The sequence below is a fragment of the Roseivivax halotolerans genome (assembly GCF_900115815.1).
Taxonomy (GTDB): domain Bacteria; phylum Pseudomonadota; class Alphaproteobacteria; order Rhodobacterales; family Rhodobacteraceae; genus Roseivivax; species Roseivivax halotolerans.
In genome coordinates, this window is sequence record NZ_FOXV01000003.1 from 223,484 (window position 1) to 278,430 (window position 54,947).

A 54,947-nucleotide genomic window follows, 5' to 3' on the forward strand; every position below is an offset into this window, starting at 1 on the left:
GGCCCGCCTGCCTGCGTCTCGGGGCTGACATGCAGGATAACGGTACCGAAGGCGGTACCCGACATCCGCGCATCGGAGACGCGTATCATGTCGCGCACGCCCTCCTTCACGAGCTTGGCAGGGATCGGCATGTTTCCGACCTCGGCCATGCCCGGATAGCCCTTGGGTCCGCAGCCCTTGAGGACCAGGATCGTCTCGGGCGTGACCGGAAGATCGTCCCTGTCGATATTGGCTTTCAGCTCCTCGATATTCTCGAAGACATAGGCCTCGCCCTCGTGCTCCAGGAGATGGTCCGACGCGGCGGAGGGTTTCACGATGGCCCCGTCCGGCGCGAGATTGCCGCGCAGGACACGCAAGCCGGCGGCGGGCTTCACCGGCGCATCGAAGGCGTGGATCACATCGCGGTCATGGCATTCCGCGCCGTCCGCATAGACCGAGATATCGCCGCCGAGGACGGTTTTCGCCGGTGCGAGAAGCCCCTGTCCTGCGAGTTCCGACAGGATCACCGGCATCCCGCCCGCGTAGCAGAAATCCTCCATCAGGTACGTGCCTGACGGCATGCAATTGGCGAGCAGCGGCACATCGGTGCCGTCTTCGAAGTCCTTCAGTGTCAGGTCGACACCGACCCGGCCCGCGATGGCGAGAAGATGCACGACCGCGTTCGTCGACCCGCCGACCGCCGCGTTGGCGCGGATCGCATTCAGGAACGCCTCCTTGGTCAGGATGTCCGAGGGTTTGAGATCCTCGTCCACCATCTCGACGATGCGCTTGCCGGTCAGATGCGCCAGCGCCTTGCGACGGGCATCGACCGCTGGCAGCGCGGCGTTGGTGGGAAGGCAAAGGCCCATCGCCTCGCAGAGCGAGGCCATCGTCGAGGCCGTGCCCATCGTCATGCAGACGCCGACCGAGCGCGACATGCCCGACTCGGCGGCCATGAAATCCTGCAAGGTCATCTCGCCCGCGCGCACCGCTTCGGAGAATTTCCACACATCGGTGCCGGAGCCGACTTCGCGGCCCTTCCACTTGCCGTTCAGCATCGGGCCCGAGGAGACGACGATGGAGGGCAGATCGACCGAGGCCGCGCCCATGATCTGACCCGGCGTGGTCTTGTCGCAGCCACCCAAAAGCACGACCCCGTCGATCCCGTAGGCCCGGATCGATTCCTCCACATCCATCGACAGAAGGTTGCGGAACAGCATCGCGGTCGGCTTCATCTGCGTCTCGCCGAGGCTCATCACGGGGAACTCGACGGGGAAGCCGCCCGCCTCCCAGACACCGCGTTTGACCGCCTCGGCAAGATCGCGCAGGCCGGCGTTGCAGGGCGTCAGCTCCGACCATGTGTTGCAGATGCCGATGACGGGGCGGCCATCGAAGGCGTGATCGGGAAAGCCCTGGTTCTTCATCCAGGAGCGGTGAATGAACCCGTCCTTGTCGAGCTTGCCGTACCAGGCGGCGGAGCGTCGTGTCTTTGTCATCATGTCGTTCCTTCAGGCCGCTTTCGGCATCCGCGCGAAGGCCGGCAGCATGTCGCCATGCGCGGTCAGAAGATCGCTCACGAGCGCCCGGATCTGGCGCAGATCGAGCTCGGCCGCCGTGTGCGGATCCATCATCGCGGCGTGGTAGATGTGTTCGACGTTCTCGTCGCTCAGCGCGCGGACCACAAGCTCCTGCACGTTGATCTGGCTCCGCATTACCGCGACGAGCTGCGGCGGGATATCGTCGACCACCGTGGGCTGCACGCCGTTCGCGTCGACCATGCAGGGCACCTCGACCGCCGCGCCCATCGGCAATTGCGGCGCCTGACCCCGGTTGGGCAGGTTGCCATAGATCGGGAACGGCGCATCGGTCACGACCGCGTTGATGATCTCGGCAGCGAACTCGTGGCTCTTCTCGAAGCTGATTTCGCCCGCGTCTCGGTAAGAGGCGGCCTGCGCGGACCAATCGGCCATCTGCTCCACGCAGCGCTTGGGGTATTCGTCGAGCGGGATCTGAAATGTCTCGATCAGATCCTCCCGGCCGGACTTGATGAACCACGGCACGTATTCGGCCAGATGCTCGGAGCTTTCGGTGCAGAAATAGCCCAGGTGCTCCATCACCTCGTAGCGCACCTTGTTCTGGCAGCGCGGCATCAGAAGCGGCGGCTTCGGAAGCCGGCCCGCGCGGTAGCCCTCGCCAAGGCGCGGATAGAGACTTTCGCCCCCGTGGGTGAGCTCGAGGAAGAATGCGACGTGATTCACGCCCGCGACACGGTAGCGGATCTCGTCTTTCGGCAGATCGAGGTCATGGGCCAGCTCTTCGACCGTGTTCTGCACGGAGTGACACAATCCCACCTGCTTGAGGTTCGGAAATCGTTCGGCCAGCGCCCAGGTGTTGATCGCCATCGGGTTCACGTATTGCAAAAGCAGCGCACCCGGACACAGCTCGGCCATGTCGGCGGCCACCGCCCAGAGATGCGGCACCGTGCGAAGGCCCCGCATGATCCCGCCAACGCCGAGGGTGTCGGCGATGGTCTGGCGCAGCCCGTAGCGCTTGGGGATGTCGAAATCGATGACGGTCGAGGGCTCGTAACCGCCGATCTGGAAGGCGGTGACGACGAAATCCGCGCCATCGAGCGCTTGGCGGCGGTCGAGCGTCGTCTCCACATGTGCCCTCCGGCCCGATGCGGCGATGAGCTTTCTCGCAACGAGCGCCGATTCCTCGAGACGGTGCGCGTCGATATCCATCAGTGCGAAGGTCACCCCTTCGAGCGCGGGGAAATGCAGGCAATCCCCGATGATGTTCTTCATGAAGATGGTCGAACCGGCGCCGATAAAGGCAATGCGCGTCATGGGTAGTCCTTATTTCACGGCTCCGAGCGTCAGCCCGGCGATGAAGTGGCGCTGCATGAGGAAGAACATCGCCACAGGCGGCAGTGCCGCGACGATGCTGCCCGCGCTCATCAGGTGGTAGGCGGCGCGATATTGCGCGTTGAACGAGGTGATGCCGGCGGTGACGGGCTGGCTTTCCGCGCCTTGCGTCAGGACCACCGCCCAGAAGTAGTCGTTCCAGATGAAGGTGAAGACGAGCACCGACAGCGCCGCGATGGCAGGCTTCATCAGGGGCAGGACGATGAACCAGAAGATCCGCCATTCGGCGACGCCCTCGACCCGCGCGGCCTCGATCAACTCGAAGGGCAACGCGCGGATGAAGTTCCGCATGAACAGCGTGCAGAACCCCGTCTGGAAGGCGATGTGAAAGAGAACGAGCCCCGTCTTGGTGTTGTAGAGGCCAAGATCCAGCGTCAGGTCACGGACCGGCACCATCAGGATCTGGAACGGCACGAAGTTGCCAGCGACGAACATGAAAAAGATCCAGAGATTGCCGCGGAACTTGTAGACGCCAAGGGCAAAGCCCGTCATCGCCGAGAGCGCCACCGCCCCGATCACCGTGGGCACGGTGATGAGGACCGAATTCATCAGGTAGCGCGGCATATCGCTCTCGAAGAAGACCTTGCCGTAATTGGCGAAGCCTTCGAACTCCGCGGGCCAGCCCCAGTAATTGCCGCTGGTGAAATCGGTGTCCGGTTTGATCGAGAAGATCGCGACCGCGATCAGCGGCGCAAGCCACAGAAGAAGCGCCACCGGAATGAGCGACTGGTAGGTGATCTGCGTGGCGCGCGGCTGGGTTTCGATGGGTCTTGGAAACATCGCTCAGTGCCCCCGTTCCTGCCGCCACATCGACCACAGGAAGTAGGCGATGAAGACCAGCATGATGAGGAACAGAACGACCGCGATCGCCGCGCCGTAGCCCATGCGGAAGCCGTATTCGGAAAGCGCCTTCTCGAACATGTAGAAGGACAGAACGCGGGTGGAGCCGAAGGGGCCGCCATTGGTCATGATCGAGATGAGATCGAAGGAACGCAACGCGCCGATGATCGTGACCACAAAGGCGATGAAGGTCGCGGGGCGCAGCTGCGGCAGGATCACGTGCCAGAGCATCCGCAAGCCCTTGGCCCCGTCGAGACGCGCGGCCTCGATCTGTTCGGGGTCCACGGCGTTGAGACCGGTGAGATAGAGGATCATGCAATAGGCGATCTGCGGCCAGAGGCCCGCGATGATGACGCCATAGGTGGCGAGCGTCGGATCACCGAGCACGTTGATCGGCGAGATACCGATGCCTTCGAGAAGCGTGTTCAGAAGCCCGAAGGTCGGATCGTAGAACCAGGTGAAGACGAGGCCCACGACCACCTGGGAGATCACGAAGGGAAAGAAGAAGAGCGATTTGTAGATGCGGATACCCGCGACCGTCTGGTTGAGAAAGAGCGCGATGAACAGCCCGCCCGGAATTGCCAGAAGGTAGAGGACCAGCCATTTGAGGTTGTTCCAGAGCGAGACCTCGAAAGCGCGGTCGGTCGAAAGCTCCTGGTAATTGGCAAGGCCGACGAATTCCGGCTCGCCCAGACCGTCCCAGCGGAAGAAACTGATCTGGAAGCTCTGCAGGATCGGCAGGATCACGTAGGCGATGAAGAAGATCGCGCCGGGCAGAAGGAACAGAAGCGGCGCGAGCGTCATCCGGTTGCGCCGGATCCAGCCCGGCCCGCCCTCGTCGGCATGCGTGTCTGGCAGCGTTGCGGTGGTCATCCGCCTCTCCTCACGGGGGGTCAGCCTTTGGGCGGGGCGCGCGGGTAACCCGCGCACCCCCGAAGGATCAGTAGATCCGCTGGCGCGCCTGCTCGAGGCGGCCGAGGATATCCTCGAGGTTGTCCGGGAACACCATGAATTCCTGGAACCCCTCCATCGCGACCGAGGCCATCTCGGCCGGTGCGTCACGGTCGAAGAACTGCGCGATGCCGCCCGGCGCGTTCGAGGACAGCATCTCGAACCCCTGGTTCAGCATCTCGTCATCGTCGACCGAGCTTTGCGAATTGACCGGAAGCTGACCCAGCCCGTCGCCCGAGTTGATCTGCGTCTGGTTCTCGGCGGACACGACGAAGCGCAGGAATTCGCGCGCCGCTTCCTTGTTCTCGGCCCCGGACGGGATGTGGAACGTGTCGGTCGGCGCGTCTTCGGCCAGCTCCACGTCCGGGTTGATCGCAGGGAACTGGTAGAAGTCGAGCTGGTCGTCCGAAAGGCCCGCCTCGCGCATCGGCGCGACAGCGAAGTTGCCCATGAGGTAGGCTGCGGCCTCGCCGTTCACCATGAAGGGCAGCGCCTCTTGCCAGCTGTAGGATTGGTGGTTGTCGATGAACGCGCCCATGTCGATCAGTTCGCGCCAGTTGGCAAAGGTCTGGCGCACGCGCTCGTCGGTCCATTCCACCTCACCTTGCGTGAGCTGCATATGGAAGTCGTAACCATTGGTCCGCATGTTCAGATAGTCGAACCAGCCGGCAGCGGTCCAAAGGAACTTGGTTCCGACGGTAAAGCACTTCACGCCTGAATCGAGCATCGTCTGGCAGTTCGACTTGAAGGTTTCCCAGTCCTGCGGCTCTTCGAGGCCGAGCTCTTCGTAGATGTCCTCGCGGTAGTAGACGCCCCACTGATAGTAGGTGTAGGGCACGCCCCATTGCTTGCCGTCCAAGGTCAGCGCGCCCTTCGTGGAGGCGAGATTGTCGGCGATCTCGGGCTCGGCCCAAAGATCGGAGACGTCCTCGAACAGCCCCGCATCGACATAGGGCGCCATGCGGTTCGCAGCGTACCAGTTGGCGACATCCGGCGGGTTCGCGGTCAGGAAGTTGCGAATCTGGGTCTTGTAGGCTTCGCGGTCGATGATCGTGAGTTCGATCTCGAGATCGGGATGCATCTCACCGAACCGCGCCGCCATGTCCTCCATCACGGCGCGCGGAGCGGGGTTCGACATATCCGAGAAAATGGTGAGCGTGCCCGACAGCTCGCTGTCCTGGGCATGGACCGCGCCTGCGGCCAGCGACAGCGCGGCCGCCGCGGTGAGTGTCGTCCTGAGCATGAAGTCCTCCCTTGAGCTTCAGGGACTAGGTTCCATTATTTGAAACTTTAGTCCAACTATTGAAACTATGCGCGAAGCCTCGTAAGAATGTCAACACGTCCCGCGACGGGACGCCGGGGAGGAGGCCCTGCAAGATGAACGACATGGGCACGCGCAGCGGCGATGGCACTGTGGGAAAGGCGCTCGACGTGCTGGACCAGGTCGCGGGACATGGTCGCCCGATGCGGTTCGCCGAAGTGCTTGCGGCATCGCCCCTGCCCAAGGCCACGCTCTACCGTCTGCTGCAAACGCTTGTGAACCAGGGCATGCTGCGTCTCGACGCCGAGACCGGCGCCTATTCGCCGGGGCTGAGGCTCGTGCGGCTGGCGCACATGGCCTGGGCCCGGTCCTCGCTCGCACCCATCGCGCGGCCCTTTCTCGACGAGCTCTCCAAGGATGTCTGCGAGACGATCCACCTCGCGCAGCTCGACCGGGGTCAGGTGCTCTATGTGGACAAGCGCAATGCGCGCCAGCCGATCGAGATGTTCTCGGGCGCGGGCAAGGTCGGGCCGGGATATTGCACCGGCGTCGGCAAGGCGATGCTGGCCCATCTGCCCGATGACGAGCGCGCGGCCGCCCTGCCCCTCCAGGCCTTCCACGCCCATACGGGCCACACGATCACCAGCGCCGAGGCGCTCGAGGCCGAGCTCGCGGAAATTCGCGCCGCCGGTATCGCCTTCGACCGCGAAGAGCACGAGCCCGGCATCATCTGCATCGCCGCCCCGATCCTGTCGCCCGGCGGCCGTGTCATGGGCGCGCTTTCGATCACCACCTCCACCGACCGGCGCAGCCTAGAGGATCTGGCGACGCTGAAACCCCGCATGATCGCGACCGCCGCGCGAATCGCCGAGGCCGCCTCGGCCTGGCAATTCCCCGACCGGACCGAGACCTGACAGGAAAGGAGACCGCCATGAGCGGCGTCACGCTTGAAAAGGCCGTCAAGAAATACGGCGAAGTGCAGGTCATTCACGGGCTGGACCTCGAGATCGCGGAGGGCGAGTTCTGCGTCTTCGTCGGCCCCTCGGGCTGCGGCAAGTCCACGCTGTTGCGGATGATCGCCGGGCTTGAGGAGACGAGCGGCGGCAAGATCCATATCGGCGCGCGGGACGTGACCCGCGTCGATCCCTCGGACCGGGGTGTCGCGATGGTGTTCCAGACCTACGCGCTCTATCCGCACATGACCGTCGAGGAAAACATGGGCTTCGGGCTGCGGATGACCGGCCATCCCAAGGCCGAGATCCGTGAAAAAGTGAGCGAGGCCGCGCGTATCCTCAAGCTCGAGGATTACCTCAAGCGTAAGCCAAAGGCGCTTTCGGGCGGGCAGCGCCAGCGCGTCGCCATCGGCCGCGCCATCGTGCGCGGGCCCGAGGTATTCCTTTTCGACGAGCCGCTCTCCAACCTCGATGCGGAGCTGCGCGTCGACATGCGGGTGGAGATCGCGCGCCTGCACAAGGAGATCGGCGCGACGATGATCTATGTCACGCACGACCAGGTCGAGGCGATGACGCTCGCCGACAAGATCGTGGTGCTGCGCGCAGGGCATATCGAGCAGGTCGGCAGCCCGATGCATCTTTACAACGACCCCGACAACCGCTTCGTCGCGGGGTTCATCGGCTCGCCCTCGATGAACTTTCTCGAAGGCACCGTGAGCGGCGGAAAGGTTCATTGCCCGCTCTTGGGCGAGACGGCGATAGACGCCCATGTCGCCCTGCCCTCCGAAGGCTCCCGCGTGCTGGTGGGGCTTCGTCCGCAAGTTCTGTCGGTGGAGGAAGGACCCTCGCCTCTCAAGCTCGATATCCGAGAGCGCTTGGGCGGGGTCGCCTATGACTACCTCGTCGACGGCAAGGACGCCCGGATCGTGGTGGAGACCCGCGCGGACGAAGAAATCCCGGAAGGCACCGAGGTGCGGCTGGTCTTCGATCCAGCCGACGCGATGTTCTTCGATGGCGAAACCGAGGCGCGGCTGCGCTAGCGGGCGAGCCCCTCGAACCAGTCGAGCGCCATCGGCGCCCAGCCCGGCGGAATGCCGTGCCCTCCATCGTAGAGCGCGAAGTCGAGCCGTCCGGCTTCGCAGGCCGTCCAGCTTTTGCGCCAATAGGTCTCGTCGGCCGAGAAATCGTTCGCCTGCAGACGGCAGCCATTGGTCTCGCGCCAGATCCGCATCGCGTCCCAGACATCGCCCTGCACGACCGCGCCATCGGCCTGTGGGCTGTCGCCCCTGAGAAGCCGCCCTTCGAGCGGCACTGTCCCATCGCGCCAGCCATGCGTGTGGAGGAGCGCCACCGGCCCTGCGCATTCCGCCGGGTGCGGCCGCCAAAAACTGCCCGCGACGGGCGCATAGGCCATGAACGCCCCTGGCGTGGCGCAGGCAAGATACGAGACCATCGAGCCGCCGATGGAAAAGCCCGCCAGCAGCATCGCATCCGCGTCGAGGTCGAACCGCGCCGCCGCGTCGTCCCGCACCTCGGCGAGGAAGGCCACCTCGTCGCGGGGACCGGGCCGTTCGGGCTGGAAACCCCAGGTGCGCCCGTTCCGCCCCTCTCGCGGCACACCGTCGGGTGCGATCACCGCGTAGCCCCGCGAGGTCGCCTCCTCGATGATGCCGCGCATGGTCAGCGTGCCTTCGCCGCTCGATCCCCAGCCATGCAGGAAGACGAGCGCAGGCGCGCCGACGGCATCTTCGGGAAGTTCGATGTGATAGGTGCCGCCCTCGGTCTCGCACGGCCCCTCCGCGGTGCCGCAAGCGGCATGGAGGCTTGCGGGAAGCAGGCAGATGGCGAGGATCGCGAAAGAGCGCAGCATGACGAGTCCCCGATCAGGTCCAGCAGCCGAAACATTCCGGCTGCTGGAGAAGGTAGAGCGGCGCCTTTACTCGGACAGCGGCGCAGCGGAGGAGAATTGCGGGATCGTGTTGCCCGACGCGCCATCGGGCTCGATGCCCGGCCAGTTGCCCTCGGCCAGATCGATGTTTCCGGGAATGTCCTCCTCCCAGAAGCTCACCACGTTCTCGGTTATGTTGAGGTAAAGCTCGCCGTCCACGATCCGCCATAGATACGGATTTCCCGGCACCTTACCGCCCTTCGCAACGCCGTAGGCACAATGCCCGTCGTATTGCGGCAAGAAGGCTTCGGGGTCAGCAAGGAACCTCTCGCGATTCTCCTCTGACGAGAAGGCGAAGGTCGCTCCGTTATGCTCGGCCGTGAGGCTCGCGCGTCCGGGAACCGGGTCGGGCTGCGCCTCGCCCACAGCGCTCTGCGGCAGGTCGAAATAGGCCACGACGTCGTAACCGGAGACGGCAAAGCCGGTTTCGTCGACATATTGCTCACCGGCGAACGCGGTCGCTGGCAGGAGGGCCGCAAAGGCCAAGGCTAAGGATGTCATGCGCATCAAATCATCTTTCCTGTTGGGTCGATGATCCGATGGTGCACCCGAAGCTGCCCCTGCGTCAGCCCGCCTCCGCGCTTCGTGAGGATACGTGCGCGGCGCCGGGCGATTGTTACAGGAAAGGGCCTTTTTTACTCGGCGGCGATCAATACGGGCTCTTCTTCGGCGAGCGCAGATTTCAGACGGGCGCGCTCCGCACGGGCACGGGTCTGCACGCGCGGCTCGCGGAGCGAGAGCGGCGTCTCAAGTCGCAGCGCCGCAACGCCAAGCTCGTCGACCTTGAGCGAGGACGCCCAGGACAGAACCGGCGCGAGAGCGAGGCTGGTCGCCACCGGGAGAAGCCAGAGCGACAAAAGCCCCGCGGCCATCCCGTAGACCATGCCCGCACCGAGCACTGTCTCTAGCCAGTGGAAGCGCAGCACCGTCGACCAGTCGTAATGCGTTGTGCCGCGCGATTGCGGAGTCCAGGCGTTCGGTTTGCCCAGAAGCGCGCGCATGACGGCTTGCGTCTGCTGCACCATGAGGATCGGCGCATAGAGGATCGCGAGCCCGATTTCGACGGCGGTCGTCGCCACGAAACGTCCGGTGCCGCCATAGAGCTTCACCACGCCCCGCGAGGCTGCCAGAAGTCCGGCGGCGACGATCTTAGGCAGAAGCAGCATCGTGTAGATGAAGACAAGGAACCACACACCGTCGATCTGGCTGACCTGCGGCCAGACGGGGTGGAAGGGGTTCGAGGGCGAGAAGTAGCTCACCGGATCCTTCGTCAGCGGCAGAAACGCCGACCAGACGACGAGAAGCACGAACCAAGCGGGCGAAAGAAGATAGGCGAACGCCCCCTGCAAGAGATGAAAGCGCGAGATCGGGTGGAAACCGCGCGCACCCAGGATACGCAGATGCTGCAGGTTGCCCTGGCACCAGCGCCGGTCCCGGATGACGTAATCGATGAGAGAAGATGGCGTCTCCTCGAACGAGCCGCCCAGCCGCGGCAGGAAGCGGACGGCCCAGCCCGCGCGGCGCAACATCCCGGCTTCGACGAAATCGTGGCTCAGGATGAGCTGATCCTGACCGCCTCGCCCTTTCAGATGCGGAAGCTGCGCGCTGTCTGCGAAGGCACGGGTGCGGATGATGGCATTGTGCCCCCAGTAATTGCCTTCGCTCTGCGACCAGAGGGCAAGTCCTTCGGCCAGAAGCCAACCATAGACCGAGGTTGCGAATTGCTGCATCCGGCCGAAAAGCGTTTCGGCGGAGATAAGGACCGGGAAAGATTGAATGAGGCCGGCGCTTGGATCGCGCGACAAGGCGTCCGAAAGCTGACGGATGCCCGCACCCGTCATCAGGCTGTCCGCGTCAAGGACGATCATCGCATCCCAAGCGGCTCCGTATTCGGTGATCCACCCGTTGATATTGCCGACCTTCTTGTCGGTGTTGACTTCGCGCCGGCGGTAGAAGACGGGAATCTCACGGCCGATTTCGGCGCGCAGGTGACGGATGGCGCGCGCCTCGTCCTCGGCGATCTGAGGATCCTGCGTGTCCGAAAGAATGAAGAAGGCGTAATCGTCGGACCGGCGCCCTTGCTCGAGTTCCCGCCGCATGGCCGCGACGTTGCCCATCACGTCGGAGGGATTCTCGTTATAGACGGGGACCAGAAGCGCGATCCGCTGAGCCGCACCGCGTGCCCGCCGCTCGGCCCGCTTGCCGAGGATGAGCCGCAGGACAGCGAGCAGAACCGCCGACACCGACAGCGACACCCATACGAAGGTGAGACCGATCAGGAGGGTGACAAGCCCTTCCTGGAACGTGAACCCGGTCAGACCGAACCAGTTCACGATCCCGACGACCAGAGACAGCGTGATCAGGAGCGCCGGACCGAACGCCCCGACACGCCAAGCGATATCGCGCATCGTCCAGCGTCCGGGATGACGCTCCGGCGTCGGGCACGTCCCGAAGCTCTGCTTTCGCATCGCCAAAGGCGTGCGCGGAGGCATCATTGACGCGTAGTCGCTGTTCATTCCGTCCATCGGTAGAGCCAGACCTCAGAGAGGGGAGCATTGGGAGTTCTGAGCTGCGCACGCATCTCGCTCACCTCCGCATCACCCGGTTGAAACTTGAAACCAAGCCTCAAACCGCCTGTCTCGGGGTTTCGTTCCACGATCGGGGCGACGATCTCCCCCTGGGAGGCCCTGACCAGCGGAATAATGCTGTCCGGGTCGGTAAGTGCCCCATTTTCAGGCGCAAAATCGATGGTGAAGCGCAAACCGCCGCCACGATCGTCACCCGCCCGCGTGTTCAGAACGCGCAGACCCTTGCCGTATTCGGCCCGCGAACTCCACGTCATGTTGTAGGAAAAAGCGCGCGACTGGCCGGACTCGAGCGGGGTGCGTGGTCGCCAATAGGCGACGATATTGTCATAGATTTCGTCATCGGTCGGGATCTCGACAAGCGTCACCTCGCCCACGCCCCACCCCTCGCCGGGTTTGATCCAAAGCGAAGGGCGACGGTGATAGAGCGCCTGAAGATCCGCGAAATCCTCGAAGTTCCGGGCCCGCTGCATGAGGCCGAAACCGCGCGGGTTCTCGTCCTGGAAACCGCTGACCTGAAGCGTTCTGGGGTTCGCGAGCGGCCGCCAGATCGTCTCGCCGCCGCCACTCAACATCAAGAGCCCGTCGGAATCGTGGACCGCGGAGCGGAAATCCGAAAAGCGGTGCCGGTTCGTCTCGTCGAACTGGAACATGCTGGTGAGCGCGCCGATGCCGAAATGCGTCAGGCGATCGCGGGCGAAGATTTCGGCCTCGACCCGCATCTCGAGCGCATCTCCGGGCTGGATGGTGAACTTGTAGGCGCCGGTCGCCGACGGGCTGTCGAGCAGCGCATGGATGATGATCTCGTCCGATCCGGCCGCGGGGCGTTCGAGCCAGAAGCGCCGGAACTCGGGGAATTCCTCTCCCGACGACTCTGCGGTGTCGATGGCAAGGCCACGCGCGGATATCCCGTAGATCTGCCCCGCGCCGATGCCGCGGAAATAGCTCGCGCCCTGGAAGACCGCGAATTCGGTGAAGATGCCTTGCTGTTCGAGCTCGGCGCGCAGGCGAAAGCCCGAATAGCCGAGCGTCTCGTCGACCGGCAGGTCGGGGAATTGATCGGTCTTGTCGAAGACATCGAGCGAGAACAGAACCGGGCGCGCTTCCTGGCCCTCGATCACGTCGATGCGGATCGGTGTCGGGAAATAGAGGCCGGGCGCGAAGACATCCACGCGGACCGGCGTATCCTCGACATTTTCCCAGAGCGCGTTGCGAGGATCGAACCAGATCGACCGGTATTGATCGTAGCTGAGGTCGGTCCAGGCATCGGGGATGCGCTGCGGCTCGGAATAGGGCTGCGCGGCAAGATCGGCGGCCAAAGTGCGAACATCGCTTTCGGAGAAGGGCGCGGGATCGCCAAGTTGAAGACCGGGTTCACCGGCCTCCGGCGCGGGTGCCGCCCCTTCCCCGTCCTGAGCCACGGCGCGCGTCGCCAAAAGCCCCATCAATCCTGCAAGTACGTCTCGTCTCAGCATTGTCATCTCACTTCTTGCGCCGCCAGGGCTCGGCCTTGAACCAGCCGACGCCGTAGGCCGTTGCCGCCAGGATGGCGATACCGGCCGCGTTGATCGCGAACATGGAGACCGCATCGCGCGATACAAGGTCGAGGGCGACCCCCATGAGGCGAGCGAGGAACATCGACGTGATGAAAACGGCGAGCGATTGCTGACCGACCTTCATGATAACGGCGAGAACCCGCCGCCAGATCTCGGGCCCGATACCGGGGCGGCCCGAGGGCTGCAACCGTGCGCCGCGCGCACCAGCCGCAACCCAGGCAAGATAGGCGAGCGAGAGGAAATGCACGTAACGCAGAAAGCCGAAATCGGTCTTCGCGATCAACAGGGCGTAATCGGAGCGCCACTCGCGGATGAGCGGCACTTCGCCGATGATCCGGAACCAGGCGAAGGGCACGATGGTCAGCACGATCACCGCCGCCAGGATCACGAGGCGTCGGTCGACCGGCGGCGCGGGCAGCCAGCCCGACATGAAGGCGAAGCCCGTGAAGAAGATGAGCTGCCAGCCGAAGGGATTGAAGAACCACTCGCGGTCCGACCACGGCTCCGCCGGGAAGGCCAGGACGTTTGCCTGCGCCAGAAGCCAGAGCGTGAGGATGAAGAGCGCGGCGAGCCCGCGATGCACGTTCGCCAGTGCGACGACGACGGGCATCATCGCAAGGATCACGAGGTACATCGGCAGGATGTCGAAATAGTTCGGCACGTAGGTCAGCGTCATCAGGCCGACGAGGTTTGTCTCGGTGCTCTTGAAGAACGGGTGGAGATTGAGCTGGCCGACATAGTCGCGCTCGAAAAGGCCAGAGGCATTGAGCGCGGCCATCGTCACGGCGATGGCGAAGAAGAGCCCGATATGCGCCCAGTAGACCTGCCAGCACCGAAACGCGACGCGCGCCGCGCCCATGAGCCAGCTCTGGTCCCGGAATACTTTTCCGAAGGCAATGGCCGAGGCCATGCCCGAGCAGAAGACGAAGATCTCGGTCGCGTCGGAAAACCCGAACCGCGCGGGGATCCAGAGACCCCAAGCATTTCCGGGGACATGGGCGATGAGGATGATGAACATCGCGATGCCTCGGAAGAAGTCGAGGCGAGGATCGCGGCTTGTTATTGTCCGCGCGCCAAGCGCGGTGGTGGTGCGGGGCGGTTCGGTCGTCTGGGCCGTCACGGGCATCTCGGCATTGGTCATAACCGCGTGATCTCTCTGCCGATCACTGGGCGGCGTAAAGTGCTGCGTTGCGGCGAGCCTCGGCGATGGCGGAAAACCGCGTATCGGCGAACCGGTCGCGATGCCCGGCGCGAAGGGCGGTCCGCTCTGTCAGAATGGCTTCCGTCCGGGCAAGTTCGCCAGCGCGCAAACCGGCGTCGATACAGATCCGTTCGAAGATATCGCGCTGCGCGTGGCTGCCCCCGATCGTCTGCATGTGCGCGCGGGCATGGCTCAGCATCTCGAAGGCGGCCTCGTACCGGCCCTCGCCGAAGGCTTCGAGCCCGCGTGCCGCCGCTTCGCCGGGATGGGCCGCGATACGGCCGGGCTCGGTGCGCGCTTTGCCCGAAGACGCGATCCGCGCGGAGAGGCGGTTTGCGCTATCGCGCCGACCGTCGCTCGCGAGCGCGAGCATGTAGTGCAGATCCGCAAAGACGAGGCAGCCATCGGTCAGCCGCGTCTCGGAGAGATCGGCCAGCTCGTCCCAGCGGTCGCCGCAGGCCACGCCCTCGAGCTCGAGCCGCATCAAGAGCGAGGTCGCGTTGGAGATGTCGCGGTAATCGTCCGTCTTCTCTTCGCGGATCTTGCCGTCGTAGAGCGCGAGCACCGTATCCGTCTCGCCCCGGTCGAGATGCAGGAGCGCCTTGTGCCACCAGACATGGAAGCGGAAGTTGTTGCAGTGGTCCCAGGCCGCTTCGTTCGCATCGAGAAGCGCGATCCCGGCATCGCTGCGATGGGTCATATCATAGACATGCGCGACGGCGTGCAGGCCCCAGGCATCGTCGGGCGCGACCTCAAGCGCCGCCCGCCCGGCGCTTTCCGCGGCATCGTAATCGCCGGTCTCCTCGAGCGCGAAGGCATGACAGCCGAGCGTGTAGCCTCGGAGCGGGTGATCCGCGCCATGCGCTGCGAGGGTATGTTCAACGGACAGGCGCATGCCGCGCGCATCCCCGAGAACGAAGCGGATCGCGTGACAGACCTTCATGGTCAGCGTGTCTGCGGGGTTGCGGGCCAGAACGGTCTCGAGGTGAAACACCGCCCCCGAGGGATGCCCCGAAAGCCAGGCCTCGAGCGCGGCGAGCCAGGCTGCCGCGCGCTGCGTGTCGTCTCCGCCCTCGACAGCCGCCCGCGCCCGCAGCGCCGCGTCCCGCGCCGCCTCCGTCATCTCCGACCTGCCCATGAGCATACAGAAGAGCCCTTTGGCCGCGTGGGGCAAGGCGGCATCCGGCGCGCCCTCCAGCACCCGCGCAAGATGATCGGGGGCCGCCGCGCCATGCGCGAGGAACGCGCGGATCATCGCGTTCCAGGCATCGAGCGCCGTGGCATCCCGGATCGCGATTTCGGAGCAGCATATATCGAACGTCATGGGGAAACCCCTGAGATTGGAGTGCGAAACTCCTCTTAGTGGTGACATAGAACGGCGTCATAAAATGTCTCACCGGCGCTTTTGCGCGCGTTTGTGAAGAGCCGTCAGGGATGTTTCAGCGTGCGCCACGCGCGCCGATAGCGCGTCGCAGAATGTCGCTCAGCGCCGCGTCATGCTCTCCGAGACGGGGCGGCGCCTGCCTGTAAGAGACCGGCGTGCGAGAGAATTTCAACGGATTTCCAAGAAGTTGCACATTGCCCTTCACGCTATCGTCCCGCTGCATGGTGATCACCGCCCCGCGCGCCTCGGCTTGATCCGAACTCAGCGCTTGCCGCACCGTATGGATCGGACCCGCAGGAACACCGACATTGGACAGCCGCTCAAGAATGTCGCGCGTATCCCGCTTAATGAGCAGTTCTGAAATAATCGGCGTCAGCGCGTCGCGATGGGAAAGACGCGAGGAATTCGTTGCGAACCGCTCGTCAGCAGCCGTCTCGGCGGCATCCAGCGCCCCGCAGAAGCGGCGGAACTGCGCGTCATTTCCGACAGCGAGGATGACATGCCCGTCCGCTGTCTCGAACACATCATAGGGGCAGATATTCGGGTGAGCATTGCCGCGCCGGACCGGATCCTTCCCGGAGGTGAGGTAATTCGTACCCTCGTTGATGAGCCAGGCCATCTGTGCATCGACGAGCGCAAGGTCGATATGCTGTCCCTCGCCTGTCGCGTCGCGATGCCTCAGCGCCGACAGGATGCCGATCGCGGCATACATCCCGCACATCACGTCCGCGATGCCGACGCCCACCTTCATCGGGGGGCCATCCGGCGCACCGGTGAGCGACATGATCCCGCCATAGCCTTGCGCCATCAGATCGTAGCCCGCGAGATGCGCGTTGGGACCGGTCTGCCCGAACCCCGAGATCGAGCAATAGACAAGGTCCGGATGCGCCGCCAGCATCGTCTCGTGATCGAGGCCGTATTTCGCGAGACCGCCAGGTTTGAAATTCTCGATGACCACGTCCGCGGCCGCCGCGATCTCGCGCACGAGCGCCACGCCGTCCGTTGTCGAAATATCCGCGGTGACGGAGAACTTGTTGCGGTTCGCGGCCATGAAATAGGCGGAAAGATCACTCTCTCCGTCCGTCGTCTCGGCATAGGGCGGCCCCCAGGCGCGGGTATCGTCACCGCCGGATTTGGGGTTTTCGATCTTGATGACCGTCGCGCCGAGATCCCCCATGAGCTGCGTCGCGGTCGGCCCGGCGAGGATGCGCGAGAGATCGCAGATGACGAGACCGGCGAGCGGACCCTTGGGCTCAGATGCGTCCGTCATAGGCTCTCCGGTCAATCTCCGCGGCGATAAGGGTAAAGGTATCGGCCTTCAGCGCTTCGGCGAGCGCGGCTTCCAGCCCGTCGCGAGACGAGACCTGCACGCCCTGCCCGCCCATGGCCCGCGCGAGGCCGGGGAAGTCCGTGCCCGCGAAATCGACACCGGCATTGGGCAGCTGGCGCTGACGCTGCTTCATCTCGATCAACGCAAGCGAGCGGTCGACGAACACGACGAAGATCGGCCGCACGCCAAGCTCCGCCGCAGTGGCAAGCTCGCCCGCGACCATGAGGAAGCCCGCATCGCCCGAGAAGGAGACGACCGGCACGTCGGGCGCTGCCAGCGACAGGCCGATAGCGAGCGGCACGGCGCAGCCCATCGTGCATAGCCCGGAAGATTGCACGAGACCGCGCGGGGCGTAGGTCGTCCACATCTGGCTGAGAAGTATGCGATGCGCGCCGCTATCCGCGGTGGCGCGGGTGGTCTCGGGCAGAACCTGGCGGCACGTCTCGATCACGACGCCAGGGCCCCAGTCCGGCTCCGGCGCGAAAGCCTGCGACAGCGCCGCCCTCGTTTCGGCGATCCGATCGCCCCAGCCGGAGGCGCGGCCTGCGCCTTCGGTCAGCGCATCGAGGCTCGGGCCGACTCCGCCGATCACGTTCACGCTGCCCTGGTGCATGTAATGCAGGTTTGGCGCGGCGGAGATGTCGATCACGCTCTGGCTGCCCGGATCCACCGCATCCTGCCAGCCGGTCCGCATCTCGATCGGATCGTAGCCCGCGAGAATGACCACGTCCGCATCCGCGACAAGCCGCAGAAGATGCTTGTCCGCCTTGGGTGAGAGGCCTGCGCCGCCGAGTGAGAGCTCATGCGTTTCGGGAATAAGGCCCTTACCCTTGTAGCTCGTGACAAGCGGCGCGCCGAGCGCCTCCACCGCGCGAAGGATGGCATCGCCCGCGCCTTCGTTCACCGCATCGACGCCTGCGACGATCAGCGGGCGCTTCGCCTCGGCGACGGCTTGCCGCGCGGCCTCGAACTCCGCGCTCGGCGCAGGGGCCACGGGCAGCGCCGGGCGGCGGCGCAAGGCCGGACGTGCCTCGGCGGGCGCGTCGGCGACGGAGACCGGCACGTCGATATGCACCGGGCCCGGCCGCGGATCGGTCGCGATCCTGACCGCCTTGTCCGCGATGACTTCCGCCGCACCGGCGCTGAAGGTGAAGCTCGCCTTGCAGATCGCTCCGAAAACGGCGCGCTGGTCGAGCACCTGGTGGGTGTAGCGTTCGGCCTCGTCGGCATCGATCGCGCCGGTGACGACGATCATCGGCACGCGGTCCTGCCGGGCATTCTCCACGACATTGATGGCGTTGAGCGCACCCGGTCCGACCGTCGCCAACAGAACGGCGGGCGCGCCGTCCACGTGATGCACGCCCTCCGCGATGAAACCGCCCGCGTTTTCGTGCCGAACAAGGGTGAAGCCGAGGCCCGCCGCCTCGAAGGCGTCGAGCAGCGTCAGCACCTCGCCGCCGGGCATGCCGAAGACGTGCCGGCAGCCCGCATCGTAGAGGCGGCGAGCAAGGATATCGGCGGCGCGCGTTTGGGTCATGTCAGGGCTTTTCGCATCTGGCCGAACAAGACGGAAGCGGGGCGCGAAAGGCAAGCCGGGTCACGCGGCTTCACCGAAACGTGGCAAAGCGAAACCGCCGCCGGATCTCTCCGGCGGCGGCGCGTTGCAGGTCAGCCAATCAGTTCAGCGCCTGGTCGGTGATGTCATGGGTCCAGGCGCCTTCGCCCGGCTCCTCGGTGATCGCCGGGTTTTCCTCGGAGATCGCCGACAAAAGCGTGTCCACGGTCTGCTGGTAATCCTCGGGATCGAGCGCGCCGTCGGAGCCCGCGGTCAGCTTGGCAACCTCGCCCATCATGTAGGTCTGGTGCTCGAGGGTCTGCGCGCCGGTCATGTCATTGTCGACGACGATCTGCGCGGCTTCTTCGGGGTTCTCTTCGGCCCATTTCCAGCCCTTCATCGAAGCGCGCACGAAGCGCACCATCTTGTCGGAAAACTCGGGATCTTCGAGATCTTCCTCCAGGACATAAAGGCCGTCCTCGAGCATCCCGACGCCTTCCTCGAGATAGTTGAAGTTCACGAGATCATCGGCGGTATAGCCTGCATCGAGGACCTGACCGTATTCGTTATAGGTCATCGTGGAGATGCAATCGGCCTGCCCCTGAAGGAGCGGATCGACGTTGAAGGCCTGCTTCAGAACGGTCACGCCGTCCTCGTCCGCGCCATCGGTGCCGACGCCGAGCTGCGCCATCCAGGCGTAGAAGGGGTATTCGTTGCCGAAGAACCAGACGCCAAGCGTGCGGCCCGGGAAATCCTCGGGCGTCTCGACGCCGGTTTCCTTGAGGCATGTCAGCTGCAGCCCGCCGGTGGCGAAGGGCTGTGCGATGTTGACCAGCGGCACGCCGCGTTCGCGCGCGGCCAGCGCCGCCGCCATCCAGGTCACGATCACGTCGGCCCCGCCGCCCGCGATCACCTGTTCGGGCGCGATGTCGGGCCCGCCGGGCTTGATCTCCACGTCGAGGTTCTCTTCCTCGTAGAAGCCCTGCTCCTCGGCCACGTAGTAGCCTGCGAACTGGGCCTGCGTGACCCATTTCAGCTGCAGCGTGACCTCGTCCATGTCCTGGGCATGCGCGAGTGGCGCGAGCAGGCTGAACGCGGCGGCCCCTCCGATCAATGTTCTTTTCATGTCTTACCTCCTTGTCGGTCCTGTCTTCCGCCCGGCATCTCTAGTGCCGGTGCGACGGGTGCCAGAACGTGACCCGTTTCTCGAGCGCGGCGACCGCGCCGTAAAAGAGCGTGCCCGCCAGCGCGGCGACCACAATCTCCGCCCAGACCATGTCGAGCGCAAGCTGTCCCACCGAGGTTGAGATGCGGAAGCCGACACCGCGGATCGGAGAGCCGAAAAATTCGGCAACGATGGCCCCGATCAGCGCCAGCGTGGTCGAGATCTTGAGCCCGTTGAAGATGAAGGGCATCGCCGCGGGAAGCCGCAGCTTCACCAGCGTCTGGAAATAGCCCGCGCCATAGGTTCGCATCAGGTCGCGCTGCATGGCACTGGTATCTGCAAGACCCGCGACCGTGTTCACCAGCATCGGGAAGAACACCATCACGACCACCACCGCCGCCTTGGAGTGCCAGTCGAAACCGAACCACATCACCAGGATCGGCGCGGTACCGACGATGGGCAGCGCCGCCATGAAATTCCCCACGGGCAGGATGCCCCGGCGCAGAAATTCCGTCCGGTCGGCGAGGATCGCGAAGGCGAAAGCGGCAAGACAGCCGATCACGAAGCCCGAAAGCGCGCCTTTCACGAAGGTCTGGACGAAATCCTCCCAAAGCGTGCCCGCCTGCGCCACGAAGGTCGCCGCGATCGCGCTTGGCGCGGGCAGGATCACGCCCGGCACGGCGAGACCGCGCACGATCAGTTCCCACATGGCGATGAGCGTGAGCCCGAAGATCACCGGCACCGCGATCTGCGCCGCGCGGGTCTGAGAGACCGGCCCATGCGCGAGCCGCGCGTTGAGCGCCCAGCCCGCCGCCCAGAGGATGAGCGCGAAGACGACGAGGATCATACCGCCGCTCATTGCTGCATCCCCATGCGCCGCAGAAGCACGCGCTCGAGCGCGCCGATCAGCCCGACCGACAGGGCCGCGAGGATCGCCGCGGCGAAGAGCGCGGACCAGATCTGGATCGTCTGCCCGTAATAGCTGCCCGCGAGCAGCCGTGCGCCGAGCCCCGCGCTCGCGCCCGTGGGCAACTCTCCCACGATCGCGCCCACGAGCGAGGCCGCGAAGCCGATCTTCAGCGAGGCGAAGAGATAGGGCATCGACGAGGGCAGCCGCAGCTTCCAGAACATCTCGGATTTTTTCGCGCCATAGGTCCGGAGAAGATCGAGCTGCATGGAATCGGGGCTTCTGAGACCCTTCACCATGCCGACGATCACCGGGAAGAAGGACAGATAGGCCGAGATCACCGCCTTCGGGATCAGGCCCTGTATTCCCACGGAATAGAGAACGACGATAATCATCGGCGCGATGGCGATGATCGGGATCGTCTGGCTGATGATCGCCCAGGGCATCACGCTCATGTCCATGACCCGGCTATGCACGATCCCGACCGCCAGAAGGATGCCCAGCCCCGTGCCGATGGCAAAGCCGAGCGCGGTGGCCGAGAGCGTAACCCAGGCGTGGTAGATCAGGCTGCGCGGCGAGGTCGGCGCGAGAACGGCGGTCGAGTTCCAGAGTTCCACCGACACCTGGTGCGGCGCGGGCAATTTGGGGCGGTCCTGCACATAGGCATAGCTCAAGGCGACGCCGGGATTGCGAAGCGCGAGCGCAGTGCCCGACATGCCGCGCCGGTCGGACGGGCTTTCAGGGTCGACCGCGATATCGGCACGCGAGGCCGTCAGCACCGATTGCGGCGCGTTCATCGGAATGCAGGCGAGATACCAGAGCGCGAGGATCGCCGCGACGACGGTCAGAACCGGCGCGAGCCCGCGCGAGAAACCGCGCGCCCAGAGCGCGACCCGCCCCGACCGGCCGACACCTGCGCCCTGCGCTGCAAGTGGGGCGGTATTGCTCATGCGCGCCACTCCATCCGGATCTCGGGAATACCGTCATTGCCCTCGAGCCCGCGGGCCACTTCGACAAACCCTTCACGGGCATAGAAGCGATGCGCCTGCTCGTTCGCCTCGTGGCTGTTGAGGCTGAGCCGCGTGCGGCCCGACTTGGCCCGGTCGAGTAGCGCGCGCCCCCGGCCCCGGCCCGGCTCTGCTACGTAAAAGCCGCTGATATGGCAGCGCTCGGGATCGAGCGAGAGATACCCCTCGGCCGGTGTGCCGTAGACCCAGACCTCGCGGTTCGGAAACCCTTCGGCAAGATAGCCGCGCAGCTCCGCTTCGCTGGGCGAGGCCGGCATCCAGTCGATGCTGTCGAGCCAGCGCCGGACGATGGCGGCGCAGGCGGGCACATCCTCCTGGGTGACGGGCCGCACGATCATGCCACCTCCATACCGGCGCGCAGGCCCTCGCGGACGCGGTGCGCGACCTCGATGAATTCGCGGCTGTCGCGGATATCGAGCGGGCGCTCTTTCGGCAGCGGGCTGTCGATCACGTCCGAGATGCGGCCCGGACGCGGGCTCATCACAACGATCTTGGTCGACAGATACACCGCCTCGGGGATCGAATGCGTCACGAAGAGCATGGTCTTCTGGGTCCGGTCCCAGAGCTTCAGAAGCTCCTCGTTCAGCCTGTCGCGCACGATCTCGTCGAGCGCACCGAAGGGCTCGTCCATCAAAAGGATCGGCGCGTCGAAACTGAGCGCGCGGGCAATCGAGGCGCGCTGCTGCATCCCGCCCGAAAGCTGCCAGGGATATTTCTTCTCGAATCCTGCCAGATCAACGAGTTCCAGCGTTTCCTTCACCCGCCGCGCCTTCTCGGAGGACGAATAGCCCATGATCTCGAGCGGCAGGCGGATATTGCCGCCGATGGTGCGCCAGGGATAAAGCCCCGCCGCCTGGAAGACATAGCCGTAAGCGCGCGCCTTGCGGGCCTCATCGGGCGTCATGCCGTCCACGGTCAGGCTGCCGCCCGTCGGCGTCTCGAGCCCCGCAACGCAGCGCAGGAACGTGGTCTTGCCGCAGCCTGAAGGGCCGATGAAGGAGACGAACTCGCCTTTGGACACGTCTAGGTCAACATCCTTCAGCGCATGAACCGGGCCGTCATTGGTCTGGAACGTGAGGTTGAGATCCTTGGCGCGGATCACGGGTTGGGCAGTCATGCGGCAAGTCTCCTTGCGCTGTCCTTGAACTCGGCGGCGGGCGCGTCTGTCAATTCACGTACCGGAGTGCCGGTAGCCGCGATGTGCTGCGCCACGATCCGATACCCGAGTCTGTATCCAAGCCACATCGGGCGATCTTTCGTGCCGAAAAACCATTCGGCGTGATCGTAAGGCGCGGCCCATTGCTCCAGCGCATCGCCGAGCGCATCGAGATCACCGTCGCGCGGCGCTTCGAATATCTCGGGCGCGCTGTCGAAGATCGCGTGCACGTAGCGGCCAGCTAGCCCCTCGGTGACCAACGCTTCGCCGAGCGTGCGGCCATATCCCTGCGTGCGCCAGCGGATCGTATGGTTCGCCTCGTGCGCGATCATGCGCTCCAAAGGTTCGCCGAGATTGCCTTCGAAATTGGGATTGCCGGGATCGCATATCAGCCGGATCGTCCAGCCCGAGGGCGAGAAGCCCGCTAACCCCATCTCTTCGATGACTCCGCCCGGGATGTCCTCCACGATGATGTCGATATCGGACATCCCTCCAGCTTCGAGGACTCGCGCCTCGGCCCGGTCGATGGCGTCGCGGATCTCGGCTTCCTTCGGGGAAAGCCGGCCGCGCGCATCGGCGAGATGGACAATCCAGTGGTCGGGCATCAGATCCCCGCCGGAATGTTCATCGGGTCGCGGTGGATCTGCTTGGGCGCGGTCAGCGCCTTCCACTTCGACAGCGCCGTATGCGCCGAGGGGAAGGCCGGACGCGGAACGAAGCGGCCGCGACCGGGCTGCGGCTGGGAATTCTGACCCCAGGCCCAGATGACCTCGCCCCTGCTGATCGTGTAGCGCGGCTGCGCTTTCACCTCGAAGCCCTCGAAGACATTGTAATCGAGGATAGAATGATGATTGGACGCGCTGATCGTCTTGGTGATCGAGGGATCCCAGACCACGATATCGGCATCCGCACCTTCCACGATGGCGCCTTTCTTGGGGTAGATGTTCAGGATCTTGGCAACGTTCGAGGACGTGACCGCGACGAATTCGTTCATCGTCAGGCGGCCCGTCTCGACACCTTCGGTCCACAGAACGCCGAGACGCTCTTCGAGGCCGTTGGAGCCGTTCGGGATCTTGGTGAAATCGCCGACGCCCATGCGCTTCTGCTCGGTCGAGAAGGCCGCATGGTCGGTTGCGACCACTTGCAGCGAGCCCGCCTGCAAACCGGCCCAGAGGCTGTCCTGATGTTCCTTGTTGCGGAACGGCGGCGACATCACGCGGCGCGCGGCATGGTCCCAATCCTTGTTGAAATACTCGCTCTCGTCGAGCGTCAGGAATTGCGCGAGCGGCTCGCCGTAGACGCGCATCCCCTTCTGGCGTGCACGGCGGATCGCTTCATGCGCCTGCTCGCAGGAGACGTGCACGATGTAGAGCGGCACGCCCGCCGCATCGGCGATGGTGATCGCGCGGTTCGCGGCCTCGCCCTCGAATTCGGGCGGACGAGAATAGGCATGGCCCTCGGGGCCGGTGATGCCCTGCTCGAGCATCTGCTGCTGCATGTCCGCGACAAGATCGCCGTTTTCGGCATGGACCATCGGCAGCGCGCCGAGCTCCTTGCAACGCTTGAAGGAGGCGAACATCTCGTCGTCCTCGATCATCAGCGCGCCCTTGTAGGCCATGAAATGCTTGAACGAGTTGACACCCATGTCGACGGCGTCCTTCATCTCGTCGAAGATCGTCTCGTTCCAGCCCGTCACCGCCATGTGGTAGCCGATATCCGAGCAGATCTGCGGCGCCGACTTGCGGTGCCATTCGTTGATCGCGTTCTTGATCGAGCCATCCGCGCCCGGCAGGCAGAAATCGACAAGCATGGTCGTGCCGCCGCAGGCCGCCGCCCAGGTGCCTGTCTCGAAGGTCTCGGCGGCGGTGGTGCCCATGAAGGGCATCTCGAGATGGGTATGCGGGTCGATCCCGCCGGGGATCACGTAAGCCCCTTCGGCGTCGATATATTCATCGCCCTTGAGGTCTTCGCCAATCTGCTTGATCGTCTCGCCCTCGATGAGGATGTCCGCCTTCCAGGTGCGGTCGGCGGTGACGATTGTGCCGTTCTTGATGACCTTGGTCATGGGGCTCTCCCTTTTGGTTGCCGCGCATGCGCCGGGGCATGCGGAGAAGTCAGGTTGCGCGCGCTATGCGCCGGCATCGATGCAGACCTGGTTGCCGTCCGCATCGGTGACAGGCTCGGCAGGGTCGCCATTCGCCGGCACGACCGACTGGCAGCCGCGCGCGTCGACGATGAGCTGCGCCTCGGACGTGTCGCTCAGGATCGCGGTGCCGTCGGCCAGGATCCGCAGCGGTCCATCGCCACCCCCGCCTCCGCCGAACCGGCCGCAGCCTGCCGCGACGAGGCAGAGCGCGAAGCCGAGGACGATTTTCATTCCACGATCTCCGCGGTTTCGACGACCGCATGCATCAGAACGTCCGCACCGGCGCTCGCCCAGTCCTTGGTGATCTCTTCAGCCTCGTTATGAGACAGACCATCGACGCAAGGACACATGACCATCGCCGTCGGAGCGACCTGGTTGATCCAGCAGGCGTCATGACCCGCGCCCGAGACGATGTCACCATGCGAGTAGCCAAGACGTTCCGCCGCATCCCTGACCGCCGAGACGCAGCCCTCGTCGAACGTCACAGGGTCGAAATGGCCGACCGGCTCGATCTCGAGGCCGAGACCGAGATCTTCGGCGATCTGGGCGGCTTCGCGTTCGAGGCGCTCGCGCATCGATGTCAGCTTCTCGAGGTCCGGCGAGCGGAAATCGATGGTGAAGACCGCCTTTCCGGGGATCACGTTGCGCGAGTTGGGATAGACGTTCGCCTGCCCCACCGCGCCCACGGCATTCGGAAGATGATCCATCGCGATCTGGTGCACCGCCTCGGTGATCCGCGCCATGCCGAGCCCGGCATTGACCCGCATTTCCATCGGCGTCGAGCCGGTATGCGCGTCCTTGCCGGTGAGGGTGACCTGCAGCCACCAAAGCCCCTGCCCATGCGTGACAACGCCGATATCCTTGCCTTCGGCTTCGAGGATCGGACCCTGTTCGATATGCAGCTCGAAGAAGGCATGCATCTTGCGCGAGCCCACCGGTTCCTCGCCGCGCCAGCCGATGCGGTCGAGCTCGTCGCCGAACCGCTTCCCCTCGGCGTCTTGCCGGTCTTCGGCCCAGTCCTGTTGATGCACCCCGGCGAAGACGCCGGAGGCCAGCATGGCCGGAGCGAAGCGCGTGCCTTCCTCGTTCGTCCAGTTCGTCACGACGATCGGGTGCTTGGTCTTGATTCCGAGATCGTTGAGCGTCCGCACGACTTCGAGACCGCCCAGCACGCCGAGCACGCCATCGTATTTCCCGCCCGTCGGCTGCGTGTCGAGATGCGAGCCCACATAAACCGGCAGCGCGTCGGGATCGGTGCCCTCGCGCCGGGCGAACATGTTGCCCATCGTATCAAGGCCCATCGTGCAGCCCGCCGCCTCGCACCAGGACTGGAACAGCGCGCGGCCCTTCGCGTCGTCATCGGTCAGCGTCTGGCGATTGTTGCCGCCTGCGACACCCGGGCCGATCTTCGCCATCTCCATGATGCTGTCCCAGAGACGGTCGCCATCGATCCTGAGGTTCTCGCCCGGTGCTGCCATGTCACATCCCTGTTGTCTCGTGCCGGCGCCCTGCTTGACCGGGGCGGCATCTGTTTTTTACCATTTGGTCAAGGCACGATTGCAATGCCCCCCGGTCCTGTCAAGTTCACCCGGGACGGAAAGACCGGATTGACTGATTAAAGCTTATCGCCTTTGCACAACATGTCATCATCGGAATAACCCTATGGCCGCAGACGGCACCGCGCTTCCGGCCAAAGGCCGCAGCCGCATTCAGGAGCGGAACAGAACGCGCATCCTCGATGCGGCGCTCGACGTGTTCTCGGCGCATGGCTTCCGCGGCGCGACACTCGACCAGATTGCCGAGCGGGCGGGCATGTCGAAGCCGAACATCCTGTATTATTTCGACGGCAAGGAAGCGATCCACGTTGCGCTGCTGGGCGCACTGATGGAAACTTGGATCGCCCCGCTGCGCGCACTCGGCCAGACCGCGGAGCCGAAAGCCGCGCTCATGGATTACATTCATGCCAAGCTCGAGATGAGCCGGACGATGCCGCGAGAGAGTCGCCTCTTCGCCAACGAAATCCTGCAAGGGGCGCCCCGGATGGGTCCTCACCTCGAGAGCGAGCTGAAACCGCTTTTCGACGAGAAATGCGCGCTCATTCGAGGCTGGGTGAGCACGCGACGGATCGCACCGATAGACGCGGAGCACTTCCTGATGACGATCTGGGCGGTGACGCAGCATTACGCGGATTTCGAAGCGCAGATCGACACGCTTGTCCCGCGTGACGCGCATTGGGCGCGCGCACGGCGGCATGTCGATGCGGTCTTTGCGCCCATGCTCGAGCCAGGCGCCGATTAACGAAATCTTCAGGTCGCGCGCGGTAGGGTCGGCACATGCAGATGACGCGCGTCACCTCCAGCCAGACCCGGGACCAATGGCTGGCTCAGCTTTTCGGGGCCCAGGCCGTCCACAAAGGCGGCGTGGTGCGGCGATCGGTGCGGGACGTGGATCGGATGATCGGACGGGAGCCGTTCAAGCGCGAAGTGCAGTTGCGTGGATTTCACCTGCTGGAATGCGGGGGGCAATTCATCGTGATCTGCAATTCGGGCCGAATGGTCGTTCATGTATGACCCGTTAATGACGATCTTATCTAAGATCGTATTGATAAAATTATCTAATTTTATCAATCTTGGGCAACTTTCTGCCCGTGCGACAGCATCATCTACCGCTTCCCATGACGCCGCTGACGCCACTGCCGTCCCGGCCGCGCGTCTTGCGCACGACCAGGACGGGAAGGATATCACTCCGCCGCCTGTGCCGCGGGGTTGTTCGGATGGGTCGTCCAATTGGCGTATTCGGACTCGACCACGCGGCCCGTCCGCGGATCGGTGGCCCCTGGCTCCAGTTCGACCATCGTGATGCAGTCCTCGACGGGACAGACGTCCACACAGAGATTGCAGGCAACGCATTCTTCGTCGACCACCTCGAACACGCGACCGGGCTTCATCGCGATCGCCTGGTGCGAGGTGTCCTCGCACGCCGCGTAGCACCGGCCGCACTGGATGCAGGCATCCTGGTCGATGCGCGCCTTCGTGACGTAGTTCAGATTGAGATATTGCCAGTCGGTGACATTGGGCACGGCGCGGCCGACGATCTCTGCGGTGCTGGTATACCCTTTCTCATCCATCCAGGCAGACAAACCGCGTGTCATCTCCTCCACGATGCGGAACCCGTAGGTCATCGCAGCGGTGCAGACCTGCACGTTGCCGCAGCCAAGCGCCATGAACTCCGCCGCATCGCGCCAGGTCGTCACGCCGCCGATACCCGAGATAGGCATGCCGCGCGTCGCCTCGGCGCGCGCGATCTCAGACACCATCGACAGCGCGATCGGCTTGACCGCCGGGCCGCAATAGCCGCCGTGGCTTCCCTTGCCATCGATGGTCGGCTGCGGGCACATCTGATCGAGATCGACCGAGGTGATCGAGTTGATCGTGTTGATGAGGGAGACGGCATCCGCCCCGCCGTTCCGTGCCGCCTCGGCCGGCTTGCGGATGTCGGTGATGTTCGGCGTGAGTTTCACGATCACCGGCCTGTCGTAATATTCCTTGCACCAGCGCGTGACCATCTCGATGTATTCCGGCACCTGACCGACAGCCGAGCCCATGCCCCGCTCGCTCATCCCGTGCGGGCAGCCGAAATTCAGCTCGATCCCGTCCGCACCGGTTTCGGCGACGCGCGGCAGGATCGCTTTCCAGGCGGCCTCCTCGCAGGGCACCATGATCGAGGCGATGAGGGCGCGGTCGGGATAATCCGCCTTCACCCGCGCCATCTCCTCGAGGTTCACCTCGAGCGGACGATCGGTGATGAGCTCGATATTGTTGAGACCCAGAAGCCGCCGGTCCGCACCGTAGATCGCGCCGTAACGCGGGCCGTTCACGTTGACGACGGGCGGTCCCTCGGCGCCGAGCGTCTTCCAGACGACGCCGCCCCAGCCCGCCTCGAAGGCGCGGCGCACGTTGTATTCCTTGTCAGTCGGCGGCGCGGAGGCCAGCCAGAACGGGTTGGGGCTCTTGATGCCCACGAAATCGGTCGTCAGATCAGCCATATCCGTGTTCCCTCCTGGGATCTGTTATTCTGTGCCAGAGCGATGCCGCGGCAATCATTCCGCCGCCGCACCCCGCGCGGCCTCACCGAGACGTGCGCCGGTCGCAGTGGCGGCCACACCCATCAGCTCGGCGTGAATATCCTCGGCCGCATCGCGTCCTTCGGCGACGGCGACCACGGTGAGATCCTCGCCCGGCGTGCAATCGCCGCCCGCCCAGATCCCGGCTTTCGACGTGCGGCCCGTCGCGGAGACACTGATCTTGCGGCCATCCATCTCGAGCCCATCTACCGGAACCAGCGTCTGGCCGATGGCGCGGAACACCTGATCCGCCGGCAGGCGCAAGGTCTCGCCCGTGCCCTTCAGTCCCGACCCGTCATCGGCGGTGTATTCGAGCTCGATCTCGGCGGCGGCACCGTTGCCGTGAATGGCCTTGGGCTGGGCGTTGCAGACAATCCGCACGCCCCTGGACGTCGCAAGATCCTGCTCGTAGCGCGACGCGCCCATCCGGTCCTTACCCCGGCGATAGGCGATCGTGACGTTCTCCGCCCCGAGGAGCTTGGCCTGTACGCCCGCGTCGATGGCCGTCATGCCGCCGCCGATCACCACCACGTTGCGCCCCACCGGCAGGGAGGAGAGATCCGGAGACTGGCGCAGCTCGGCGATGAAATCGACGGCGGCGTCGACGCCGCCACGATCCGCGCCGTCGACATCCAATGCGTTCACGTCGGCGAGACCGACACCGAGAAAGACCGCGTCATGCTCCGCGGCGAGCCCGTCGAGCGACAGATCGCGACCGAGCGCCTTGCCATATTCCATCGAAATCCCGCCGATCTGGACCAGCCAGGCCACTTCCTTCTGCGCGAAATCATCTGTCGACTTGTAGGCGGCGATACCGAATTCATTGAGCCCGCCCGGCTTTTCCTTGGCCTCGAAGATCGTCACGGAGTGACCCTTCATCGCGAGGCGATGCGCGCAGGCAAGACCCGCGGGCCCTGCCCCGACGACCGCGACACGCTTGCCGGTCTCGGGCGCGCGGGAATAGGGATGGCTCTGCCGGGCCATCAGCGCGTCGGTTGCATGGCGCTGGAGGCGGCCGATCTCCACGGGCTTGCCTTCGGCGATCTCACGCACGCAGGCGCCTTCGCACAGATCCTCTGTCGGGCAGACGCGCGCGCACATGCCGCCGAGGATATTCTGGTCAAATATCGTCCGCCCCGCTGCCTCGGCCTGTCCGGTCGCGATCTGCCGGATGAAGAGCGGAATGTCGATCTCGGTCGGGCAGGCTGTGACGCAGGGCGCGTCATAGCAGAAATAGCAGCGATCGGCGGCAACGGCCGCCTCGTGCGGATCGAGCGGCTTGTGCAGATCGGCGAAGTTCTCGGCAATCTCGTCGCCGGGCATTCGCCCGGGCACGATGCCCGGCGTGAGCGGGTCGGCCATTGGTTCCCTCCTGTTTATTCTTGCAGGAAGCCTGCCACGGAAATTTTTTTTATCAAACGGTAAATTTTCTCAGTGGCATTTTTCCGGCCTGCGTCGCTCCTCGAGACGCTCGAATTGCCCGTTTTTCCATCACCAATCGTCAATGCGCCCGCAAACGCGCGCATCCCTGGGGGTAGCGCCCTGCCCGGCATCCGACTAACAATCGTCCGCAACACCGAAAACAGGGAGGGACGAGATGAAGAAATGGATGCTGGGAGCTGCGCTCTGCGCGATCTCCTCGATGGCGGCGGCCGATGTGAAGGTCGGCATGATCACGACTCTGTCGGGCGGCGGCGCAGGCCTCGGGATCGATGTGCGCGACGGCTTCCTGCTGGCACTCGAGCAAGCCGGTCGTGACGACATCGAGATGGTCATCGAGGATGACGAGCGCGCGCCGGATGCCGCCGTGCGGATCGCCGACCGGATGATCCAGTCCGAGCGCGTGGACATCATGACCGGAATCATCTGGTCGAACCTCGCGATGGCGGTCGTGCCGGGCGCGGTCGCGCAAGGCGTCTTCTACCTCTCGCCCAATGCCGGGCCCTCGCAGCTTGCAGGGCAAGGCTGCCACGAGAACTACTTCAATGTCGCCTGGCAGAACGACAACCTGCACGAAGCCGCGGGCGCATGGGCGAACGAGACAGGCTACTCCAACAGCTTCATCCTCGCGCCGAACTATCCGGCAGGACAGGATGCACTGACCGGCTACAAGCGGATGTACGAGGGCGACCTCGCGGGCGAGATCTACACCGATCTCGGCCAGACCGACTATGCCGCCGAAATTGCCCAGATCCGGGCGTCGGGTGCCGACAGCGTCTTCTTTTTCCTGCCTGGCGGCATGGGGATCTCGTTCCTGAAGCAATATGCCGATAGCGGCGTCGAGCTGCCGGTGATCGGGCCCGCCTTCTCGTTCGACCAGGGAATCCTGCAGGCGGTGGGCGACGCCGCGCTCGGCGTCGTGAACACCTCGCAATGGTCCAAGGACATCGAGAACGAGACCAATGCCGCCTTCGTCGAAAGCTTCGAGGCGGAATACGGCCGCCTGCCGTCGCTCTATGCGAGCCAGGGTTTCGACACAGCGAACCTTTTGATCTCGGCGCTCGACGTGGCGGATCCGTCCGAAGACCCGGACGCCTTCCGCGAGGCGCTGCGCGCGGCGAATTTCGACAGCACGCGCGGCGACTTTGCATTCGGGCCGAACCACCATCCGGTGCAGGACATCTATGCGCGCGAGGTTATCCAGGAGGACGACGTCTTCACCAACCGCATCATCGGCACCGCGCTCGAAGATCACGCGGACGCCTACGCCGCCGAGTGCCAGATGTGAGCCGGCTCGGGCGGGGGCCTCGCGCCCCTGCCCGTCCGATCTGACCCCGCCGTCCACTCCGCCTGCCGAGTCCGCTTTCCATGTCCACGATCCTCGTCATCGAACAGGTCATCAACGGCCTGCAATTCGGCGTCATGCTGTTTCTCATGGCGGCGGGCCTCACGCTGATCTTCGGCGTGATGGGCCTCATCAACCTCGCGCATGGCTCGCTCTACATGATCGGGGCCTTCGCGGCGGCCTGGGTCGCAGGGCTGACCGGATCGTTCCTGCTGGCGCTCGTCGCCGCGATGGCCGCCGCAGCGCTTGCCGGCGCGCTCGTGGAGATGGTCGTCATCCGCAGGCTCTACGCCGCCGATCACCTCGACCAGGTACTCGCAACCTTCGCGCTGATCCTGATCTTCTCGGAGGGGACGCGCTGGGTGTTCGGTTCCTTTCCGCTCTACCTCGACATTCCGGAGGCCCTGTCGGGCACCGTGACGCTGCCTGGCGGCATCGCCTACCCGCTCTACCGGCTCGTGCTGATCGGGATCGGGCTTACCGTGGGCCTCGCGCTCTGGGCACTGATCGAGCGCACGAGGATCGGAATGCAGATCCGCGCGGGCCGCGACGACAGGGAGATGATCGCGGCGCTGGGCGTCGATATCTCACGGCTTTACACGGGCATCTTCGCGCTTGGCGCGCTTTTGGCCGGGCTTGCCGGGGCGTTGGTCGGCGCGATCCAGTCGGTGCAGGTCGGCATGGGTGAGCCGGTGCTGATCCTCGCCTTCGTGGTCATCGTGATCGGCGGGATCGGCTCTATCAAGGGCGCGTTCATCGGCGCGCTACTGGTCGGGCTCACGGACACGCTGGGCGGCATTTTCCTGCCCGAGATCTTCAAGCTGTTCACCGACGCCTCGACGGCGACGCAGGCCGGGTCGGCCCTCGCCTCGATGGCGATCTACATCCTCATGAGCCTCGTTCTGATCTGGCGGCCCACCGGATTGTTTGGGCGGGCCGCATGATCCCCGAACGCCACCTCAACATCGCGGTGCTGATGCTGTTCTTCGCGGTGCCCGCCTGGGCGCTGATCATGGACGAGCCCTTCACCATCACGCTCGCGACGCGCGCCGCAATCCTCGCGCTCGCGGCTACCGGCCTCAATATCGCGCTCGGGCTGGGCGGTCTCGTCAGCCTCGGCCATGCGATCTTCTTCGGGATCGGCGGCTACGCGATGGGTGTCCTGGCTTTCCACGCGCAAACCTATACGCCGATGCAGCTTGGCGGCTTCGAGATCGCGGGCACGAAGTCCATGCCGGTGATCTGGCTGGTGGCGCTGGTCGCATCTGGCATTGCGGCGGTCTTGGTCGGGCTTCTGTCGCTCAGGACGAGCGGTGTTTATTTCATCATGATCACGCTCGCCTTCGGGCAGATGTTCTACTACTTCGCGATCTCCTGGCGCGCCTATGGGGGCGAGGACGGGTTGTCGATCTATGTTCGAAACGACTTTCCCGGCCTGAACACGCTTGACCCGATCCAGTTCTTCGGCCTCTGCGCGACGCTCCTCTGTCTTGCGCTTCTGGTCTTCTGGCGGCTCGCCCGTTCGCCCTTCGGCCTTGCGCTCGGGGCCGCGCGGCAGGTGCCCCAGAGGGTCGAGACGGTCGGGCTCGATCCGGTGCGGCTCAAGCTCGTGGCCTTCGTTCTCTCGGGCATGATGACCGGCCTCGCGGGCGCGCTCTTCGCCGATCTCAACCGGTTCGTGAGCCCGACAATGTTCTCCTGGCAGTTCTCGGGCGAGCTGATCGTGCTTGTCATCCTCGGCGGTGTCGGGCGGCTGATGGGCCCGCTCATCGGCGCGGGTCTGTTCGTGACGCTCGAACATGTTCTCGGCGACATCACCGATTTCTGGCACGTGATCCTCGGCGCGATCCTGTTGGTGATCGTGCTCTTCGCGCGCGGCGGCGTGGTCGGGCTCTTTTGCGGAAAGGCACGGCCCGATGCCTGATCCGATCCTCACCACGACGAACCTGCAAAAGAGCTTCGGCGCGCTGAAGGCGACGGATAGCGTTTCCCTTGATCTGAGGCAAGGTGAGATCCACGCCATCATCGGCCCGAACGGCGCGGGAAAGTCGACGCTGATCGATCTCATCTCGGGGCGCACCCAGCCCGATGCGGGCAGCGTCACGCTGCTGGGCCAAGACGTGACCCATGCGGGCACGGCGGCACGGGCACGGGCGGGGCTTGGCCGCACCTTCCAGATCTCCGCGCTCGCGATGGAGGATACCGTCCTTCAGAACGCGGTCCTCGGCGCGATGGGCGCGAGCGGCAAGCCGTGGCGTTTCTGGCGTCCCGCGCTCTGGGATGCGGACTTGCGGATGCGGGCCGAGGAAGCGCTGAGGCGCGTCGGGCTTGCAGATGATGCAGGCAAGCGTTGTGCCGAGCTCAGCCACGGGCAGCGCCGCCAGCTCGAGGTGGCCGTCGCTCTGACACTCTCCCCGCACGCCTTCATCATGGACGAGCCGATGGCGGGCCTCGGGGCCGAGGGCTCACGGCTTCTCACGGGCTTTCTCGACAGCCTTCGCAGCGAAGCGCCGATCCTTCTGGTCGAGCACGACATGGACGCGGTCTTCGCGCTCGCCGACCGGATCAGCGTTCTCGTTTACGGACGGGTGATCGCCACCGGCACCGCCGCAGAGATCCGCGCCAGCCGCGAGGTTCGTGATGCCTATCTCGGGGAGGATGCATGAGCCTTCTCGAAATTCGAGACCTGACCGCAAGCTACGGCGTCACGCAGGCGCTGCACGGCGTCGACCTCAGTATCGATGCGGGCGAGATCGTCGCGCTGATGGGCCGGAACGGCATGGGCAAGACGACAACCGTCAAGGCGATCTGCCGGATCATCGCGTCGGAGGGCACGCTGCGGCTCGGCGGGACGGATCTGCACCGGTTGCCAAGCCATCGCGCCGCACGGCTCGGGATCGGGCTCGTGCCCGAGGGGCGGCGCTGCTTTCGCGATCTGACGGTGTCGGAGAACCTCGTCGCGACGGCGCGGCCCGGAGAGTGGACGCAGGCGCGCGTCGAGGAACTTCTGCCCAAGCTCGGCCAGCGCCGCGATCAGCGGGCGGCATCGCTTTCAGGCGGCGAGCAGCAGATGCTCGCCATCGGGCGCGCGCTGATGACCAATCCGCGCCTTCTGATCCTCGACGAGGCGACCGAGGGTCTCGCCCCTCTCGTCCGGCAGGAAATCTGGCAGGCCATCGCCGAGCTCGGGCACTCCTCGGGCATGGCGATCCTCGTCATCGACAAGGCGCTGCGCGAGATGGCCCGGATCGCAAGCCGCGCGGTCATTCTGGAGCGTGGGCGGTCGGTCTGGTCTGGGCGGATGGACGCCCTCGACGAGGAAACGGCGCGCCGACTGATCGGGGTGTGATCGTGGCCACGACCGGCGGTCAGAGATCTTTCGACGCCCCGTCGGCGCCCGACAGTGTCAGCCCTTCCCAAGCCTCTCCCATCGCCACGATGCAGGATTGCCCGTTGGCATAGCTCTGCACGAGCGTCCATTTGCCTGTCTCCGGCACGGTCCAGATCTCGAGAACCACGTCCGGCGCGCGCAGGCCGCGCCCGGTGAGTTCGGCCCCGTAGCTGAGCGTCAGCTTCCGTTCGAGCCGGTCCTCGGCATCGCACAGAACATCCGCCACCTGCGCCGCGGCGGGCGATGCGGCGAGGCACGCGAGAACGGGAATGACAAATCGCTTCATGTTCAGGGCTCTAAGGGCTGACCAGTCCAGTATGTAACACTTTTATAACAAAAGACCCGAATTTTCCGTTATCGCCCGTGCGATTGCCCGCCGGACCGTCACGCAATCGATACGTTTCTGTCGCGAAACTTTTTCCGAAGTGTCGCGGAACTTTCTCATCGCGCCTGTAGCTCGCTCCCAGCTTAGGGGGACAGGCATGCTGGAAATCGACGCGCTGACCAAAAGGTTCGGCCCGAACACCGCCGTGGATGCGGTGAGCCTTACATTCGACAAGCCGGCGATGATCGGCATCATCGGTGCATCGGGCGCGGGTAAATCGACATTCCTGCGAATGGTGAACCGGCTGACGGACGCCACCGAGGGCCGCATCATCTTCGAAGGCACCGACGTGACGGCGCTCAAGGGCAAGGCACGGCGCGGATGGCAATCGCGCTGCGCGATGATCTTCCAGCAGTTCAATCTCGTGCCCCGGATGGACGTCGTCTCGAACGTGCTGCACGGCACGCTCAATCGCCGCTCGACGCTGGCCACGATGTTCAACGTCTATCCCGAGGCCGACATTCACCGCGCGATCGAGATTCTCGACCGTCTCGGGATTGCCGAGCAGGCGCCGAAGCGCGCCGAGGCGCTGTCTGGCGGACAACAGCAGCGTGTCGCGATCGCCCGCGCGCTAATGCAGGATCCCGCGATGATCCTTGCCGACGAGCCCATCGCCTCGCTCGATCCGATGAACGCGCAGATCGTCATGGATAGCCTGCGCCGCATTCACGAAGAAGACGGGCGCATGGTGATCGCCAACCTGCACACGCTCGACACCGCGCGGCGCTATTGCGACCGCGTGATCGGGATGCGTCACGGCCGCGTCGTCTTCGACGGAAGGCCCGACCAGCTCACGGTCGGTGTCGCACGCGACATCTACGGTGCGGGGGCGGATTTCTCCGAAAGCGCCACCTCCACCGATCTCGAAACCCTGGACAGACAACCGGATGCTGCGGCCACGGCCAAAGCCTTCGTCTGAGCCAGTACCCTGCCCGCCTGCCAGCGGGCCTATCCTCAATGGAGAGAATGATGATGAAGACCACCATCGCACTTGCACTCGCAACCACCGCCCTGGTCGGCACCGCGCAGGCCCAGGAGATCGAAGAGTTCCGCATCGGCATCCTCGGCGGCGAGAACGCTCAGGACCGCCTGAACTCCTATGCTTGCCTTCAGGAATACACCACCGAAGCGCTCGGTGTTGAGACCAAGCTCTTCGCCCCCGCCGACTACAACGGCGTGATCCAGGGCCTCCTCGGCGGCACCATCGACATGGCCTGGCTCGGCGCATCCGCCTATGCCGCGACCTATCTGCAGGACCCCGAGGCGGTCGATCCGGTTCTGGTGAAAGTGAACCTCGACGGCACGATCGGCTACCACTCCATCGGCTTCGCGCGCGTCGATAGCGGCATCACCTCGCTCGAGGAGATGGAAGGCAAGGTCTTCGGCTTCGGCGATCCGAACTCGACATCGGGCTACCTCATCCCCTCGATCGAAATCCCGCAGGCGGGTGAGGAGATCACGATGGAGCCCGGCGCGTACTTCGGCGACGTCGTCTTCACCGGCGGCCACGAGCAGACCATCGTTGCGGTCGCCAACGGCGACATCGACGGCGGCGTGACTTGGGCCGACGCCCAAGGCAACTGGGAAGACGGCTACAATTCGGGCGCACTGCGCAAGGCCGTCGATGCGGGGCTCGTCGACATGAACGAGCTCGTGCAGATCTGGCAGTCCAAGGTCATTCCCGAAGGTCCGATCGTTCTCCGCAAGGCCCTGCCCGAGGACGTGAAGGCCACCATGACCGAGCTGGTCGACGGTCTGCATGAGCGCGATGAAACCTGCGCCTACAACGTCGCCGCTGGCGAGACGCTCGGCTTTCAGCCGGTCGATCACGACACCTACCAGTCGGTCATCGACGCCCGCAAAGCCGTGATCGGCAACTAAGACACCGGGTTTTCGACCCGAACGGTCCGGGCCCTTTGGCCCGGACCACCCTTTTCGCAGGCATCCCGAGGCAAAGATGAGCGACACGACCCTGAGCCGGGCTGATCCTTCACACGTGGCAACGATCCAGTCGAGCTACATGGCCGAAGTTCAGCGCCGCCGCCTTTACGGTGGATTGACGCTATTGATCTTCGTCCTTCTCATGGTGTCGGGCTTCATGATCGCCGACGACCGGAACGCGGGCGGCTTCTGGGAAGGGCTCTCGCAGGTCGGCGACTACCCCGCCGAGGTTCTCTCGGAAGCCTGGGAGAAGCGGGCGGACCTGCCCGGCCTTCTCGTGAAATACTTCCCCGCGCTCATCGAGACGATCAACATCGCGGCGGTCTCCACCCTGATCGGGGCAGCGGCGGGCCTTGTGCTGTCGCTTCTCTCGACACGGGGGCTGGCACGATGGCCGCGTCTCATCGGACTCTTCCGCCGGATCATGGACATCATGCGTGCCGTCCCCGAGATCGTGATCGCGCTGGTCCTGATCTTCGTCCTGGGCGGCGGGCCCGTCCCGGCGATGATCGCCATCGCGATCCACACCGCCGGTGCGCTCGGCAAGCTCTTTTCCGAAGTGGCCGAGAACGCCGATCTCAAGCCGGTCGAGGGCCTTGCCTCCACAGGCGCGACATGGGGCCAGCGAATGTGGCTGGGCGTGATCCCCCAGGTCGCCCCCAATTATCTCAGCTATGGGCTTCTGCGCTTCGAGATCAATATCCGCGCCTCCGCGATCCTCGGTTTCGTCGGTGCAGGCGGGCTTGGCTATGAGCTGCGCAACTCGATGGCATGGGGGCCGGGCCGCTTCGACGAGGCCGCCGCCATTTTCCTGCTGCTCTTCGGCACGATCGTCTTCTTTGACCAACTTTCGAGCCGCTACCGCAACCGTCTGACCGAGGGAGACCGGACATGAGCGACGCGATGACACTCGATACCGCCAAGACCGACATCTCGGCGCTTTTCCGGCGCAAGCGGCTGACCGCCTTCGCGGTCCCTTCGGTAATCCTAGCCTATTTCGTCTATATCTTCTTCGCCTTCGACATCCCCGGCCTTGCCCAGCGCGCCGATTGGGACAATGCCGTGACGCTTGCCTCGGACAGCTGGTCGCACAAGGTGCACGTGACCCGTGACAATTCCTCGGGCGAGATGGAATATTCGGTCGAGGGCGAGCGGAAGGGCAACTACCCCGACGGCCAGCGCCCGGCCTGGGTCTCGGGCGAGGACATCGTCACCGTCGATCTCGGCGGCGATCACGTCGTGCGCTTTCTGGACGGCACCGCGACGGAAATCGAGATTCCCGGCTTCGGCCTCGTCGAGGCCCGCACCGAAGGCCGCACCGTTCTAACCAATCTGCCCGAGGCCGTGCCCGAGTGGATCAGCGTCTCGGATCGCCGCGTCGGGATCACGACGCCCGAGGGCCGGATCACCATCACCGGCTCGAAGACCGAGGTCTTCAACTACTTCCCCGGCTGGGAGCTCTTCTTCTTCACCTTCGAGAGCCCCTATCATGGTCAGCCTGCGACCCGCATCCTCTTCGGCGACCGCATCGACCCAGAGCGCGCCAACATCGTCGGTGCCGTGCAGGATTTCTGGAACAACGCCATGTGGCGGCACAAGGACGTGGTCTGGGCCATCGGCGAGACGATCCTGATGGCCTTCCTCGGCACGTTCGGCGCGGCCATTATCGCGCTGCCGCTGGCCTTCCTCGGCGCGAAGCGGTTCGCGCCCGTTCAGGCGGCACGCTTCGGCATAAGGCGCATCTTCGACTTCGTGCGCGGCGTCGACGCGCTGATCTGGACCGTGGTCCTCGCCCGCGCCTTCGGGCCCGGCCCGATGACCGGCGCGCTTGCCATCCTCGTCACCGATACCGGCACGTTCGGCAAGATCTTCTCCGAAGCGCTTGAGAACGTGGAGGAAAAACAGATCGAGGGCGTGCAATCGACTGGCGCGAAACCCCTTCAACGCTACCGCTTCGGCGTGATCCCCCAGGTCGTGCCGGTGCTCCTGAGCCAGATCCTCTACTTCCTCGAGTCGAACACGCGCTCGGCCACGATCATCGGCGCGATCACCGGCGGCGGGATCGGTCTGATGCTCACGCAGGCGATCCAGACGCAGAAGGATTGGGAAGAGGTCGCCTATTACATCATCCTCATCGTGCTGATGGTGATGCTGATGGACTGGGTCTCGGGCAAGCTGCGCGCGCGGCTGATCAAACGGTCGCACTGAGATGACGCGCCTCAAGGCGGACGGGCCGATCATCCATGACGGTTGCCAGATCAGCGAGGCCCAGTTCGGTGCCTATACCGAGATCGGCGCGGGCTCGCGGCTGTCGCATGTGGTCATGGGCGATTATTCCTATTGCGATCGCTTCGCGGATATCGCCAATGCCGAGATCGGCAAGTTCGCGAATATCGCCGCCTTCGCACGGATCGGCGCGACGGATCATCCGCTGGACACGGCGGCCTGCCATCATTTCCTCTACCGATCTGACGATTACTGGGACGATGCGGAGGCAGATGCCGACTTTTTCGCGCATCGTCAGTCGCGCCGCGCCTCTATCGGGCACGACACCTGGATCGGCGCGGGCGCGATGGTGAAACCCGAGGTGACGCTCGGGCATGGAGCAGTGGTCGCGGCCGGGGCCATCGTGACCAGGGATGTGGCCCCCTACACGATCGTGGCGGGCAACCCGGCGCGCGTGTTGCGCCAGCGCCAGCCGGAGCGGATCGCCGAACGCCTGATCGCGCTCGCTTGGTGGGATTGGCCGCACGAGGCTTTGCGCGGGGCGCTCCAGGATTTCCGGTCACTCTCTGCCGAGGCCTTCCTCGACGCGTATGGCGGCTGAGCGCTCATGTCAGCCGGCTGAGTCTTCCCCGAGCGTCAGCGTGACCCGGTCCCCCGCGAACCAGGTCCGGCCGTATTCGACGGGCACGCCTGCGCCGTCCACGTTCACCCCGGTCGTCCGTAACAGCGGATCACCCTCGCGCAGACGCAGATGCAGCGCGCGCGTCGCATCCGCCGCGACGGCCGTCATCCGGGTCGAAGCGCGGATGAAGTCGGGCACGCCGCACCGCGCGAGCGCCGCGCTGACCCCGGTTTCCTCTGACAATGCTGCGGCGATGCCGGGCAAGCGCGCTTCGGGAAAGACGCTCTCGAATATCGCGATGGCCTGCCCGTCTGCGAGCGAGAGCCCATGATAAGCAACGACGCCCGCGCCTTCCTCGATGGCGAGCGCATGCGCCTCACCGGGTGTCGCAGCCCGGGTCTCGATGCTCAGAATGCGCTTTTCCGGCCGGCGCCCCGCGGCGTGCAGGTTCTCGTGGAAACGCACGCGCCGCCCGATCGGGTAATCGGTGGGCCGCGCCGAAACGAACGCCCCTGCCCCGCGCCTTGTATGGACGAGTCCGTCCTCGCCGAGCCGTGCCAGCGCGTGCCGAACCGTGTGGCGATTGACGCCGAACCGCTCGCTGAGCTGCGCCTCGGTCGGCAGCTTGTCGCCCGGCGCGTATCGCCCTTCGGAGATGTCGTCCCGGAGCGCGGAGGCGATCGCCTGCCAAAGCGGCGTGCGGCGGGAGGAGGCGCGGGCCATGTCACTCAAAATTCACAAAACTCCACTGGCCGCCGTGGCGGCAATATGTCAATATTTGTCTAGTTGTATAGTAATTGACGGATTTGTCGAGATGAAAGATCACGGCGGCACCGAAGACAGACGGAGCTGGATGGGCATACTCGCCCGCGCGCCCGAGGGCCGCGCCGCAGCGTGCCTCGACGCTGCGATGGCCCGTCCCGGTTTCACCTGGCTGCGCGCGCCCGAGATCGGCACCGTCATGGTCCGCGGCCGCGCGGGCGGCACCGGCGCGCCGTTCAACCTCGGCGAGACGACACTCACGCGCTGCGCGCTGAAGCTCGCGGACGGCACGGTCGGCCATGCTTATATCCAAGGCCGCCGCAAGGCCGACGCGGAAGTGGCGGCGCTTTGCGACGCGCTCATGCAGACCGAGGACGCGGCACGAATCCGCCGCGCGGTGATCGAGCCCTTGCGGACGGAGGCCGATGCCGCGCGCGCCAGCCGCGCCCGCAAGGCCGCGGCCACCAAGGTCGATTTCTTCACGATGGTCCGGGGGGAAGATTGATGCGCGCCGACGCTCTCGAAGGCGGGTTTGCCGATCCCGCGCCCGATGCCGCGCACGCCTTCCGCGCGATCATGGAGGCGATGGCGCGGCCCGGCAAGATCCACGATCTTGTCGGCGCGGCCCCGCCGGCGCCACTGTCGGTCGCGGCTGGCGCGGCGCTGCTGACGCTGGCGGACGGCACGACGCCGGTTCACCTGGCGGGAGAGGCCGATTGCGAGCCCGTGCGCCGCTGGCTTGCCTTCCATACCGGCGCGCCGGTGACGGGCGCCGAGACCTGCGCCTTCGCGGTCGGGACATGGCCCGCGCTGCTGCCGCTTTCGAGCTATCCCGTCGGCACGCCGGAATACCCTGATCGCTCCGCGACGCTGATCGTGGAGGTGGATCGCCTCGCAGCCGAAGGCGCGACGCTGTGCGGGCCGGGTATCCGCGAGACGGCGGAGCTTTCCTTGCCCGAGACGCGCGCCTTCGCAGAGAACCATGCGCGGGCCCCGCTGGGGCTGGATTTCATCTTCACCTGCGGCGCGCAGGTCGCCGCCCTGCCACGTTCGACGGAGGTCGGCTGATGTATGTTGCGGTCAAGGGTGGCGAGCGCGCCATCGACAACGCCCATGCCTGGCTCGCCGAGGAACGGCGCGGCGATGCGTCCGTCGCGGAGCTGAGCGTCGCGCAGATCCGCGAACAGCTCGCCCTCGCGGTGAACCGGGTGATGGCCGAGGGCTCGCTTTACGATCCGGATCTTGCCGCGCTCGCGATCAAGCAGGCACGCGGCGATCTGATCGAAGCGGTTTTCCTGATCCGCGCCTACCGCACCACCCTGCCCCGGTTCGGCACGTCGCATCCGGTCGATACCGGCGCGATGGCCTGCGACCGGCGCATCTCGGCGACGTTCAAGGATTTGCCTGGCGGACAGGTTCTGGGGCCGACCTTCGACTATACGCACCGTCTTCTGGATTTCGCGCTCGCCGCTGAAGGCGAGGCCCCGCACACACCCGAACGCGAGGCGGACGATGCGGCGATGCCGCGCGTGATGGACTTTCTCAACCGCGAGGGCCTGATCGAAGAAGCGCGGCCCTCCGACGACGTGCCACCCGATGTCACGCGCGAGCCCTTGGCGATGCCCGCGGACCGGGCGCTGCGGCTGCAGGTCCTGTCGCGCGCGGATGAGGGGTTCATCCTTGGCCTCGCCTACTCGACCCAGCGGGGCTATGCGCGCAACCACCCTTTCGTGGGCGAGCTCCGCATCGGCACGGTCGCGGTCGAGATGGACGTGCCCGAGCTGGGCTTCGCCGTCGAGATCGGAGAGATCGCGCTGACCGAATGCGAGACGGTCAACCAGTTCACCGGCTCGAAAACCGAGCCCGCGCAATTCACCCGTGGGTACGGGCTGGTCTTCGGACAGACGGAGCGGAAAGCAATTTCGATGGCGCTCGTCGACCGGGCGCTGCGCTGGGAGGAGCTTGGCGAGGACGACGTCGGCGCGCCCGCACAGGATGCCGAGTTCGTTCTCTACCATGCGGACAATATCCAGGCGACGGGCTTTCTCGAGCACATCAAGCTGCCCCATTACGTCGACTTCCAGTCAGAGCTGGAACTGGTGCGAAAGCTGCGCCGCGAGGCAAGCGCTGACGCGGACGGCCATCAGGAGGCCGCGGAATGAGGGTCGATACGGTCGTCTTCGATATTGGCGGCGTGCTGGTTGACTGGCAGCCGCATCTCGCCTGGTCCGGCGAGATGTGCGAGGACGCGGCTCGCGCCTTTCTGACCCGGATCAGGTTCGAGAAGATCAACCTGGCCTGCGATGCCGGCGCGCGGTTTGAAGATGCGGCGGCTGGGTTGTCCGATAAGGAAGACGAGGCCCGGCTTGCCGCCTATGTCGCGCGCTACACCCGCACGGTTCCCGACAAGATCGCCGGGACGTGGGATTTGCTTTACGGCCTGAAGGCGCGCGGCACGCCGCTTCACGCCATCACGAATTGGTCGGCGGAGACCTGGCCGGAAGGACTCAAGGCGCATCCCGAGCTTGACGAGGTCTTCGGCACGGTCGTCGTCTCGGGAGAGGTCGGGATCATCAAGCCCAGCACCCAGATCTATCAGCTTCTGTGTTCCCGCGCCGGGGTTGCGCCGGAACGCTGCGTGTTCATCGATGACGGATTGCATAATTGCATCGGCGCGCGGGCTGCCGGGATGGATGCCATCCACTTCACGGATGCAGGTGCTCTCGAGGCGGCGCTCGTCGAAAGAGGTCTCTTATGAGCCTAGTCGCCTCCGCCATCCCCGCCGCAGGACTCCCCGTCCTCGCCCGCGCCAGACCACTCGCCGTCGAGCAGGCAGTTCAGCCAATGCGTCTCGGGCAGGGTCATACCTATGACAAGACGTCCGCCGAAAAACAGCGCGGCGCAGCCGACCACCAGGACCAGGATCATATCGTCGGACATCACGCGTCCTTCGCTGTGAACTCGCCCAGACCATGCTTCGCGAACGGGGCCATTTCATGACCGAAACCGCTTATAATTTCGCCTATCTCGACGAGGAGACGAAGCGCATGATCCGCCGCGCGATCCTCAAAGGGCTCGCGATCCCCGGCTATCAGGTGCCCTTCGCGAGCCGCGAGATGCCGATGCCCTATGGCTGGGGCACCGGCGGCGTGCAGGTTTCCGCGGCGGTGATGACCCCCGAGGATCGCTTCAAGGTGATCGACCAGGGGGCGGATGACACGACCAACGCCGTCTCGATCCGCAAGTTCTTCGAGCGCACGGCGGGCGTCGCCACGACGACCCGCACGGAGGAGGCGAGCCTCATCCAGACGCGCCACCGCATCCCCGAGGCGGCGCTCGCCGAAGGCCAGATTCTCGTCTACCAGGTACCGATCCCGGAGCCCCTGCGCTTCCTCGAACCGCGCGAGAGCGAGACGCGCAAGATGCACGCGCTTGAAGAATACGGGCTCATGCATGTGAAGCTCTACGAGGACATCTCGCGGCACGGGCATATCGCGACCGCCTACGCGTACCCCGTCAGGGTCGAGGGCCGCTACGTGATGGACCCCTCGCCGATTCCGAAATTCGACAACCCGAAACTTTCCGATTGCCCGGCGATCCAGCTTTTCGGAGCGGGACGCGAGCAGCGGATCTATGCGCTGCCGCCCTATACCCGGGCGGCCAGCCTCGATTTCGAGGATTACCCGTTCGAGGCGTCGAAGGCCGAGCATCCCTGCGCGCTTTGCGGGGCGGACGATACCTATCTCGACGAGGTGATCACCGACGATGCCGGGGGCCGGATGTTCGTCTGCTCGGACACCGATTACTGCGAAACCCGCCAGAAGGAGCGCGCGGCATGAGCCCTCTTCTCTCCGTCCGCGACATCGAGAAGCGCTACGGCGCGCATATCGGCTGCACCGGGGTCAGTTTCGATCTCTGGCCCGGCGAGGTGCTTGGCATCGTTGGCGAGAGCGGATCGGGCAAGTCGACGCTGCTGAGTTGCCTTGCCGGACACCTGGCCCCGGATCGCGGCGAGGTGATCTTCGACACCCGCACTGACGGTCCGCGCGACACGATAACCATGTCCGAGCCCGAGCGGCGGATGCTCTCGCGCACCGATTGGGCCTTCGTGCACCAGCATGCCCGCGACGGGCTTCGGATGGGCGTCTCGGCGGGCGGCAATGTCGGCGAGCGGCTGATGGCCGTGGGCGCGCGGCATTACGGCGAGATCCGCGAAAGCGCGAGCGATTGGCTCGGCCGGGTCGAGATCGACGAGGGCCGCATCGACGACCGCCCCTCCACCTTCTCGGGCGGGATGCAGCAGCGCCTTCAGATCGCGCGCAACCTCGTTACCGGCCCGCGCCTCGTCTTCATGGACGAGCCGACGGGCGGGCTCGACGTGAGCGTCCAGGCGCGGCTTCTCGACCTTCTTCGAGGGCTTGTCCGCGACATGGGGCTTTCGGTCATCATCGTGACCCACGACCTTGCCGTGGTCCGCCTTCTGGCCGACCGGCTGATGGTGATGAAATCGGGGCGCGTCGTCGAGACCGGCCTCACCGACCAGGTGCTCGACGACCCCCAGCATGCCTATACCCAGCTTCTTGTCTCCAGCGTCCTGCAGGTCTGAGCCATGATCGAGATCGAAAACGTCTCCAAACGCTTCACGCTGCACAACCAGGGCGGCGCGTCCATCGAGGTGATGACCGGCGCGGCGCTGTCGGTGCGACCCGGTGAATGCGTCGCGCTCACCGGCGCGTCGGGTGCCGGCAAGTCGACGCTGATGCGGATGATCTACGGCAATTACCTGGCCGAGACCGGACGGATCATGGTCGGCGGGCTCGACGTCGCCCGCGCCGATCCGCGCGAGATCATCACGCTCCGCCGGGAGACGCTGGGCTATGTCAGCCAGTTCCTCCGGGTCGTGCCGCGCGTGCCGACGCTCGACGTTGTGGCGGAGCCTTTGCGCGCGACCGGCACGGGAGTGGACGAAGCGCGGAGCCGCGCGGCAGACCTGCTGAGCCAGCTCAACATTCCCGAAACGCTGTGGCAGCTTTCGCCGACCACCTTCTCGGGCGGCGAACAGCAACGGGTCAACATCGCCCGAGGTTTCGCTCACCCCTACCCGGCGCTTCTGCTGGACGAGCCGACCGCGAGCCTCGATGCGATGAACCGCGAGGTCGTGCTCGGGCTGATCGAGGATGCCAAGGCGCGCGGTGCGGCCATCGTCGGCATTTTCCACGACAGCGAGGCGCGCGAGCGCGTCGCCGATCGCAACGTGGACGTCACCGCCTTCACCCCGAGGCGCGCGGCATGAGCGGACGCCTCATCGCGGTTGTCGGCCCGTCGGGTGTCGGCAAGGACAGCCTCATCGCCGGGATCGTCGCCGTTCGGCCCGACGTAAGGCCCGTGCGCCGGACCATAACACGCGCCGCGGGACTTCCCGGAGAGGATTACGACGCGGTGAGCGACGCAGATTTCGAGACCCTAGAGGCCGAAGGCGCGTTCTGCCTTGCCTGGCGCGCGCACGGACTGGCCTACGGCATCCCGCGCGACGTTTTGCGGGATGTAAACGGCGGTGCCGAGAGGATCGTCAACCTGTCGCGCGGAGTTCTGGCTGAGGCCGACCGGGTCTTTCCCGCGCTTCTGGTTCTCAACGTCACCGCTCGGCGGGACGTTCTGGCCCAGCGGCTTGCAGCACGGGGCCGTGAGGATGCGGCGGATATAGACCAGCGGCTCGCACAGGCGGCCCGGCCGCTGCCGGATGGTCTTCACGCTGTCGAGATCGCCAATGACGGCCCGCTCGAGAACAGCGTCGCGCAGGCTCTTGCCGCGCTTGGCCCGGTTAAGGTCTGAACGATGGCAACGCGCGCTCGAACATGGAATGGTCACGGGACCGGAAAGTGCAGGCTTTGATGAATTCACCCAAACACGTCGCGGGCACCGAAACGCCCGCCCCCACGGAGACGCTTTGCCTTGCCAATGCCCGGCTTGTGCTCCGCGACGAGGTCGTGAGCGGCGCCTTGACCGTCGAAGCCGGGCGCATCGCCGAGATCCGCCAAGGCACAGGCGTGCCCCGCGGCGCGGTCGATTGCGGCGGCGATTACGTGATTCCGGGGCTTTTCGAGCTGCACACGGATAATCTCGAGCGGCATATCGAGCCGCGTCCTTCGGTCGACTGGCCGCACCTTCCCGCGATACTCGCCCATGACGGCGAGCTTGCTTCCACGGGCATCACCACGGTGTTCGATGCGCTGCGTGTCGGTTCCATTCACGGCGGCAAGGCGCGCTATGATCCCTATGCGCGCCGTCTTGCCGACGAGCTTCTCGCGCTGCGCTCCGAGAACGTCCTGCGGATCAGCCACTTCCTGCACCTGCGGGCGGAGATCTGTTCAGAGACGCTGCTCGAGGAGCTTGCCGATTTCGGACCCGAGGACAGGGTCGGCATCCTGAGCCTCATGGATCACACGCCCGGCCAACGGCAGTTCCGCGACACCACGCAGCTGAAAACCTACATCGCCAAGAAACGTGGCCTCGACGATGCGGAGTTCGAGGCGCATGTCGCCAATCTCAAGCGGCTTCAGGAAACCTATGGCGCAAGGCACGAAGCGGGCGCGGTGGCGGAGGCCGGCCGTATCGGCGCGGTCCTGGCGAGCCACGACGACACGACCGCCGATCACGTAGAGACGTCGCGCGCGCATGGCGTGCGGTTCGCCGAGTTCCCAACGACGCTCGAAGCGGCGGAGGCCTGCCGCGAGGCCGGGATCGCCGTCATGATGGGCGCGCCGAACGTGATCCGGGGCGGTTCGCATTCCGGCAATGTCGCCGCGCATGACCTCGCGGCGGCGGGCCTTCTGGATATCCTGTCGTCCGATTACGTGCCCTCGGCGCTGCTCTATGCCGCGTTCCAGCTGGCCGAGGCGTGGAAGGATCTGCCGCGCGCCATCGCCACGGTCACCGCGCGGCCGGCCGAGGTGACCGGGCTCAAGGATCGCGGAACCCTCGAGACCGGAAAACTCGCCGATCTCGTGCGGGTGCATGCTTTGGGCGAAGTGCCGGTGGTCCGGTCAGTCTGGAGCCGGGGGCGTCAGGTCGCCTGACGTCAGGCCGCCTGCTCCCCGACAAGGCCCAACGGCTCCTGATCTCGATCGAGCTCGATCGTGAAGGTCGTCCCGCGTCCCGGCTCGGCGGTGAACCAGATCCGGCCCCCGTGCGCGTCGACGATACGCTTGGCGATACTGAGGCCGAGGCCGCTGCCCTCGTGGCGGCGCGTTTCGTACTGAGCGGCCTGCTGGAATTCCTGGAAAACCTTGTCATGGAATTCCTCGGGGATGCCCTCCCCGTTGTCGGAGATCGCGATCCGCGCCTTGTCGCCGCTGGCTTTGAGCGACACGCGGACATGCCCCGCGCCTTCCTTCGAGAACTTGGCGGCGTTCGACAGAAGGTTCGAGATCACCTGATCGAAGCGGCTCGGGTCGATACGCGACCAAAGAGGCTCCGAGGGCAGATCGAGATAGATCTCGGCCTTCATGCTTTCGGCGAAGGGACCGAAGCGGTCGACGATATCGCGCAGCATGGCGCCAAGGTCGGCAGCCTCGGGGTTGATCTCGATCTTGCCCGATTCCGCGCGCTGCAGAAGAAGAAGATCGCTGACCAGAGTGGCAAGACGATGGGAGTTGCGCCCGGCGACGTCGAGTGGACCTTTCATGCGGTCCGGCACCGGGCCGAGCGCGCCGGAGTTCAGCACGTCCAGCGCGCCCTTGATGGATGTCAACGGCGTACGCAATTCGTGGCTCACGGTTGCGAGAAATTGCGTCTTTGCGCGGTATGCCGCCTTTGTGCGCTCATGCTCCTCCTCGAGCGCCTTTCGACTTTTCAGATGCGCTGTATAGCTCGTCAGGAAGCTGCGCGCGCATTCCAGAAGGAACATTGTCACGTAGATCGTCGTGAAGAAGTGCAGCCAGGTCTCCGAACCGATGCCGTCGCCGGTTACCAATATATCGCGCAGCGGAATGAACAGGATCGCAAGCACGTAGATGATGAGCCGCAGCGCCAGGATCGGCAGAAACTGGTGATTGTTGATCGCCGCGAAAATCGCGGCCGAGAACAGAACGATCATCGGCAGGAAGTGCCCGCTTTCGGGGCCCTGCAGTTCTGCCAGTGAGATCGCGAAGTAAGAGATCGCCATAGCACTGATAGCAGTGCTGATATACAGCATCGCCACCGCGCGCCGCACTTTGTGGACGTCCCAGCACCGTACGGTGAGAATACTGCGGACCACGAAGGCGTCGATCGTCTCGGAGACCAGCGTCACGCAGAAGAAGATCGCGCCGAGCTGCCAGCTATAGTACGATGACGTCAGAACGAGCATCGTGACATAGATGATCAGCCGCTGCCCAAAGAGGCGCTGGCCCACGCGCGCGTAGTCGCGCAACCGTCTCCGGTTGGACCAGATTTCGTCCTCACGGGCCAGAAGTGCCGGTAATTTCACCAGGATCTCTCCGGTTGTGGTCATTTCGGCAATACAAACCGAGAACTCGCCCTCAGATAGTTCATAATACCATTGAACCTATCTGCAATTGTGTCCAGATTAGGGAAAAAACGTGTGTGGTGTGGAAAACTCAATCACCTACGCCTGAGGCTCCCGATTGTCATTTCAAGAGCGCAAAGCCGACATTGCATTTCCGGAACTCGAGCCGGAACTGCCGTCAGAGAAAAAAACCAGAAATCCGGCATTTTTAAGGAATGTCGGATCAAGAGTCCTGCTCGCGCAGCATCCACGCCTCAAAACCAGTGTTATCTCGGTCCATAACCAACATCTTCACGGAGAGCTCTATCTCGAGTTTCTCCGCGCTCGAAAGCGCGTATTCATCGAACAGAAGAAATGGGACCTGCCCTTCGAGAAGGATCTCGAATTCGATCAATACGATACGCCACAGAGCCGTTGCGTCATCATCCACGAATTCGGCGAGGTGCTCGGCGGATTGCGCCTTTTGCCGACGACTGCACGCTGCGCGTGTTACACCTACATGATCCGGGACGCACAGCGCGGGCTTCTGCCGGACATTCCGGATTATATCCTCTACGAAAAAGCACCGGTCGCAGATCATATCTGGGAAGGCACGCGGCTCTTCGTCTCGCAGGACATCTCGGCTGAAAGACGGGTCGGCGTGCAGACGCGCCTGATGCTCGCCATGGCCGAAACCGCCGTTGAGGCGGGCGCGACGCATGTCATCGGGCTGGTGCCGGCCCTTTATCAGCGCTGGGTGGCACGCCTCGGGATCGGAGCACTGCCGCTCGGACCCAAGATGAACATCGACGGGGAGAACACGCAGGCCGCCGTGATGCATGTCGCAGCGGTCGCCAAAAACGGGAAGACCCACCATTGATGTTTGGGCAGGCAAGAATCCGCTCCGGCATCATTTGGCCGGGAATATATCACAATTCGGCCTCAAAACGCTGGCTCTTTGGAAACAGTTTACGCAACTTTAAATGAAAGTCGTGCCCATGCGAATTCTGGCAGTAGACGACGACCCCATCGTTCTGGATCTTCTCGAGGTTGCGCTGACGGGAGCTTCGCTTGACGATCTGACCCGTGCGACCTCTGCGGAGGAAGCGCTCGATCTCATCGACGAGACCGAGGAATCCTTCGAATGTATCCTTCTCGACATCAACATGCCCGGCATCGACGGCATCGAGCTGTGCCGCAGGGTTCGGGAATATCCCGAATACGAGACGGTTCCGATCATCATGATCACCCGCCTTGATCACCGCAGCTACCTCGAGAAGGCGATCCGCATGGGCGCCTCCGACTATGTCGTGAAGCCCTTCGACGGCACCGAGGTCGTCACCCGCATCGAGCTTGCCGCGCTGCGCCGGGCTCGCGACGCCGACCAGATCCCGGCACAGGGGCCGATCCCGCTGACCGATCCCGTTTCGCGCGCCGATCGCGAATGCGCCGAGTTCATCGAGCTGCCCGCCGCGCTCTCGTTCGAGACGATGAAATCCAGCATCACCTTCATTCCCGAAGAGACGCTGCTGAAGTTCAGCGCGATCAAGATCGCCAATTTCGATGCGCTGCGTGGTTCGCTCTCGCGGGACGAGCTCTCTCAGGCGATCATGCGGGTGGGCCGTAGCGTCGCGACCCGTCTGAAAGGCACCGACTTCATGATGGCATACGCGGGCGCAGGCACGATCGTTGCGGTCGTGCGCGGCCTGCACCAGACCTCGGCCAGCGCGCTCGGCTCCTCTTTGCAGGCGGCGCTGCTCGAGACCGTGCCCACGGAGGCTGTCATCCCGGAGATCGTGGTCGCGACCGCGGGCCCGTCCAACACGGTCCACCGCCAGGATCGGATGACCCGGATCCGCTACGCGATCTACTGCGCCGACGAGGCTGCCCGCGAGACATGGTCCTTCGGCAAGCAGATCCGCGCGACCGTCGCCGCGGCCGAAGAGCTGGAAACGGAACGGACGCACTGAACCACTGCGCGGGGCCGGCCCGACGCGGGCTGGCCCGACGCGGGCGTGATTTGACTTTTTCGCTCATGTCGCCACGCTTTGGTGCATCCCGACAGGAGCCCTTGCGTGCGGACCGCCCTCGTTCTCAGCATTGCCTGCCTTTCGAGTTCGGCCGCAGCGCTGGAGCTGACGATGACCGGCAGCTACGCGCTCGCCCGACCGTCGAGCCTCGACTACGACCCGACATTCTGCGGCCTCTGGATCGCCAATGAAGGCCCCGAAGCCGTTCTGGTCACGCTCCAGGGAGACGAGCTTCGGCGGATCGGTTCGGATCTGAGCAGGATAAAGGCGATCTCGATCGAAGGAGACGGTCTCATCGTCGCGGACGGTCTGGGGCTCTTTCAGCGCCTGACGAAGGATGGCGAGCCCCTCGCAGCGCCATTCCGCATCTCGAGCGGCTGGGCCGATACCGAAGGAATCGCGATCGACGAGGATGGCAGCCTCATCACCGTCGAGGATGATCCCGAATATCTCTCATGGCTGTCGCCGGACGGCGACGTGCTGCGCCGGATCGACACGATGCAACTCGACCCGCCCTTGTCGGAGGCGCAAGGCATCGCCCGCGATCCGCGCACGGGGCATCTGTTGATCGTGGACGATTGGGAAGGCACCAACAGCCTTTACGAATTCGACGCAGAGGGCACGTTGATCGCCACGCAATCGCTGGTGCCGTTTGGCACGGATCCCGAAGGCATCGCGATCCGTCCGGGTTCGGGCCAGCTTTTCGTCGCGTTCGACATGGGCGCACGGATCGCGAGCTTCGACTATGTCCCGACCCTGCCGCCCGGATCGGAGCCGCTGCCGCCAGGCGCGGATTGCATGATGTTCTGAAACGGCAAACTCCGCCAAGGCAGCCTTCGGAGCCCGGCGAGGCTCCACATCACGCGGCGCGCGCGCCCGTTCATGCCCCGCTTGATCCGTGTCGTTGCAGTCAGCTCTTCCTGTCCCGCCGGTCGCGGGCCGCCTTGGAATGGCGACCGTGCCGGGCTAGGAGAAGGCTTCCGCCCGGAAACGCTTGAGGTCTGAAATGACGGACGCTCCTTCCCTCGACGAAACTGCCCGGAAACTGGCCGATCGGGTCGCTGCCCTGCCCGCGCGAACGCCGCGCCTTCTGGTGGCCGTGGCCGGACCGCCGGCATCGGGCAAGACGACGCTGGCCGAACGCCTGACCGAGATGCTGTGCGAAGGCGGGCATGAGGCGCGGCACGTGCCGATGGACGGCTTTCATCTAGACAATTCAGTGATCGAGCCGCGCGGGCTTCTTCACCGGAAAGGCGCGCCCGAGACCTTCGACGCGCAGGGTTTCGTTCACGCGATGCAGCGGCTTGCGAGCGAGCAGGAGGTGATCCTGCCGGCCTTCGACCGCGCCCGCGATATCGCCGTTGCAGGCCGGATCGCCATCGGCCCCGAGACGCGCATCGCGGTCGTTGAAGGCAATTACCTCTGCTTCACGGAAGATCCTTGGTGCGCGCTCGCCGAACTGTGGCAGTTCAGCGTTTTTCTCGACGTGCCCGATGACGTCCTTCGCACCCGCCTCGTCGAGCGCTGGCGCGACCACGGACTGAGCGAGGCGGCCGCGCTGGCCCGCGCCGAAGAGAACGATCTGCCGAACGGGCTGCGTGTTCTTCAGAAAAGAGCCGAAACAAGCCTGACGCTTGGCGGCTGACCGGGCTAGGCTGCTCGCAAGCCGAGGATCTCGCGCGCCTCGACCGGGCTGGCGACAGGGCGCTCGTATTTCGCACAGAGCTCCGCCGCGCGGGCGATGAGCGCCGCGTTGGATGGTGCGAGCCTGTCGCGATCGAGACGCACGTTGTCCTCGAGCCCCGCCCGCGTATGTCCCCCCGCCGCGATTGCCCATTCGTTGACGACGAGCTGGCTGGCGCCGATCCCGGCGGCGCACCAGTTTGCCTCGGGCGCGCGGGAGCGCATCGTCTCGACGTAGAAGTCGAACACGGCGCGGTCAGCGGGCATGGCGTTCTTCACGCCCATCACGAACTGCACGTAAAGCTTGCCGTAAAGATGCCCAGCCTCATGGCGGCGGATCGCCTGGATGATATGGCTGAGATCGAAGGCTTCGACCTCGGGCGTGACTTCGTAGGTCCGCATCTCTGAGGCGAGCCAATCGACGAGATCGGGCGGATTCTCGTAGACACGCGTCGGGAAGTTGTTCGAGCCGACCGAGAGCGACGCCATGTCCGGCCGCAATGGCAGCATCCCGCCCCGCGCCTGCCCGGCGCCCGACCGTCCGCCAGTCGAGAACTGCACGATCATGCCGGGGCAATGCGCCTCGATGCCTTCCTTAAGAAGCGCGAATTTCTCAGGGTCGGAGGATGGCGTCTCGTCGTCGTTGCGCACGTGGCAATGGGCGATGGCGGCCCCCGCCTCGAAGGCTTCATGCGTCGACTCGACCTGTTCGGCCACCGTGATCGGCACCGCCGGATTGTTCGCCTTGGTCGGCAACGATCCGGTAATCGCAACGCACAGAATACAGGGCTTCCCCGCGACATCGGCCATATTTCATCTCCTCCCCGGCAATCTCGGGACAAAGACTACCCTGCCCAGCGGCGGATACAATGGCCGCCTCTCACGCGGGCGCGGGCTCTGCCTCGGGCTTGAGAGTGCGCGCAGCCAGCCAACTGAGCGCCACGAAAACGGCCGCCGTCGCAAGGCACAGGGGCAGCCCCCCGATCTGGTAGCTGAGCCCGGACATCAGCGTGCCAAGAAGGCGACCGGCGGCGTTGGCCATGTAGTAGAAGCCCACATCCATCGTCACCCGCTCCACCCCCGCGAAATTGAGGATCAGGTAGGAATGCAGCGCCGAGTTGACGGCGAAGATCGCGCCGAAGACCAGAAGGACGACAACGATGGTGACGGTAAGCCAGGTCGCAGGCTCTCCCGCGATCCAGACGAGAAGCGCCAGCGCGGCAGGCAGCGCGAAGAGCCGCCCGGTCCATGCCTGCGCCTCGGGCACCAGCTCCGCCTCGGGGCGGTCTGCGGCGCGCAGGAGCTTCGGGGCGGATGCCTGCACCGCTCCGTAAAGAATCGTCCAGACGGCCATGAAACTGCCGATCATGAAGAATGCCGCGCGGTTGCCCTCTTCGGTGCCGTCGGACAGCACCGCGTAGAAGTAGATCGGGATGCCGACCACGAACCAGACATCGCGCGCACCGAAGAGGAAGACGCGCGCGAGAGAGAGCCGGTTGATGTTCTGGTCCTTGGAGATCACCTCGGAGAACTTCGCATCCTTGCGCCCGACCGGCAGCCCGGACGGCATTTTGAGCGCGATCGCGGCGAGGATCACCGACAGCACCGCCGCCATCGCCAGAACCGAAGCGGTGAAGCCAAG

58 protein-coding genes (2 of these 58 running past the window's edge) are annotated in these 54,947 nt (G+C 64.9%); 27 read left to right on the plus strand and 31 right to left on the minus strand.

The window, feature by feature from the left end:
- The 5 genes from BM171_RS06065 to BM171_RS06085 all read right to left on the minus strand — a co-directional run.
- Positions 1-1,475, minus strand: partial view of an IlvD/Edd family dehydratase gene (locus tag BM171_RS06065; RefSeq protein WP_093010111.1) — the 5' portion only. The gene continues 241 nt to the left of window position 1, outside the view; only the first 1,475 of its 1,716 coding nucleotides appear in the window; its start codon is at positions 1,473-1,475; its stop codon lies off the left edge, out of view.
- Between the two features lie 12 nt (positions 1,476-1,487).
- Positions 1,488-2,828, minus strand: a complete 1,341-nt coding sequence (gene melA, locus BM171_RS06070) for an alpha-glucosidase/alpha-galactosidase (RefSeq protein WP_093009939.1) — start codon at positions 2,826-2,828, stop codon at positions 1,488-1,490.
- 9 nt (positions 2,829-2,837) lie between these two features.
- Complete coding sequence (locus BM171_RS06075) at positions 2,838-3,686, minus strand: carbohydrate ABC transporter permease (protein WP_093009940.1); 849 nt, start codon at positions 3,684-3,686, stop codon at positions 2,838-2,840.
- A 3-nt stretch (positions 3,687-3,689) separates the two neighbouring features.
- Positions 3,690-4,619, minus strand: coding sequence for a carbohydrate ABC transporter permease (locus tag BM171_RS06080; protein ID WP_093009941.1), 930 nt, complete (start codon positions 4,617-4,619; stop codon positions 3,690-3,692).
- 67 nt (positions 4,620-4,686) lie between these two features.
- A complete protein-coding gene (locus BM171_RS06085; RefSeq protein ID WP_093009942.1) occupies positions 4,687-5,940 on the minus strand; it encodes an ABC transporter substrate-binding protein in 1,254 nt (417 codons plus the stop codon).
- A gap of 143 nt (positions 5,941-6,083) precedes the next feature.
- Between BM171_RS06085 and BM171_RS06090 the strand changes: the two genes are divergently transcribed.
- Both BM171_RS06090 and BM171_RS06095 read left to right on the plus strand, forming a co-directional pair.
- Positions 6,084-6,872: an IclR family transcriptional regulator gene (locus BM171_RS06090; RefSeq protein WP_093010112.1), complete on the plus strand. Its 789-nt coding sequence runs from the start codon at positions 6,084-6,086 to the stop codon at positions 6,870-6,872.
- A 17-nt stretch (positions 6,873-6,889) separates the two neighbouring features.
- Positions 6,890-7,951 (plus strand): ABC transporter ATP-binding protein, encoded by a 1,062-nt coding sequence (locus tag BM171_RS06095; RefSeq protein WP_093009943.1) that lies wholly within the window; start codon positions 6,890-6,892, stop codon positions 7,949-7,951.
- Here the strand turns inward: BM171_RS06095 and BM171_RS06100 are convergent.
- The 17 genes from BM171_RS06100 to BM171_RS06180 form a co-directional block, all read right to left on the minus strand.
- The gene (locus tag BM171_RS06100; protein ID WP_093009944.1) at positions 7,948-8,781 is read right to left on the minus strand and encodes a CE1 family esterase; all 834 of its coding nucleotides are present in this window, start codon (positions 8,779-8,781) and stop codon (positions 7,948-7,950) included. The two genes, BM171_RS06095 and BM171_RS06100, sit on opposite strands and share 4 nt — an antisense overlap.
- Before the next feature lie 66 nt (positions 8,782-8,847).
- Positions 8,848-9,366: a YHS domain-containing (seleno)protein gene (locus tag BM171_RS06105; RefSeq protein WP_093009945.1), complete on the minus strand. Its 519-nt coding sequence runs from the start codon at positions 9,364-9,366 to the stop codon at positions 8,848-8,850.
- Positions 9,367-9,494: 128 nt separating this feature from the next.
- Positions 9,495-11,384, minus strand: a complete 1,890-nt coding sequence (gene mdoH, locus BM171_RS06110) for a glucans biosynthesis glucosyltransferase MdoH (protein WP_342741989.1) — start codon at positions 11,382-11,384, stop codon at positions 9,495-9,497.
- Positions 11,372-12,919, minus strand: a complete 1,548-nt coding sequence (locus BM171_RS06115) for an OpgD/OpgG family glucan biosynthesis protein (protein ID WP_093010113.1) — start codon at positions 12,917-12,919, stop codon at positions 11,372-11,374. The genes mdoH and BM171_RS06115 overlap by 13 nt, the downstream gene beginning before the upstream one ends.
- A gap of 7 nt (positions 12,920-12,926) precedes the next feature.
- Positions 12,927-14,141: an OpgC family protein gene (locus BM171_RS06120; RefSeq protein ID WP_093009947.1), complete on the minus strand. Its 1,215-nt coding sequence runs from the start codon at positions 14,139-14,141 to the stop codon at positions 12,927-12,929.
- Positions 14,142-14,163: 22 nt separating this feature from the next.
- A complete protein-coding gene (locus BM171_RS06125; RefSeq protein WP_093009948.1) occupies positions 14,164-15,525 on the minus strand; it encodes a tetratricopeptide repeat protein in 1,362 nt (453 codons plus the stop codon).
- 115 nt (positions 15,526-15,640) lie between these two features.
- Positions 15,641-16,855, minus strand: a complete 1,215-nt coding sequence (locus tag BM171_RS06130; RefSeq protein WP_093009949.1) for a CaiB/BaiF CoA transferase family protein — start codon at positions 16,853-16,855, stop codon at positions 15,641-15,643.
- The gene (locus tag BM171_RS06135; protein WP_093009950.1) at positions 16,839-18,452 is read right to left on the minus strand and encodes a thiamine pyrophosphate-binding protein; all 1,614 of its coding nucleotides are present in this window, start codon (positions 18,450-18,452) and stop codon (positions 16,839-16,841) included. The genes BM171_RS06130 and BM171_RS06135 overlap by 17 nt, the downstream gene beginning before the upstream one ends.
- Positions 18,453-18,591: 139 nt before the next feature.
- Positions 18,592-19,596, minus strand: coding sequence for an ABC transporter substrate-binding protein (locus BM171_RS06140; RefSeq protein WP_093009951.1), 1,005 nt, complete (start codon positions 19,594-19,596; stop codon positions 18,592-18,594).
- Between the two features lie 40 nt (positions 19,597-19,636).
- The gene (locus BM171_RS06145) at positions 19,637-20,482 is read right to left on the minus strand and encodes an ABC transporter permease (RefSeq protein WP_093010114.1); all 846 of its coding nucleotides are present in this window, start codon (positions 20,480-20,482) and stop codon (positions 19,637-19,639) included.
- Between the two features lie 8 nt (positions 20,483-20,490).
- Positions 20,491-21,492, minus strand: a complete 1,002-nt coding sequence (locus BM171_RS06150) for an ABC transporter permease (protein WP_093010115.1) — start codon at positions 21,490-21,492, stop codon at positions 20,491-20,493.
- Positions 21,489-21,908: a GNAT family N-acetyltransferase gene (locus tag BM171_RS06155; RefSeq protein ID WP_093009952.1), complete on the minus strand. Its 420-nt coding sequence runs from the start codon at positions 21,906-21,908 to the stop codon at positions 21,489-21,491. Before BM171_RS06155 ends, BM171_RS06150 begins: the two co-directional genes overlap by 4 nt.
- Entirely contained in the window at positions 21,905-22,687 is a 783-nt protein-coding gene (locus BM171_RS06160) for an ABC transporter ATP-binding protein (protein WP_093009953.1), read from the minus strand. Before BM171_RS06160 ends, BM171_RS06155 begins: the two co-directional genes overlap by 4 nt.
- Positions 22,684-23,331 carry a DUF2268 domain-containing putative Zn-dependent protease gene (locus BM171_RS06165; protein ID WP_093009954.1) on the minus strand — a complete coding sequence of 216 codons (648 nt, stop codon included), beginning with the start codon at positions 23,329-23,331 and terminating at the stop codon, positions 22,684-22,686. The genes BM171_RS06160 and BM171_RS06165 overlap by 4 nt, the downstream gene beginning before the upstream one ends.
- The gene (hydA, locus tag BM171_RS06170) at positions 23,331-24,791 is read right to left on the minus strand and encodes a dihydropyrimidinase (protein ID WP_093009955.1); all 1,461 of its coding nucleotides are present in this window, start codon (positions 24,789-24,791) and stop codon (positions 23,331-23,333) included. The genes BM171_RS06165 and hydA overlap by 1 nt, the downstream gene beginning before the upstream one ends.
- Positions 24,792-24,854: 63 nt before the next feature.
- Complete coding sequence (locus tag BM171_RS06175; protein WP_093009956.1) at positions 24,855-25,103, minus strand: hypothetical protein; 249 nt, start codon at positions 25,101-25,103, stop codon at positions 24,855-24,857.
- A complete protein-coding gene (locus BM171_RS06180; RefSeq protein ID WP_093009957.1) occupies positions 25,100-26,350 on the minus strand; it encodes a Zn-dependent hydrolase in 1,251 nt (416 codons plus the stop codon). Before BM171_RS06180 ends, BM171_RS06175 begins: the two co-directional genes overlap by 4 nt.
- 184 nt (positions 26,351-26,534) lie before the next feature.
- Between BM171_RS06180 and BM171_RS06185 the strand changes: the two genes are divergently transcribed.
- Positions 26,535-27,170, plus strand: coding sequence for a TetR family transcriptional regulator C-terminal domain-containing protein (locus BM171_RS06185; protein ID WP_093009958.1), 636 nt, complete (start codon positions 26,535-26,537; stop codon positions 27,168-27,170).
- Positions 27,171-27,205: 35 nt separating this feature from the next.
- Positions 27,206-27,442, plus strand: a complete 237-nt coding sequence (locus tag BM171_RS06190) for a hypothetical protein (RefSeq protein ID WP_245760196.1) — start codon at positions 27,206-27,208, stop codon at positions 27,440-27,442.
- Between the two features lie 170 nt (positions 27,443-27,612).
- Here BM171_RS06190 and preA read toward each other — a convergent pair whose 3' ends face one another.
- Together preA and BM171_RS06200 are read right to left on the minus strand one after the other, a co-directional pair.
- Positions 27,613-28,917 carry an NAD-dependent dihydropyrimidine dehydrogenase subunit PreA gene (gene preA / locus BM171_RS06195; RefSeq protein WP_093009959.1) on the minus strand — a complete coding sequence of 435 codons (1,305 nt, stop codon included), beginning with the start codon at positions 28,915-28,917 and terminating at the stop codon, positions 27,613-27,615.
- A gap of 54 nt (positions 28,918-28,971) precedes the next feature.
- Positions 28,972-30,357, minus strand: coding sequence for an NAD(P)-dependent oxidoreductase (locus BM171_RS06200; protein WP_093009960.1), 1,386 nt, complete (start codon positions 30,355-30,357; stop codon positions 28,972-28,974).
- 235 nt (positions 30,358-30,592) lie between these two features.
- Between BM171_RS06200 and BM171_RS06205 the strand changes: the two genes are divergently transcribed.
- The 5 genes from BM171_RS06205 to BM171_RS06225 all read left to right on the plus strand — a co-directional run bounded on the left by BM171_RS06205 (position 30,593) and on the right by BM171_RS06225 (position 35,129).
- Entirely contained in the window at positions 30,593-31,723 is a 1,131-nt protein-coding gene (locus BM171_RS06205; RefSeq protein ID WP_093009961.1) for an ABC transporter substrate-binding protein, read from the plus strand.
- Between the two features lie 80 nt (positions 31,724-31,803).
- Positions 31,804-32,724, plus strand: a complete 921-nt coding sequence (locus BM171_RS06210; RefSeq protein WP_093009962.1) for a branched-chain amino acid ABC transporter permease — start codon at positions 31,804-31,806, stop codon at positions 32,722-32,724.
- Complete coding sequence (locus tag BM171_RS06215; RefSeq protein WP_093009963.1) at positions 32,721-33,704, plus strand: branched-chain amino acid ABC transporter permease; 984 nt, start codon at positions 32,721-32,723, stop codon at positions 33,702-33,704. The genes BM171_RS06210 and BM171_RS06215 overlap by 4 nt, the downstream gene beginning before the upstream one ends.
- Positions 33,697-34,446 carry an ABC transporter ATP-binding protein gene (locus BM171_RS06220; protein WP_093009964.1) on the plus strand — a complete coding sequence of 250 codons (750 nt, stop codon included), beginning with the start codon at positions 33,697-33,699 and terminating at the stop codon, positions 34,444-34,446. Before BM171_RS06215 ends, BM171_RS06220 begins: the two co-directional genes overlap by 8 nt.
- A complete protein-coding gene (locus BM171_RS06225) occupies positions 34,443-35,129 on the plus strand; it encodes an ABC transporter ATP-binding protein (protein WP_093009965.1) in 687 nt (228 codons plus the stop codon). Before BM171_RS06220 ends, BM171_RS06225 begins: the two co-directional genes overlap by 4 nt.
- Before the next feature lie 19 nt (positions 35,130-35,148).
- On the opposite strand, the gene BM171_RS06230 is transcribed toward BM171_RS06225, so the two are convergent.
- Positions 35,149-35,457: a hypothetical protein gene (locus BM171_RS06230; RefSeq protein WP_093009966.1), complete on the minus strand. Its 309-nt coding sequence runs from the start codon at positions 35,455-35,457 to the stop codon at positions 35,149-35,151.
- A 196-nt stretch (positions 35,458-35,653) separates the two neighbouring features.
- Between BM171_RS06230 and phnC the strand changes: the two genes are divergently transcribed.
- The 5 genes from phnC (at position 35,654) to BM171_RS06255 (ending at position 40,324) form a co-directional block, all read left to right on the plus strand.
- The gene (gene phnC / locus BM171_RS06235) at positions 35,654-36,475 is read left to right on the plus strand and encodes a phosphonate ABC transporter ATP-binding protein (protein WP_093009967.1); all 822 of its coding nucleotides are present in this window, start codon (positions 35,654-35,656) and stop codon (positions 36,473-36,475) included.
- Positions 36,476-36,528: 53 nt separating this feature from the next.
- On the plus strand, positions 36,529-37,437 hold the full coding sequence (gene phnD / locus BM171_RS06240) for a phosphonate ABC transporter substrate-binding protein (protein WP_093010117.1): 909 nt from the start codon (positions 36,529-36,531) through the stop codon (positions 37,435-37,437).
- A 76-nt stretch (positions 37,438-37,513) separates the two neighbouring features.
- Positions 37,514-38,392 (plus strand): phosphonate ABC transporter, permease protein PhnE, encoded by an 879-nt coding sequence (phnE, locus tag BM171_RS06245; RefSeq protein WP_093009968.1) that lies wholly within the window; start codon positions 37,514-37,516, stop codon positions 38,390-38,392.
- Positions 38,389-39,705 (plus strand): phosphonate ABC transporter, permease protein PhnE, encoded by a 1,317-nt coding sequence (phnE, locus tag BM171_RS06250; RefSeq protein WP_245760197.1) that lies wholly within the window; start codon positions 38,389-38,391, stop codon positions 39,703-39,705. Before phnE (BM171_RS06245) ends, phnE (BM171_RS06250) begins: the two co-directional genes overlap by 4 nt.
- A 1-nt stretch (position 39,706) precedes the next feature.
- Positions 39,707-40,324, plus strand: coding sequence for an LbetaH domain-containing protein (locus BM171_RS06255; RefSeq protein ID WP_093009969.1), 618 nt, complete (start codon positions 39,707-39,709; stop codon positions 40,322-40,324).
- Between the two features lie 9 nt (positions 40,325-40,333).
- On the opposite strand, the gene phnF is transcribed toward BM171_RS06255, so the two are convergent.
- A complete protein-coding gene (gene phnF / locus BM171_RS06260; RefSeq protein ID WP_093009970.1) occupies positions 40,334-41,068 on the minus strand; it encodes a phosphonate metabolism transcriptional regulator PhnF in 735 nt (244 codons plus the stop codon).
- 91 nt (positions 41,069-41,159) lie between these two features.
- Between phnF and phnG the strand changes: the two genes are divergently transcribed.
- The 4 genes from phnG to BM171_RS06280 are packed head-to-tail and all read left to right on the plus strand — an operon-like array spanning position 41,160 to position 43,865.
- A complete protein-coding gene (gene phnG, locus BM171_RS06265; RefSeq protein ID WP_093009971.1) occupies positions 41,160-41,612 on the plus strand; it encodes a phosphonate C-P lyase system protein PhnG in 453 nt (150 codons plus the stop codon).
- Positions 41,612-42,175 (plus strand): phosphonate C-P lyase system protein PhnH, encoded by a 564-nt coding sequence (gene phnH / locus BM171_RS06270; protein WP_093009972.1) that lies wholly within the window; start codon positions 41,612-41,614, stop codon positions 42,173-42,175. The genes phnG and phnH overlap by 1 nt, the downstream gene beginning before the upstream one ends.
- A complete protein-coding gene (locus tag BM171_RS06275) occupies positions 42,175-43,269 on the plus strand; it encodes a carbon-phosphorus lyase complex subunit (protein WP_093009973.1) in 1,095 nt (364 codons plus the stop codon). Before phnH ends, BM171_RS06275 begins: the two co-directional genes overlap by 1 nt.
- Positions 43,266-43,865, plus strand: a complete 600-nt coding sequence (locus BM171_RS06280) for an HAD family hydrolase (protein ID WP_093009974.1) — start codon at positions 43,266-43,268, stop codon at positions 43,863-43,865. Before BM171_RS06275 ends, BM171_RS06280 begins: the two co-directional genes overlap by 4 nt.
- A 2-nt stretch (positions 43,866-43,867) precedes the next feature.
- On the opposite strand, the gene BM171_RS06285 is transcribed toward BM171_RS06280, so the two are convergent.
- Positions 43,868-44,047, minus strand: a complete 180-nt coding sequence (locus BM171_RS06285) for a hypothetical protein (RefSeq protein WP_093009975.1) — start codon at positions 44,045-44,047, stop codon at positions 43,868-43,870.
- 56 nt (positions 44,048-44,103) lie between these two features.
- Between BM171_RS06285 and BM171_RS06290 the strand changes: the two genes are divergently transcribed.
- Genes BM171_RS06290 through BM171_RS06310 form a run of 5 tightly spaced genes read left to right on the plus strand, consistent with a single transcriptional unit; the run spans position 44,104 to position 48,183 of the window.
- The gene (locus BM171_RS06290) at positions 44,104-44,946 is read left to right on the plus strand and encodes an alpha-D-ribose 1-methylphosphonate 5-phosphate C-P-lyase PhnJ (RefSeq protein ID WP_093010119.1); all 843 of its coding nucleotides are present in this window, start codon (positions 44,104-44,106) and stop codon (positions 44,944-44,946) included.
- Positions 44,943-45,713, plus strand: a complete 771-nt coding sequence (gene phnK / locus BM171_RS06295) for a phosphonate C-P lyase system protein PhnK (RefSeq protein WP_093009976.1) — start codon at positions 44,943-44,945, stop codon at positions 45,711-45,713. The genes BM171_RS06290 and phnK overlap by 4 nt, the downstream gene beginning before the upstream one ends.
- 3 nt (positions 45,714-45,716) lie before the next feature.
- Entirely contained in the window at positions 45,717-46,400 is a 684-nt protein-coding gene (gene phnL / locus BM171_RS06300) for a phosphonate C-P lyase system protein PhnL (protein WP_093009977.1), read from the plus strand.
- Complete coding sequence (gene phnN / locus BM171_RS06305) at positions 46,397-46,939, plus strand: phosphonate metabolism protein/1,5-bisphosphokinase (PRPP-forming) PhnN (protein ID WP_093009978.1); 543 nt, start codon at positions 46,397-46,399, stop codon at positions 46,937-46,939. The genes phnL and phnN overlap by 4 nt, the downstream gene beginning before the upstream one ends.
- 59 nt (positions 46,940-46,998) lie before the next feature.
- Complete coding sequence (locus tag BM171_RS06310; protein WP_093009979.1) at positions 46,999-48,183, plus strand: alpha-D-ribose 1-methylphosphonate 5-triphosphate diphosphatase; 1,185 nt, start codon at positions 46,999-47,001, stop codon at positions 48,181-48,183.
- Positions 48,184-48,185: 2 nt separating this feature from the next.
- Here BM171_RS06310 and BM171_RS06315 read toward each other — a convergent pair whose 3' ends face one another.
- Positions 48,186-49,598, minus strand: a complete 1,413-nt coding sequence (locus BM171_RS06315) for a sensor histidine kinase (protein WP_093009980.1) — start codon at positions 49,596-49,598, stop codon at positions 48,186-48,188.
- A gap of 238 nt (positions 49,599-49,836) precedes the next feature.
- Complete coding sequence (locus tag BM171_RS19165) at positions 49,837-50,043, minus strand: hypothetical protein (RefSeq protein WP_245760201.1); 207 nt, start codon at positions 50,041-50,043, stop codon at positions 49,837-49,839.
- On the opposite strand from BM171_RS19165, the gene BM171_RS06320 reads away from it, so the two are divergent.
- The 4 genes from BM171_RS06320 (at position 49,975) to BM171_RS06335 (ending at position 53,267) form a co-directional block, all read left to right on the plus strand.
- A complete protein-coding gene (locus tag BM171_RS06320) occupies positions 49,975-50,472 on the plus strand; it encodes an acyl-homoserine-lactone synthase (RefSeq protein ID WP_245760199.1) in 498 nt (165 codons plus the stop codon). The two genes, BM171_RS19165 and BM171_RS06320, sit on opposite strands and share 69 nt — an antisense overlap.
- A gap of 103 nt (positions 50,473-50,575) precedes the next feature.
- Positions 50,576-51,562 (plus strand): response regulator, encoded by a 987-nt coding sequence (locus BM171_RS06325; RefSeq protein ID WP_093009981.1) that lies wholly within the window; start codon positions 50,576-50,578, stop codon positions 51,560-51,562.
- 105 nt (positions 51,563-51,667) lie between these two features.
- A complete protein-coding gene (locus BM171_RS06330) occupies positions 51,668-52,432 on the plus strand; it encodes an SdiA-regulated/phytase-like domain-containing protein (protein WP_093009982.1) in 765 nt (254 codons plus the stop codon).
- A gap of 196 nt (positions 52,433-52,628) precedes the next feature.
- Positions 52,629-53,267: a nucleoside/nucleotide kinase family protein gene (locus BM171_RS06335; RefSeq protein WP_093009983.1), complete on the plus strand. Its 639-nt coding sequence runs from the start codon at positions 52,629-52,631 to the stop codon at positions 53,265-53,267.
- Positions 53,268-53,272: 5 nt separating this feature from the next.
- On the opposite strand, the gene BM171_RS06340 is transcribed toward BM171_RS06335, so the two are convergent.
- Positions 53,273-54,115 (minus strand): 3-oxoadipate:acetyl-CoA acetyltransferase, encoded by an 843-nt coding sequence (locus BM171_RS06340; protein ID WP_093009984.1) that lies wholly within the window; start codon positions 54,113-54,115, stop codon positions 53,273-53,275.
- Positions 54,116-54,185: 70 nt separating this feature from the next.
- A protein-coding gene (gene arsJ / locus BM171_RS06345) for an organoarsenical effux MFS transporter ArsJ (protein WP_093009985.1) crosses the window boundary here: on the minus strand, positions 54,186-54,947 show its 3' portion. Its footprint extends 507 nt past the window's final position; only the last 762 of its 1,269 coding nucleotides appear in the window; its start codon lies beyond the right edge, outside the window; the stop codon is at positions 54,186-54,188.

Excerpts from the sequence above, each read along its gene's own strand:
- melA (WP_093009939.1), bottom strand. The coding sequence starts at position 2,828 with ATGACGCGCATTGCCTTTATCGGCGCCGGTTCGACCATCTTCATGAAG.
- BM171_RS06075 (WP_093009940.1), bottom strand. The coding sequence starts at position 3,686 with ATGTTTCCAAGACCCATCGAAACCCAGCCGCGCGCCACGCAGATCACC.
- BM171_RS06080 (WP_093009941.1), bottom strand. The coding sequence starts at position 4,619 with ATGACCACCGCAACGCTGCCAGACACGCATGCCGACGAGGGCGGGCCG.
- BM171_RS06085 (WP_093009942.1), bottom strand. The coding sequence starts at position 5,940 with ATGCTCAGGACGACACTCACCGCGGCGGCCGCGCTGTCGCTGGCCGCA.
- BM171_RS06090 (WP_093010112.1), top strand. The coding sequence starts at position 6,084 with ATGGGCACGCGCAGCGGCGATGGCACTGTGGGAAAGGCGCTCGACGTG.
- BM171_RS06095 (WP_093009943.1), top strand. The coding sequence starts at position 6,890 with ATGAGCGGCGTCACGCTTGAAAAGGCCGTCAAGAAATACGGCGAAGTG.
- BM171_RS06100 (WP_093009944.1), bottom strand. The coding sequence starts at position 8,781 with ATGCTGCGCTCTTTCGCGATCCTCGCCATCTGCCTGCTTCCCGCAAGC.
- BM171_RS06105 (WP_093009945.1), bottom strand. The coding sequence starts at position 9,366 with ATGCGCATGACATCCTTAGCCTTGGCCTTTGCGGCCCTCCTGCCAGCG.
- mdoH (WP_342741989.1), bottom strand. The coding sequence starts at position 11,384 with ATGGACGGAATGAACAGCGACTACGCGTCAATGATGCCTCCGCGCACG.
- BM171_RS06115 (WP_093010113.1), bottom strand. The coding sequence starts at position 12,919 with ATGCTGAGACGAGACGTACTTGCAGGATTGATGGGGCTTTTGGCGACG.
- BM171_RS06120 (WP_093009947.1), bottom strand. The coding sequence starts at position 14,141 with ATGACCAATGCCGAGATGCCCGTGACGGCCCAGACGACCGAACCGCCC.
- BM171_RS06125 (WP_093009948.1), bottom strand. The coding sequence starts at position 15,525 with ATGACGTTCGATATATGCTGCTCCGAAATCGCGATCCGGGATGCCACG.
- BM171_RS06130 (WP_093009949.1), bottom strand. The coding sequence starts at position 16,855 with ATGACGGACGCATCTGAGCCCAAGGGTCCGCTCGCCGGTCTCGTCATC.
- BM171_RS06135 (WP_093009950.1), bottom strand. The coding sequence starts at position 18,452 with ATGACCCAAACGCGCGCCGCCGATATCCTTGCTCGCCGCCTCTACGAT.
- BM171_RS06140 (WP_093009951.1), bottom strand. The coding sequence starts at position 19,596 with ATGAAAAGAACATTGATCGGAGGGGCCGCCGCGTTCAGCCTGCTCGCG.
- BM171_RS06145 (WP_093010114.1), bottom strand. The coding sequence starts at position 20,482 with ATGATCCTCGTCGTCTTCGCGCTCATCCTCTGGGCGGCGGGCTGGGCG.
- BM171_RS06150 (WP_093010115.1), bottom strand. The coding sequence starts at position 21,492 with ATGAGCAATACCGCCCCACTTGCAGCGCAGGGCGCAGGTGTCGGCCGG.
- BM171_RS06155 (WP_093009952.1), bottom strand. The coding sequence starts at position 21,908 with ATGATCGTGCGGCCCGTCACCCAGGAGGATGTGCCCGCCTGCGCCGCC.
- BM171_RS06160 (WP_093009953.1), bottom strand. The coding sequence starts at position 22,687 with ATGACTGCCCAACCCGTGATCCGCGCCAAGGATCTCAACCTCACGTTC.
- BM171_RS06165 (WP_093009954.1), bottom strand. The coding sequence starts at position 23,331 with ATGCCCGACCACTGGATTGTCCATCTCGCCGATGCGCGCGGCCGGCTT.
- hydA (WP_093009955.1), bottom strand. The coding sequence starts at position 24,791 with ATGACCAAGGTCATCAAGAACGGCACAATCGTCACCGCCGACCGCACC.
- BM171_RS06175 (WP_093009956.1), bottom strand. The coding sequence starts at position 25,103 with ATGAAAATCGTCCTCGGCTTCGCGCTCTGCCTCGTCGCGGCAGGCTGC.
- BM171_RS06180 (WP_093009957.1), bottom strand. The coding sequence starts at position 26,350 with ATGGCAGCACCGGGCGAGAACCTCAGGATCGATGGCGACCGTCTCTGG.
- BM171_RS06185 (WP_093009958.1), top strand. The coding sequence starts at position 26,535 with ATGGCCGCAGACGGCACCGCGCTTCCGGCCAAAGGCCGCAGCCGCATT.
- BM171_RS06190 (WP_245760196.1), top strand. The coding sequence starts at position 27,206 with ATGCAGATGACGCGCGTCACCTCCAGCCAGACCCGGGACCAATGGCTG.
- preA (WP_093009959.1), bottom strand. The coding sequence starts at position 28,917 with ATGGCTGATCTGACGACCGATTTCGTGGGCATCAAGAGCCCCAACCCG.
- BM171_RS06200 (WP_093009960.1), bottom strand. The coding sequence starts at position 30,357 with ATGGCCGACCCGCTCACGCCGGGCATCGTGCCCGGGCGAATGCCCGGC.
- BM171_RS06205 (WP_093009961.1), top strand. The coding sequence starts at position 30,593 with ATGAAGAAATGGATGCTGGGAGCTGCGCTCTGCGCGATCTCCTCGATG.
- BM171_RS06210 (WP_093009962.1), top strand. The coding sequence starts at position 31,804 with ATGTCCACGATCCTCGTCATCGAACAGGTCATCAACGGCCTGCAATTC.
- BM171_RS06215 (WP_093009963.1), top strand. The coding sequence starts at position 32,721 with ATGATCCCCGAACGCCACCTCAACATCGCGGTGCTGATGCTGTTCTTC.
- BM171_RS06220 (WP_093009964.1), top strand. The coding sequence starts at position 33,697 with ATGCCTGATCCGATCCTCACCACGACGAACCTGCAAAAGAGCTTCGGC.
- BM171_RS06225 (WP_093009965.1), top strand. The coding sequence starts at position 34,443 with ATGAGCCTTCTCGAAATTCGAGACCTGACCGCAAGCTACGGCGTCACG.
- BM171_RS06230 (WP_093009966.1), bottom strand. The coding sequence starts at position 35,457 with ATGAAGCGATTTGTCATTCCCGTTCTCGCGTGCCTCGCCGCATCGCCC.
- phnC (WP_093009967.1), top strand. The coding sequence starts at position 35,654 with ATGCTGGAAATCGACGCGCTGACCAAAAGGTTCGGCCCGAACACCGCC.
- phnD (WP_093010117.1), top strand. The coding sequence starts at position 36,529 with ATGAAGACCACCATCGCACTTGCACTCGCAACCACCGCCCTGGTCGGC.
- phnE (WP_093009968.1), top strand. The coding sequence starts at position 37,514 with ATGAGCGACACGACCCTGAGCCGGGCTGATCCTTCACACGTGGCAACG.
- phnE (WP_245760197.1), top strand. The coding sequence starts at position 38,389 with ATGAGCGACGCGATGACACTCGATACCGCCAAGACCGACATCTCGGCG.
- BM171_RS06255 (WP_093009969.1), top strand. The coding sequence starts at position 39,707 with ATGACGCGCCTCAAGGCGGACGGGCCGATCATCCATGACGGTTGCCAG.
- phnF (WP_093009970.1), bottom strand. The coding sequence starts at position 41,068 with ATGGCCCGCGCCTCCTCCCGCCGCACGCCGCTTTGGCAGGCGATCGCC.
- phnG (WP_093009971.1), top strand. The coding sequence starts at position 41,160 with ATGAAAGATCACGGCGGCACCGAAGACAGACGGAGCTGGATGGGCATA.
- phnH (WP_093009972.1), top strand. The coding sequence starts at position 41,612 with ATGCGCGCCGACGCTCTCGAAGGCGGGTTTGCCGATCCCGCGCCCGAT.
- BM171_RS06275 (WP_093009973.1), top strand. The coding sequence starts at position 42,175 with ATGTATGTTGCGGTCAAGGGTGGCGAGCGCGCCATCGACAACGCCCAT.
- BM171_RS06280 (WP_093009974.1), top strand. The coding sequence starts at position 43,266 with ATGAGGGTCGATACGGTCGTCTTCGATATTGGCGGCGTGCTGGTTGAC.
- BM171_RS06285 (WP_093009975.1), bottom strand. The coding sequence starts at position 44,047 with ATGTCCGACGATATGATCCTGGTCCTGGTGGTCGGCTGCGCCGCGCTG.
- BM171_RS06290 (WP_093010119.1), top strand. The coding sequence starts at position 44,104 with ATGACCGAAACCGCTTATAATTTCGCCTATCTCGACGAGGAGACGAAG.
- phnK (WP_093009976.1), top strand. The coding sequence starts at position 44,943 with ATGAGCCCTCTTCTCTCCGTCCGCGACATCGAGAAGCGCTACGGCGCG.
- phnL (WP_093009977.1), top strand. The coding sequence starts at position 45,717 with ATGATCGAGATCGAAAACGTCTCCAAACGCTTCACGCTGCACAACCAG.
- phnN (WP_093009978.1), top strand. The coding sequence starts at position 46,397 with ATGAGCGGACGCCTCATCGCGGTTGTCGGCCCGTCGGGTGTCGGCAAG.
- BM171_RS06310 (WP_093009979.1), top strand. The coding sequence starts at position 46,999 with ATGAATTCACCCAAACACGTCGCGGGCACCGAAACGCCCGCCCCCACG.
- BM171_RS06315 (WP_093009980.1), bottom strand. The coding sequence starts at position 49,598 with ATGACCACAACCGGAGAGATCCTGGTGAAATTACCGGCACTTCTGGCC.
- BM171_RS06325 (WP_093009981.1), top strand. The coding sequence starts at position 50,576 with ATGAAAGTCGTGCCCATGCGAATTCTGGCAGTAGACGACGACCCCATC.
- BM171_RS06335 (WP_093009983.1), top strand. The coding sequence starts at position 52,629 with ATGACGGACGCTCCTTCCCTCGACGAAACTGCCCGGAAACTGGCCGAT.
- BM171_RS06340 (WP_093009984.1), bottom strand. The coding sequence starts at position 54,115 with ATGGCCGATGTCGCGGGGAAGCCCTGTATTCTGTGCGTTGCGATTACC.